This is a genomic window from Serratia sp. NA_112.1 (assembly GCF_052691715.1).
In genome coordinates this window covers 57,672-115,342 of the sequence record NZ_JBQZFO010000006.1, presented here as the reverse complement: position 1 = coordinate 115,342, position 57,671 = coordinate 57,672, and the positions used below count along the sequence as shown (strand labels likewise).

At 53.2% G+C, this 57,671-nt stretch carries 47 protein-coding genes, 1 tRNA gene and 2 pseudogenes (2 of these 50 cut by a window edge); 22 read left to right on the top strand and 28 right to left on the bottom strand.

What is annotated here, in order from left to right:
- From ACUTQ5_RS14090 to pdhR, 9 genes are all read right to left on the bottom strand, one after another.
- Positions 1-993, bottom strand: the 5' portion of a protein-coding gene (locus tag ACUTQ5_RS14090) for a D-threonate 4-phosphate dehydrogenase (protein ID WP_445651776.1). The gene continues 21 nt to the left of window position 1, outside the view; the window shows 993 of its 1,014 coding nt (coding positions 1-993); it begins with the start codon at positions 991-993; its stop codon lies off the left edge, out of view.
- Entirely contained in the window at positions 953-2,224 is a 1,272-nt protein-coding gene (dtnK, locus tag ACUTQ5_RS14085; protein WP_445651775.1) for a D-threonate kinase, read from the bottom strand. The genes ACUTQ5_RS14090 and dtnK overlap by 41 nt, the downstream gene beginning before the upstream one ends.
- The gene (locus tag ACUTQ5_RS14080; protein WP_445651774.1) at positions 2,221-3,177 is read right to left on the bottom strand and encodes a 2-keto-3-deoxygluconate permease 1; all 957 of its coding nucleotides are present in this window, start codon (positions 3,175-3,177) and stop codon (positions 2,221-2,223) included. The genes dtnK and ACUTQ5_RS14080 overlap by 4 nt, the downstream gene beginning before the upstream one ends.
- Positions 3,178-3,383: 206 nt before the next feature.
- Complete coding sequence (gene yacL, locus ACUTQ5_RS14075) at positions 3,384-3,746, bottom strand: protein YacL (protein WP_445651773.1); 363 nt, start codon at positions 3,744-3,746, stop codon at positions 3,384-3,386.
- 263 nt (positions 3,747-4,009) lie between these two features.
- On the bottom strand, positions 4,010-6,607 hold the full coding sequence (gene acnB, locus ACUTQ5_RS14070) for a bifunctional aconitate hydratase 2/2-methylisocitrate dehydratase (protein WP_445651772.1): 2,598 nt from the start codon (positions 6,605-6,607) through the stop codon (positions 4,010-4,012).
- Between the two features lie 776 nt (positions 6,608-7,383).
- Positions 7,384-8,808 (bottom strand): dihydrolipoyl dehydrogenase, encoded by a 1,425-nt coding sequence (gene lpdA / locus ACUTQ5_RS14065; protein WP_012146711.1) that lies wholly within the window; start codon positions 8,806-8,808, stop codon positions 7,384-7,386.
- Positions 8,809-9,165: 357 nt separating this feature from the next.
- A complete protein-coding gene (gene aceF, locus ACUTQ5_RS14060; protein WP_445651771.1) occupies positions 9,166-11,034 on the bottom strand; it encodes a pyruvate dehydrogenase complex dihydrolipoyllysine-residue acetyltransferase in 1,869 nt (622 codons plus the stop codon).
- Between the two features lie 13 nt (positions 11,035-11,047).
- Positions 11,048-13,711, bottom strand: a complete 2,664-nt coding sequence (aceE, locus tag ACUTQ5_RS14055) for a pyruvate dehydrogenase (acetyl-transferring), homodimeric type (protein WP_445651770.1) — start codon at positions 13,709-13,711, stop codon at positions 11,048-11,050.
- A 170-nt stretch (positions 13,712-13,881) separates the two neighbouring features.
- Positions 13,882-14,646, bottom strand: a complete 765-nt coding sequence (gene pdhR / locus ACUTQ5_RS14050; protein WP_445651769.1) for a pyruvate dehydrogenase complex transcriptional repressor PdhR — start codon at positions 14,644-14,646, stop codon at positions 13,882-13,884.
- A 632-nt stretch (positions 14,647-15,278) separates the two neighbouring features.
- Here pdhR and ACUTQ5_RS14045 point away from each other — a divergent pair.
- The 3 genes from ACUTQ5_RS14045 (at position 15,279) to ACUTQ5_RS14035 (ending at position 19,218) form a co-directional block, all read left to right on the top strand.
- Positions 15,279-16,661, top strand: coding sequence for an amino acid permease (locus tag ACUTQ5_RS14045; protein ID WP_445651768.1), 1,383 nt, complete (start codon positions 15,279-15,281; stop codon positions 16,659-16,661).
- 195 nt (positions 16,662-16,856) lie between these two features.
- A complete protein-coding gene (locus ACUTQ5_RS14040) occupies positions 16,857-18,257 on the top strand; it encodes a glycoside-pentoside-hexuronide (GPH):cation symporter (RefSeq protein WP_445651767.1) in 1,401 nt (466 codons plus the stop codon).
- A gap of 10 nt (positions 18,258-18,267) precedes the next feature.
- Positions 18,268-19,218 (top strand): glycoside hydrolase family 43 protein, encoded by a 951-nt coding sequence (locus ACUTQ5_RS14035; RefSeq protein WP_445651766.1) that lies wholly within the window; start codon positions 18,268-18,270, stop codon positions 19,216-19,218.
- A gap of 22 nt (positions 19,219-19,240) precedes the next feature.
- Here the strand turns inward: ACUTQ5_RS14035 and ACUTQ5_RS14030 are convergent.
- A pseudogene (locus tag ACUTQ5_RS14030) lies at positions 19,241-19,473 on the bottom strand (hypothetical protein); the annotation flags it as partial.
- A gap of 203 nt (positions 19,474-19,676) precedes the next feature.
- Between ACUTQ5_RS14030 and ACUTQ5_RS14025 the strand changes: the two are divergent.
- Entirely contained in the window at positions 19,677-20,261 is a 585-nt protein-coding gene (locus tag ACUTQ5_RS14025; protein WP_445651765.1) for a nucleotidyltransferase family protein, read from the top strand.
- Between the two features lie 7 nt (positions 20,262-20,268).
- Complete coding sequence (locus ACUTQ5_RS14020; protein ID WP_445651764.1) at positions 20,269-21,321, top strand: XdhC family protein; 1,053 nt, start codon at positions 20,269-20,271, stop codon at positions 21,319-21,321.
- On the opposite strand, the gene ACUTQ5_RS14015 is transcribed toward ACUTQ5_RS14020, so the two are convergent.
- On the bottom strand, positions 21,245-22,111 hold the full coding sequence (locus ACUTQ5_RS14015) for a helix-turn-helix domain-containing protein (protein ID WP_445651763.1): 867 nt from the start codon (positions 22,109-22,111) through the stop codon (positions 21,245-21,247). The two genes, ACUTQ5_RS14020 and ACUTQ5_RS14015, sit on opposite strands and share 77 nt — an antisense overlap.
- A 169-nt stretch (positions 22,112-22,280) precedes the next feature.
- Positions 22,281-23,927, bottom strand: a complete 1,647-nt coding sequence (gene fumA / locus ACUTQ5_RS14010) for a class I fumarate hydratase FumA (protein ID WP_445651762.1) — start codon at positions 23,925-23,927, stop codon at positions 22,281-22,283.
- Between the two features lie 480 nt (positions 23,928-24,407).
- Between fumA and ACUTQ5_RS14005 the strand changes: the two genes are divergently transcribed.
- The 6 genes from ACUTQ5_RS14005 (at position 24,408) to ruvX (ending at position 28,930) form a co-directional block, all read left to right on the top strand.
- Complete coding sequence (locus ACUTQ5_RS14005; RefSeq protein ID WP_445651761.1) at positions 24,408-24,920, top strand: SprT family zinc-dependent metalloprotease; 513 nt, start codon at positions 24,408-24,410, stop codon at positions 24,918-24,920.
- A gap of 280 nt (positions 24,921-25,200) precedes the next feature.
- Positions 25,201-25,896, top strand: coding sequence for a deoxyribonuclease I (gene endA / locus ACUTQ5_RS14000; protein WP_445651760.1), 696 nt, complete (start codon positions 25,201-25,203; stop codon positions 25,894-25,896).
- A gap of 187 nt (positions 25,897-26,083) precedes the next feature.
- Positions 26,084-26,815, top strand: a complete 732-nt coding sequence (rsmE, locus tag ACUTQ5_RS13995) for a 16S rRNA (uracil(1498)-N(3))-methyltransferase (RefSeq protein WP_445651759.1) — start codon at positions 26,084-26,086, stop codon at positions 26,813-26,815.
- Positions 26,816-26,825: 10 nt separating this feature from the next.
- Complete coding sequence (gene gshB / locus ACUTQ5_RS13990; protein ID WP_445651758.1) at positions 26,826-27,776, top strand: glutathione synthase; 951 nt, start codon at positions 26,826-26,828, stop codon at positions 27,774-27,776.
- A 168-nt stretch (positions 27,777-27,944) separates the two neighbouring features.
- Positions 27,945-28,508, top strand: a complete 564-nt coding sequence (locus ACUTQ5_RS13985) for a YqgE/AlgH family protein (RefSeq protein WP_445651757.1) — start codon at positions 27,945-27,947, stop codon at positions 28,506-28,508.
- Positions 28,508-28,930 carry a Holliday junction resolvase RuvX gene (ruvX, locus tag ACUTQ5_RS13980; RefSeq protein ID WP_020828599.1) on the top strand — a complete coding sequence of 141 codons (423 nt, stop codon included), beginning with the start codon at positions 28,508-28,510 and terminating at the stop codon, positions 28,928-28,930. The genes ACUTQ5_RS13985 and ruvX overlap by 1 nt, the downstream gene beginning before the upstream one ends.
- On the opposite strand, the gene ACUTQ5_RS13975 is transcribed toward ruvX, so the two are convergent.
- A complete protein-coding gene (locus ACUTQ5_RS13975; RefSeq protein ID WP_445651756.1) occupies positions 28,927-29,949 on the bottom strand; it encodes a type IV pilus twitching motility protein PilT in 1,023 nt (340 codons plus the stop codon). The two genes, ruvX and ACUTQ5_RS13975, sit on opposite strands and share 4 nt — an antisense overlap.
- A 20-nt stretch (positions 29,950-29,969) precedes the next feature.
- Between ACUTQ5_RS13975 and ACUTQ5_RS13970 the strand changes: the two genes are divergently transcribed.
- The 6 genes from ACUTQ5_RS13970 to hemW are packed head-to-tail and all read left to right on the top strand — an operon-like array spanning position 29,970 to position 34,135.
- Positions 29,970-30,677 (top strand): YggS family pyridoxal phosphate-dependent enzyme, encoded by a 708-nt coding sequence (locus ACUTQ5_RS13970; RefSeq protein WP_445651755.1) that lies wholly within the window; start codon positions 29,970-29,972, stop codon positions 30,675-30,677.
- A 20-nt stretch (positions 30,678-30,697) separates the two neighbouring features.
- On the top strand, positions 30,698-31,519 hold the full coding sequence (gene proC / locus ACUTQ5_RS13965; RefSeq protein WP_445651754.1) for a pyrroline-5-carboxylate reductase: 822 nt from the start codon (positions 30,698-30,700) through the stop codon (positions 31,517-31,519).
- A gap of 31 nt (positions 31,520-31,550) precedes the next feature.
- Positions 31,551-32,105 carry a YggT family protein gene (locus ACUTQ5_RS13960; RefSeq protein ID WP_445651753.1) on the top strand — a complete coding sequence of 185 codons (555 nt, stop codon included), beginning with the start codon at positions 31,551-31,553 and terminating at the stop codon, positions 32,103-32,105.
- On the top strand, positions 32,102-32,392 hold the full coding sequence (gene yggU, locus ACUTQ5_RS13955) for a DUF167 family protein YggU (protein ID WP_135318004.1): 291 nt from the start codon (positions 32,102-32,104) through the stop codon (positions 32,390-32,392). Before ACUTQ5_RS13960 ends, yggU begins: the two co-directional genes overlap by 4 nt.
- Positions 32,393-32,409: 17 nt before the next feature.
- Positions 32,410-33,003: an XTP/dITP diphosphatase gene (locus ACUTQ5_RS13950; protein WP_445651752.1), complete on the top strand. Its 594-nt coding sequence runs from the start codon at positions 32,410-32,412 to the stop codon at positions 33,001-33,003.
- A complete protein-coding gene (gene hemW / locus ACUTQ5_RS13945) occupies positions 32,996-34,135 on the top strand; it encodes a radical SAM family heme chaperone HemW (RefSeq protein ID WP_135318006.1) in 1,140 nt (379 codons plus the stop codon). Before ACUTQ5_RS13950 ends, hemW begins: the two co-directional genes overlap by 8 nt.
- 241 nt (positions 34,136-34,376) lie before the next feature.
- Here hemW and ACUTQ5_RS13940 read toward each other — a convergent pair whose 3' ends face one another.
- From ACUTQ5_RS13940 to trmB, 4 genes are all read right to left on the bottom strand, one after another.
- Complete coding sequence (locus tag ACUTQ5_RS13940) at positions 34,377-35,093, bottom strand: YggN family protein (protein ID WP_445651751.1); 717 nt, start codon at positions 35,091-35,093, stop codon at positions 34,377-34,379.
- A 30-nt stretch (positions 35,094-35,123) separates the two neighbouring features.
- The gene (gene glsB / locus ACUTQ5_RS13935; protein WP_445651750.1) at positions 35,124-36,047 is read right to left on the bottom strand and encodes a glutaminase B; all 924 of its coding nucleotides are present in this window, start codon (positions 36,045-36,047) and stop codon (positions 35,124-35,126) included.
- 109 nt (positions 36,048-36,156) lie between these two features.
- On the bottom strand, positions 36,157-36,483 hold the full coding sequence (locus ACUTQ5_RS13930) for a YggL family protein (RefSeq protein WP_261092587.1): 327 nt from the start codon (positions 36,481-36,483) through the stop codon (positions 36,157-36,159).
- On the bottom strand, positions 36,483-37,202 hold the full coding sequence (trmB, locus tag ACUTQ5_RS13925; protein WP_037416729.1) for a tRNA (guanosine(46)-N7)-methyltransferase TrmB: 720 nt from the start codon (positions 37,200-37,202) through the stop codon (positions 36,483-36,485). The genes ACUTQ5_RS13930 and trmB overlap by 1 nt, the downstream gene beginning before the upstream one ends.
- A 132-nt stretch (positions 37,203-37,334) precedes the next feature.
- Here trmB and mutY point away from each other — a divergent pair, with 132 nt between their 5' ends.
- Genes mutY through mltC form a run of 3 tightly spaced genes read left to right on the top strand, consistent with a single transcriptional unit; the run spans position 37,335 to position 39,881 of the window.
- A complete protein-coding gene (gene mutY / locus ACUTQ5_RS13920; RefSeq protein ID WP_445651749.1) occupies positions 37,335-38,480 on the top strand; it encodes an A/G-specific adenine glycosylase in 1,146 nt (381 codons plus the stop codon).
- Entirely contained in the window at positions 38,477-38,749 is a 273-nt protein-coding gene (locus ACUTQ5_RS13915; protein WP_061807913.1) for an oxidative damage protection protein, read from the top strand. The genes mutY and ACUTQ5_RS13915 overlap by 4 nt, the downstream gene beginning before the upstream one ends.
- A 55-nt stretch (positions 38,750-38,804) precedes the next feature.
- Positions 38,805-39,881: a membrane-bound lytic murein transglycosylase MltC gene (gene mltC / locus ACUTQ5_RS13910; protein WP_261433129.1), complete on the top strand. Its 1,077-nt coding sequence runs from the start codon at positions 38,805-38,807 to the stop codon at positions 39,879-39,881.
- A 99-nt stretch (positions 39,882-39,980) separates the two neighbouring features.
- Here mltC and speF read toward each other — a convergent pair whose 3' ends face one another.
- Complete coding sequence (gene speF, locus ACUTQ5_RS13905; protein ID WP_445651748.1) at positions 39,981-42,143, bottom strand: ornithine decarboxylase SpeF; 2,163 nt, start codon at positions 42,141-42,143, stop codon at positions 39,981-39,983.
- 703 nt (positions 42,144-42,846) lie between these two features.
- Between speF and ACUTQ5_RS13900 the strand changes: the two genes are divergently transcribed.
- Together ACUTQ5_RS13900 and ACUTQ5_RS13895 are read left to right on the top strand one after the other, a co-directional pair.
- Positions 42,847-42,922, top strand: a tRNA-Phe gene (locus ACUTQ5_RS13900).
- 209 nt (positions 42,923-43,131) lie between these two features.
- A pseudogene (locus ACUTQ5_RS13895) lies at positions 43,132-43,356 on the top strand (transposase); the annotation flags it as partial.
- A 636-nt stretch (positions 43,357-43,992) separates the two neighbouring features.
- Here the strand turns inward: ACUTQ5_RS13895 and ACUTQ5_RS13890 are convergent.
- The 10 genes from ACUTQ5_RS13890 to tssM form a co-directional block, all read right to left on the bottom strand.
- Complete coding sequence (locus tag ACUTQ5_RS13890) at positions 43,993-44,775, bottom strand: hypothetical protein (RefSeq protein ID WP_445651747.1); 783 nt, start codon at positions 44,773-44,775, stop codon at positions 43,993-43,995.
- A 635-nt stretch (positions 44,776-45,410) separates the two neighbouring features.
- Positions 45,411-48,278 carry an autotransporter outer membrane beta-barrel domain-containing protein gene (locus ACUTQ5_RS13885; protein ID WP_445651746.1) on the bottom strand — a complete coding sequence of 956 codons (2,868 nt, stop codon included), beginning with the start codon at positions 48,276-48,278 and terminating at the stop codon, positions 45,411-45,413.
- A gap of 27 nt (positions 48,279-48,305) precedes the next feature.
- Positions 48,306-48,914 carry a helix-turn-helix transcriptional regulator gene (locus ACUTQ5_RS13880; RefSeq protein WP_445651745.1) on the bottom strand — a complete coding sequence of 203 codons (609 nt, stop codon included), beginning with the start codon at positions 48,912-48,914 and terminating at the stop codon, positions 48,306-48,308.
- 840 nt (positions 48,915-49,754) lie between these two features.
- Positions 49,755-50,258 (bottom strand): type VI secretion system baseplate subunit TssE, encoded by a 504-nt coding sequence (locus tag ACUTQ5_RS13875; RefSeq protein ID WP_445651744.1) that lies wholly within the window; start codon positions 50,256-50,258, stop codon positions 49,755-49,757.
- Positions 50,245-51,042: a type VI secretion system accessory protein TagJ gene (locus ACUTQ5_RS13870; RefSeq protein WP_445651743.1), complete on the bottom strand. Its 798-nt coding sequence runs from the start codon at positions 51,040-51,042 to the stop codon at positions 50,245-50,247. The genes ACUTQ5_RS13875 and ACUTQ5_RS13870 overlap by 14 nt, the downstream gene beginning before the upstream one ends.
- 17 nt (positions 51,043-51,059) lie before the next feature.
- Positions 51,060-51,893 (bottom strand): TagK domain-containing protein, encoded by an 834-nt coding sequence (locus ACUTQ5_RS13865; protein WP_445651742.1) that lies wholly within the window; start codon positions 51,891-51,893, stop codon positions 51,060-51,062.
- 4 nt (positions 51,894-51,897) lie between these two features.
- Positions 51,898-52,161: a PAAR domain-containing protein gene (locus ACUTQ5_RS13860; protein WP_445651741.1), complete on the bottom strand. Its 264-nt coding sequence runs from the start codon at positions 52,159-52,161 to the stop codon at positions 51,898-51,900.
- Positions 52,162-52,229: 68 nt separating this feature from the next.
- The gene (locus ACUTQ5_RS13855; protein WP_445651740.1) at positions 52,230-54,875 is read right to left on the bottom strand and encodes a type VI secretion system Vgr family protein; all 2,646 of its coding nucleotides are present in this window, start codon (positions 54,873-54,875) and stop codon (positions 52,230-52,232) included.
- 27 nt (positions 54,876-54,902) lie between these two features.
- Entirely contained in the window at positions 54,903-55,595 is a 693-nt protein-coding gene (locus ACUTQ5_RS13850) for a T6SS protein Cts1T (RefSeq protein WP_445651739.1), read from the bottom strand.
- 30 nt (positions 55,596-55,625) lie between these two features.
- On the bottom strand, positions 55,626-57,671 hold the 3' portion of the coding sequence (tssM, locus tag ACUTQ5_RS13845) for a type VI secretion system membrane subunit TssM (RefSeq protein ID WP_445651738.1). Its footprint extends 1,782 nt past the window's final position; 2,046 of the gene's 3,828 nt are visible here — the last part of the coding sequence; the start codon falls outside the window, past its right edge; it ends in the stop codon at positions 55,626-55,628.

Below are 57,671 nucleotides of genomic sequence, written 5' to 3'. Positions count from 1 at the left end.
TTGAATCGAGATAGCCATGCTCTCAGACTTGGCTTTACCTGTCCAGGCAATATCAAACGCGGTGCCGTGGTCGGCAGAAGTCCGGATAAATGGCAGGCCTGCCGTGATGTTAACTCCATCATAGAAGCCCAACAGCTTGAGCGGAATATGCCCCTGATCGTGATACATGGCGACCACCATATCGTAGTGCCCCTCGTAAGCCTGCAAGAACACGGTATCCGGTGGGCATGGGCCTGTAACATCAATTCCACGTTGTTTCATTGCCGCAATCGCCGGGCTGACGATGTTGATCTCTTCATCGCCAAACAGGCCATTTTCACCCGCATGGGGGTTAACCCCGGCCACCGCGATCCTTGGCTGTTTAAAACCAACGCGTTTGAGGAAGGCGTCCGCCATCGCCACCACCGTTTCAATACGTTCGGCACTCAGCGTGTCGAGGAATTTACGCAGGGCGATATGGGTTGAAACATGGATCACCTTCAACTTGTCGGTATACAGCACCATGGCGTAATCGCGGCTGTTGGTCAGCGTTGCCAGCAGCTCCGTATGACCTGGGTACAGATGCCCGGCCAGATGCAGCGCCTCCTTGTTTAACGGCGCGGTAGCAATGGCCATGACCTCTCCGGCCATTGCCAGTTCGGTAGCACGCTTTACGCATCGGTAAGCCAGATCGCCCGCCTGTGCCTGCACTTTCCCTGGTGTCAGCGCTGCGGGGTCCTCTAGCGGTTCATCAATGACGTTGATAATACCGGGCGCAAAGCGAGCCTGCGAAACTTGCAGGATCGGCCTCAATTCCACTTTTGGCACGATCCCCAACGCCTGTATGCGTTGCAACGTTTGCAGACAGCCCACCACGACCGCTGGCGTTCCCGCCAGCTCGCCTTCAGACAGCGCCTTGATGATAATCTCTGGCCCGATGCCTGCCGGATCGCCCATGGTGACCGCAATCGTGTTATTTGCCACTGTACATCTCCTCAATATAATAAAGTGCATCCCGTAGCGTTGATGCGCTGCCAAATCCGCCGGCTTTGGTGATCACCGGCAGATCGTCGATCTCGCTGTTGACGAACGTTCCGCAAGGTACACAAGGCGCCACTTCGCTGGTGATCCGATATCCTTCCGCGCCTAACGCTCTGGCGACGGCAATAGCGATATCGCCACCGGTCAGGAACAGGCCGCCAATCTGGGCCTGATTGATGATCGACAAAGTGATTGCGCCCAGCGTCTGGCTGATTTTGTCGCCTAATTGCTGGCGCGAGAGGTCATACTTTTCACACAGCGTCTCGATCACCTGGCGGGCATCAGCATCCCGACAGGTGCGTAACACGCAGTGTTGCCGATCCCGCAGCACACAGGCCGCCTGGCGAATAATTTCATCTACCGCGGTCTGGCTGTCCGGCTGCAACAAGCCTTCGACATTAATATCCAGAATGCCGAGCGACTTTTCTTCAGCTGCAAACACAATCTGCTGCCGGGTGGCTTCGCTCATCGAACCCGCAACCACCAGCACAGGTAGGCGCTGGCGAGTGGCCAGATAGCTGTTGGCTGGCAGTGCATTTGCCAACCCCGCCGCGCCCACCAGTAGATAACGGCAGTTGAGCTGCTGGATTGCCTGTGCTAATTGCGCCAAATCGCCATCGGTTTCGGCATCCACGACCACGATTGCTGGCCCGTTCTGGCTCAAGCGGGGTAATTCACTGCCCAGCTTGCCGCTGCGTACCGTTTGCAAATCCAACTCGTGGATCGGATAGGCGGTCTGCAAACCAATCAACGTCTTGATATGAGAAGAGACGATTGGCGTTTTCGGATCGCTGGCGAACTCGGTTTCCACCAGCGGCACGCCGTGAACCCGGCATTCACCATTGAGCGTTACCCGGCCCGCAGCGGGGATGGCAGCGGCAACAATAGCCAACTGTGCACCGCTGGCAAGCATCGCCGCCTCGACCTCTGCCCCTACATTGCCGCGAAAGGTCGAGTCGATCTTTTTATATACCAGAGGCGGCGTATCACTTTGACAGTAAGGCTTCAGGGCTTCGCTAACCTTGGCCCTGGCCATGTCAGGAAGTAACGCCCGGCTTTCGGTGTTGATCACCAACACATCCTTGCGTCGGGTAGACTGCGGCAACTCGTTGAGCAGCACGTCGGTACGTGCTCCCTTTTTTGCCAGTTGCACACCGGTGTCATTGGCCCCGGTAAAGTCATCAGCAATCACGATCATTTTCATGCCGCCTCCTCCAGCGCTGCGTTTTTCGCGGCATTACGCTTCGCGACCCAAGAACTGAGTATCGGAGTCAGAATGGCGGTGGTGATCACCGAAGCGGCAATCAACGGGGCTGCCGCCGTCGCAACACTGGCCAACGAAGGGTCCGCTTGGGCAATCGCCAATGGCGTCGCTACCGCATTACCTGCGGTGCTTGATGCCGCAGCACCCGCGATACCTGAGCCCCCCACCAACCGATCGGCGCGAATGTTAAAGAAACCGCCAACAAAGGTGGTCAACACGCCGAGCAAGATCCCAGCCATACCACCTTGCAGCAGCATTTCCAGATTGATGCCAGCACCGAGCGCGAAGGCAAAGAATGGGATCAGGATCGGGCCACCTTTGGTAAGGAAGTCACGCATCTGATGGTCCAGATTACCCAGCATCATCCCGACCAGCAGAGGAACCAGAACGGCAACCAACGCCATCAGGGGAATATTCGCCATCCCTGCCGCTCCAAGCGCGATCATGGTGAAGAACGGCCCGTCATTCAGTGACAGGATGGAGATCGCCCCCACGTCCCGCTCATTACCAAACTCCCCCACCAGCGCCGCATACAGGCCACCGTTGGAGTTGCTCATCGCAGCAATGATTGCCACGCCGGTCAGGCCGAAAATGCCCTCCGCACCAAACAGATGTTCAACCCCCAATCCTAGCGCCATGGCAACCAGCAGTTTGGTCAGGGTGATGGTGCCACCTTGCAGCAGAGCCTGCGGAGCCGCTTTAAAGCTGATCCCAGCCCCCATGCACAGTAGGAAAGCACCAATCAACGGCGCAGCGCCGTTTTTGAACAATGCCGTGGTGAAACCGCCGATATCCAGCGCCTGTGGAGCAAAGGTGTTGATCATTGCGCCAAGTACCAGTGGGACGACCATCATCCCCCCAGGGATTTTCTCTATTGCCGCCTTAATTTTCATCCTACCCTCGTCATTTTGATTTATTTTAATCAAAATGATTGTATTGAATCAAAAAATAACAAATGCGCGCTGTGTCGCAGATTAAAAAATCAACATTGTGATTATTTGATTTTATTTAGTCATTTTAGGGGAAAGGAAAGGCGGCCGAGAATCGGCCACCTAAGGTTTACCATGCAGGGGCGCTACATACCGCGCCCGTTGGAAAATCAGTAGTTCAGCATAAAGGTGCGGTAGGCCTTCAATACCTGCAAAAAGTCTTCGACGCCGCAGAATGAGAGGCTTTCTTCGTCATAGTAATTCATCCCCTCCTCCATCTCATCGCCCTCGAACTCCAACAGGTTAGCGCGGATCATCACTTCCTCCCCGTCCATCAGCAACGTGTATTCATGACCTTCCAACTGCCATTGACGCTCACTGCCCTTCACTTGCGCCGCACCGGCTTCGATGCGATCGAGCAGGTTGAAGTTGCCTTTGAGTTCTTCGTTGATCCAGTGGCCAATCGCCTCATGCCCCATCGAAAATCTGACGATCACCTGTCCGGTCACGTCACGCAGAAATTCGTAATCCATAGCACGCCCTCCTGAGCCCTTTCTCTTAGTGTAAACATTAATTCATGACTAACTCAGTGAACGCTCGCAAAGTTGGCAACTGAGAAAAATAAAACGGGAGGCCAAGGCCTCCCGTTGAACAGTTGCGCAATATTACCCATCATTCTTCGAATTGCAACGGCGTTGACCGCCTTTATTCGCCCCGGTCATTTGGTCGACCAAACTCCCGGGGATTCATTCAGTTGCCGCCTTGCCGCAACCCGAATTATTTAGGGTAACGCGGCTTAAACGGCGGTTTGGAAGATCACGCCGTCGGCTTTTTCAGTGTACTGACCCAGTTGGTCAAAGTTCAGATAACGGTAGGTATCCGCCGCTGACTTATCGACCTGTGCCATGTACGTCTGGTACTCGTCCGGCGTTGGCAGACGGCCCAGCAATGAAGCCACCGCCGCCAGTTCTGCAGACGCCAGATAGACGTTAGCGCCAGTACCCAAACGGTTCGGGAAGTTACGGGTCGAGGTGGAAACTACCGTCGCACCGTCGGCCACACGTGCCTGGTTACCCATGCACAGTGAACAACCTGGGATCTCGATGCGCGCACCGCTCTTGCCGAATACGCTGTAGTAACCCTCTTCGGTCAACTGAGCTGCGTCCATCTTGGTTGGCGGTGCCACCCACAGACGGGTCGGCAACTGGCCTTTGTGCTGATCCAGCAGCTTGCCGGCAGCACGGAAGTGGCCGATGTTGGTCATACAGGAGCCGATGAACACTTCATCGATCTTGCTGTTGGCCACATCAGACAGCAAACGCGCATCGTCCGGATCGTTAGGTGCGCACAGGATTGGCTGAGTGATCTCTGCCAGATCGATGTCGATCACCGCAGCGTATTCTGCATCCGCATCGCCTTCCAGCAGTTGCGGATCCGCCAGCCATTTTTGCATGCCCTGAATGCGACGCTCCAGAGTACGACGGTCGCCGTAACCTTCGGAGATCATCCACTTCAGCAGCACGATGTTGGAGTTCAGATACTCTTCAATCGGTGCCTTATCCAGCTTGATGGTACAGCCGGCAGCGGAACGTTCGGCCGACGCATCAGTCAGTTCGAATGCCTGCTCAACTTTCAGCTCCGGCAAGCCTTCAATTTCCAGAATACGGCCGGAGAAGATGTTCTTCTTGCCCTTCTTCTCAACCGTCAGCAGGCCCTGCTGAATGGCGTAGTAAGGGATTGCATGCACCAGGTCACGCAGAGTAATGCCAGGCTGCATCTTGCCTTTGAAGCGCACCAGCACCGACTCAGGCATATCCAGCGGCATCACGCCGGTAGCAGCGGCAAAGGCAACCAGGCCGGAACCCGCCGGGAAAGAGATACCGATTGGGAAACGGGTGTGGGAGTCACCGCCGGTGCCTACGGTATCCGGCAGCAGCATGCGGTTCAGCCAGGAGTGGATAACACCATCGCCAGGACGCAGCGAGACGCCACCACGGTTCATGATAAAGTCCGGCAGCGTATGGTGAGTGGTCACATCAACCGGTTTCGGGTACGCGGCAGTGTGGCAGAACGACTGCATCACCAGATCGGCGGAGAAGCCCAGGCAAGCCAGGTCTTTCAGCTCATCACGGGTCATCGGGCCGGTGGTGTCCTGAGAACCGACGGAGGTCATCTTCGGCTCGCAGTATTCCCCCGGACGCACGCCGGCAACGCCACAGGCGCGGCCAACCATTTTCTGCGCCAGCGAGAAACCTTTGTTACTGGCGGCCACTTCTTTGGCAATGCGGAACACATCGCTATGCGGCAGGCCCAAAGATTCGCGAGCTTTTGTAGTCAGGCCACGGCCGATGATCAGTGGGATACGGCCACCGGCGCGCACTTCGTCGAGCAGCACGTCGGTTTTCAGTTCGAAGTTGGCAATCAGTTCACCGGTTTCATGGTTACGCACTTCACCTTTGTACGGGTAAATGTCAATAACGTCGCCCATGTTCAGGTCATTAACGTCCACTTCAATCGGTAGTGCACCGGCATCTTCCATGGTGTTGAAGAAGATAGGCGCAATTTTGCCCCCCAGCACCACCCCGCCGCCGCGCTTGTTAGGCACGTGCGGGATGTCGTCGCCCATAAACCACAGCACCGAGTTGGTGGCGGACTTACGGGAAGAACCGGTACCAACCACGTCACCAACGTAGGCCAGTGGGAAGCCTTTTTTGTTCAGTAGTTCAATCTGCTTGATCGGGCCAACGCTGCCCGGCTGATCCGGCACTATGCCTTCACGTTCGTTTTTCAGCATCGCCAGGGCGTGCAACGGGATATCCGGGCGCGACCAGGCATCCGGTGCCGGTGACAGATCATCGGTATTGGTTTCGCCGGTGACTTTGAACACGGTTACGGTGATTTTTTCCGCCAGTTTAGGGCGTGAAAGATACCACTCGGCATCAGCCCAGGACTGCATGATCTGTTTGGCGTGTGGATTACCCGCTTTGGCCTTTTCTTCTACGTCATAGAAGTTGTCAAACATCAGCAGCGTATGGGACAACGCCTTGGCGGCAATCGGTGCCAGCTTTTCGTTATCCAGCGCGTCGATCAGCGGATGAATGTTATAGCCGCCCTGCATGGTGCCCAGCAGTTCAATGGCTTTCTCAGGGGTAATCAGGGGAGAGGTTGCTTCGCTTTTGGCGATGGCTGCCAGAAAACCGGCTTTGACATAGGCGGCTTCGTCGACGCCTGGCGGTACACGGTTAATCAGCAGGTCTAACAGAAATTCTTCTTCGCCTTTTGGCGGATTTTTTAATGATTCAACCAGCGCTGCCATTTGCGTTGCATCTAATGGCTTAGGGACGATGCCCTCTGCAGCACGCTCGGCTACGTGCTTACGGTATTCTTCTAGCACGACTTTCTCCTCGCTCACATTGTCATTTATTGTGCCTGGCGTTTATACCCGTCGTCTTTCAAGCCGCAGTGTTGTTACCTGCGCTCGTTCATCCCCAGTTACTTACCTGAGTAAGCACCTGGGGATGAACGAGCTGGGCGCCTAACTGCAACTTGAAAGCCATAGGGTAACTCTTCAAACCGGGTTTAGCGCACGGTGTTGATGCCATTGATCCTGACGGGGCACTGCTGTCGATATCCTGGACTGTAAAGTACAGCGCCCGGTTCCGCCCAGCCAGCATATCAGGATTTGAATTGGTTGTTAATTCGTTCACATAAAAGCAACATTAAATCTTTGCTGAATCGTTGACCACAGCGTAATCGACTGTTAGGCCGCAGTGGCGGACCTGGGTGGGTTACGCAACCAGAAAAATCTCAACCGGATGAGCACAACACAAAATCCATACTTTTACAATGGTTATTAATGTATTCAGGGAAATTGGCAGGGGTCGGGCACAAAAAAACCGCCATAAAGACGGTTCTTTCGAACCCGTTCGGTGTTAGCAGGCACCAAAACGGATTTCTTACATCGTTATAGAACGATACAAGCGCTACCGAGCAAAGACATTGCGCGCAAATCTGGTTAAAAAATCAACCATAGGATGCAAGGCGGCGCTTTTTTATATACCCTGAACTTGGGTCTGTTCTGCCGGTTTAGCAGCCGGTCACCGGGCATTCCACCCATAAAAAAACGGCCCCTTTACAGGAGCCGCTTATTACCCTTTCAAACCAGCAGAATTACTTCTTCTTGGCTTTCGGGTTAGGCAAGTCGGTGATGCTGCCTTCGTAGATCTCAGCCGCCAAACCTACGGATTCGTGCAGGGTTGGGTGAGCATGGATAGTCAGCGCGATGTCTTCTGCGTCGCAACCCATCTCGATAGCCAGACCGATCTCACCCAGCAGCTCGCCGCCGTTGGTGCCGACAATTGCGCCACCGATGATACGGTGAGTTTCTTTGTCGAAGATCAGTTTGGTCATGCCGTCTGCACAATCGGAAGCGATAGCACGGCCAGAAGCTGCCCACGGGAAGGTGGATGTTTCGTAGCTGATGCCTTTCTCTTTCGCTTCTTTCTCGGTCAGCCCCACCCAGGCAACTTCCGGCTCGGTGTACGCGATGGATGGGATCACTTTCGGATCGAAATAGTGCTTCATGCCGGCGATAACTTCAGCGGCAACGTGGCCTTCATGCACGCCTTTGTGCGCCAACATCGGTTGACCGACGATATCGCCGATAGCGAAGATGTGCGGCACGTTGGTGCGCAGTTGTTTGTCGACGTTGATGAAGCCACGTTCATCAACTTCAACACCGGCTTTACCCGCTTCCAGCAGTTTGCCGTTCGGCACACGACCGATAGCCACCAGCACCGCGTCGTAACGCTGTGGTTCTGCAGGCGCTTTTTTGCCTTCCATAGTGACGTAGATGCCGTCTTCTTTGGCTTCTACCGCGGTCACTTTGGTTTCCAGCATCAGGTTGAACTGCTTGCTGATGCGTTTGGTGAAGACTTTCACCACGTCTTTGTCAGCCGCCGGGATCACCTGGTCAAACATTTCTACTACGTCGATCTGTGAACCCAGCGCATGGTATACGGTGCCCATTTCCAGGCCGATGATACCGCCGCCCATCACCAGCAGACGCTCTGGGACAGTTTTCAGTTCCAGTGCATCGGTAGAGTCCCACACGCGTGGATCTTCATGAGGAATGAATGGCAGTTGGATCGGACGGGAACCTGCGGCAATGATGGCATTGTCGAAGTTGATGGTGGTTGGGCCATTTTCGCCTTCCACAACCAGGGTGTTAGCGCCGGTGAACTTGCCCAGGCCGTTAACCACTTTCACTTTACGGCCTTTAGCCATACCAGCCAGACCGCCGGTCAGCTGATTGATGACTTTTTCTTTCCAGACGCGCACTTTGTCGATGTCGGTTTTCGGCTCGCCGAAAACAATGCCGTGTTCGGCCAGGGCTTTGGCTTCTTCGATCACTTTGGCAACGTGCAACAGGGCTTTGGAAGGGATGCATCCCACGTTCAGGCAAACCCCGCCCAGAGTGGAATAACGTTCAACCAGAACGGTTTCAAGACCTAAGTCAGCGCAACGAAAGGCAGCAGAGTAACCTGCCGGGCCCGCCCCAAGTACCACGACCTGAGTTTTAATTTCAGTACTCATCATGACCTCTTAATTGTTTGTCCGGCGGGTCAGACGTCATCTTATCCCCTTCGTCTTTCAAGCTGCAGCGTTGTTGGCTTCATTTGCTCACCCCAATCACTTACTCAAGTAAGCTCCTGGGGATTCACGAACTTGCCGCCTAGCTGCAACGTGAAATCCATTGGGCATATTTCTAATCGATCTCATAACGCCCTTCATCCACCGGGACGCTTACACCGCCAGCAGTTTACAGAATTGTTAATAATCTGCAAAGCGTGTTCGAGTGACCCGTGTCTCAACAATTTTGTCGAGTCGTGCAAAAACCGACAAAACTGCTACAGAAGTGATAAGGGCGCAGCATGCTGCGCCCTTTTTTCATTACATCACCATACGGCGGATGTCAGCCAGCATGTTGTTGATGATGGTAATAAAGCGCGCACCATCTGCACCGTCAATGACACGGTGGTCGAAGGAGAGCGACATTGGCATCATCAGACGCGGCACGAACTCTTTACCGTTCCAGACCGGCTCCATAGCAGACTTGGAGACGCCCAGAATGGCCACTTCCGGTGCATTCACAATCGGTGCGAAGTGGGTTGTCCCGATACCACCGAGGCTGGAGATGGTGAAACAACCACCCTGCATCTCGCCTGCAGTCAACTTACCGTCGCGTGCTTTCTTAGAGATAGCCATCAGTTCGCGGGACAGTTCAGTGATGCTCTTCTTGTTCACATCCTTGAACACCGGAACCACCAGACCGTTTGGCGTATCAACCGCCACACCCACGTTGATGTATTTTTTCAGCGTCAGCTTCTGTCCATCTTCGGACAATGAGCTGTTGAAGCGCGGCATCTGCTCCAGAGCAGCAGCAACGGCTTTCATGATGAACACCACCGGGGTGAACTTCACGTCCAGCTTACGCTTGGCTGCTTCTTCGTTCTGTTGCTTGCGGAAAGCTTCCAGATCGGTGATATCGGTTTTGTCGAAGTGAGTTACGTGCGGGATCATCACCCAGTTACGGCTCAGGTTGGCACCAGAGATTTTCTGGATACGACCCAGTTCGACTTCTTCGATCTCACCGAACTTGCTGAAGTCCACTTTCGGCCAAGGCAGCATGCCTGGCAGACCGCCACCGGCAGCAGAAGCCGGAGCCGCTTCCGCACGTTTGACCGCGTCTTTCACGTAAGCCTGAACGTCTTCGCGCAGGATGCGGCCTTTACGACCGGTGCCTTTCACTTTCGCCAGGTTTACGCCGAATTCACGCGCCAGACGGCGGATTACCGGGGTTGCGTGCACATAAGCGGCGTTCTCAGCGAACTCGCCTTTGGCAGCCGGTGCAGCCTGTTGGGCCGGAGCAGAACTTGCAGCCGGAGCCGGTGCAGCTTCTGATTTTTGGGCCGGAGCGGCAGCAGGCGCAGCGCCTTCAACTTCGAAGACCATGATCAGGGAACCGGTTTTCACTTTGTCGCCGGCGCTGATTTTGATTTCTTTCACGGTACCTGCGAACGGTGCCGGGACCTCCATAGAAGCCTTGTCACCTTCAACGGTGATCAGTGACTGCTCAGCGGCAACTTTATCGCCCACTTTCACCATCACTTCGGTCACTTCTACTTCGTCGCCGCCGATGTCCGGTACTGCAACGTCTTTGGCAGCAGAAGCCGCCGGTGCCGCAGGGGCAGCCGGAGCTTGTGCCGCAGCCGGAGCGGCAGCAGAAGCAGCGCCAGCCACTTCAAACACCATGATCAGAGAACCGGTAGTGACTTTGTCGCCGGTGGCGATTTTGATCTCTTTCACGGTGCCCGCGAACGGTGCCGGGACTTCCATAGAAGCCTTGTCGCCTTCCACGGTGATCAGGGACTGCTCGGCTTCCACCTTGTCGCCCACTTTCACCAGGATCTCGGTCACTTCAACTTCGTCAGCACCGATGTCCGGTACCGCAACGTCTTTGGCAGCAGCGGCAGCAGGTGCTGCGGCCGGTTGCTCTTCAGCCTTGGCAGTTGGGGCAGCAGCGGCCCCTTCTGCTTCAAAGATCATCAGCAGTTTGCCGGTTTCGGTTTTGTCACCGACGGAAACCTTGATTTCTTTAACCACACCCGCCTGCGGGGAGGGGACTTCCATGGAAGCTTTATCACCTTCAACGGTGATCAGCGATTGTTCAGCTTCAACTTTATCGCCCACTTTCACCAGAATTTCGGTGATTTCCACTTCGTCTGCACCGATGTCCGGTACTTTAATTTCGATAGACATTCTTCAGTACCTCTTATGCCAGACGCGGGTTAACTTTTTCTGGGTTGATGTCGAATTTCTTAATCGCATCAGCTACCACAGAAGCTTCAATTTCACCGCGTTTAGCCAGTTCACCCAGTGCAGCAACCACAACGTAAGAAGCATCGACTTCAAAGTGGTGGCGCAGGTTTTCGCGGCTGTCTGAACGACCGAAGCCGTCAGTACCCAGAACGCGATAGTCGCTGGCTGGAACGTAAGTACGAACCTGTTCTGCGAACAGTTTCATGTAGTCGGTAGACGCAACCGCCGGCGCTTCGTTCATCACCTGAGCGATGTAAGGTACGCGCGGAGTTTCGGTTGGGTGCAGCATGTTCCAGCGCTCACAATCCTGGCCATCACGCGCCAGTTCAGTGAAGGAAGTCACGCTGTAGATGTCAGAACCCACGCCGTAATCGTCAGCCAGGATCTTCGCCGCATCACGAACGTGGCGCAGGATAGAACCTGAACCCAGCAACTGAACCTTGCCTTTGCTGCCTGCCAGAGTGTCCAGCTTGTAGATACCTTTGCGGATACCTTCTTCTGCACCCTGTGGCATAGCCGGCATGTGGTAGTTTTCGTTCAGCGTAGTGATGTAGTAGTAGACGTTTTCTTGCGCGTCACCGTACATGCGAACCAGACCGTCATGCATGATCACTGCCACTTCGTACGCGTAAGCTGGATCGTAAGAGATACAGTTAGGAATAGTCAGAGACTGGATGTGACTGTGGCCGTCTTCGTGCTGCAGACCTTCACCGTTCAGGGTGGTACGGCCGGAAGTACCGCCTACCAGGAAGCCGCGCGCCTGCTGGTCGCCTGCGGCCCAGCACAGGTCACCGATACGCTGGAAACCGAACATCGAATAGTAGATGTAGAACGGGATCATTGGCAGATTGTTGGTGCTGTAGGAAGTTGCTGCGGCCAACCATGAAGAGGCTGCGCCCAGTTCGTTGATACCTTCCTGCAGAATCTGGCCTTTCTCGTCTTCTTTGTAGTAAGCCACCTGCTCACGGTCCTGCGGGGTGTACTGCTGGCCGTTCGGGCTGTAGATACCGATCTGACGGAACAAACCTTCCATCCCGAAGGTACGAGCTTCGTCGGCAATGATTGGAACCAGACGATCTTTGATCGACTTGTTCTTCAGCATCACGTTCAGGGCACGCACGAAGGCGATAGTGGTAGAAATTTCTTTGTTCTGCTCTTCCAGCAAGGAGCTGAAGTCTGCCAGATCCGGCATTTCCAGCTTCTCGGTGAACTTCGGCATACGGGTCGGCACATAGCCTGCCAGCGCCTGACGGCGTTCATGCAGATATTTGTACTCTTCGGAATCTTTCTCGAAGGTGACGTACGGCAGTTTTTCGATGTCAGCATCGGCAACCGGCACGTTGAAACGATCGCGGAAGTGGTAAACCCCTTCCATGTTCATTTTCTTCACCTGGTGAGCAATGTTTTTACCTTCCGCAGTTTCACCCATGCCGTAACCTTTGATGGTATGGGCCAGGATAACGGTTGGTTTGCCTTGGGTGTCCTGCGCTTTTTTCAGTGCAGCAAAGACTTTCTTCGGATCATGACCGCCACGGTTCAGCGCCCAGATCTCTTCGTCGGTCATGTCTTTGACCAGCGCAGCCGTTTCCGGGAAGCGACCGAAGAAGTGCTCACGTACGTAAGCGCCGTCTTTGGATTTGAAGGTCTGGTAGTCGCCGTCCAGGGTTTCGTTCATCAGTTGGATCAGCTTGCCGCTGGTATCTTTACGCAGCAGTTCATCCCAACGACCACCCCAGATCACTTTCAGCACCTGCCAACCTGCGCCAGCGAAGATGCCTTCCAGCTCATTGATGATCTTGCCGTTACCGGTGACCGGGCCGTCCAGACGCTGCAGGTTGCAGTTGATAACGAATACCAGGTTGTCCAGCTTCTCACGGGTAGCGATGGTGATCGCGCCCTTGGATTCCGGCTCATCCATCTCACCATCGCCCAGGAAGGCGTATACGGTTTGAGCAGAGGTGTTCTTCAGGCCACGGTGTTCCAGATATTTCAGGAACTTCGCTTGATAGATGGCGCTGATTGGGCCCAGGCCCATGGAAACGGTCGGGAACTGCCAGAATTCCGGCATCAGTTTAGGATGCGGGTAAGAGGACAGGCCTTTGCCGTGAACTTCCTGACGGAAGTTATTCATTTGGTCTTCGGTCAAGCGGCCTTCAAGGAAGGCACGTGCGTAAACGCCCGGAGAGATGTGGCCCTGGAAGTAAACCAGATCGCCGCCATCTTGTTCGGTGCGTGCACGGAAGAAGTGGTTGAAGCAGACTTCATAGAAGGTCGCAGAAGATTGGAAGGAAGCCATGTGGCCGCCCAGATCCAGATCTTTTTTGGAAGCACGAAGAACGGTCATTACCGCATTCCAGCGAATAGCGCTGCGGATACGACGCTCAAGATCCAGGTTACCAGGGTAAGCAGGTTCGTCTTCCACCGCGATGGTGTTGACGTAGTTGTGAGCCGCAGCACCGGCTGCAACGCTAACACCGCCTTTACGGGCTTCACCCAGAACCTGATCAATCAGAAACTGAGCTCGCTCAACACCCTCTTCACGGATGACCGATTCGATCGCCTGCAGCCAGTCGCGGGTTTCGATCGGATCCACGTCATTGTTTAAACGTTCTGACATGGTGGTATTCCTTATCTGTCTAATGGTTTGTTTTGGAGCCTGTCTTCCTGTGTTCTGAGACAAAACACACGAAGACAGGCCCATCAGTTTAGTTGCCGCTTACTTAAATGCTTAATTAAGCACTTCGAACGCAAACCCCGCAGGCTGGTGTGCCCTGAAGAGAACCGCTCTTAATCCTTGCGTTGCTGGAGACGCCGCAGCGATCTCTCGCGTCGGGTATGCTCCCGACTGAGATCCAGCAAGATTTCCTCGATAAACGCCAAATGGCGGTGCGAAGCTTCACGAGCTTTTTCTGGCTCGCGTGCCACAATCGCCTCAAAAATTCCGGCGCGGTGGCTGCTCACTTTTGCCAACATCTCACGGCGCGAGTAGAGCAATTCAAAGTTCTGGCGTACGTTCTGTTCCAGCATCGGCCCCATACAGCGCAGCAGGTGCAGTAACACAACGTTGTGGGCAGCTTCGGTCACGGCGATTTGGTATTGCATGACCGCGTCGGCTTCGGCGTCGAGATCACCGCTGTCCTGGGCCTGCTGAATCAGCCTATGGCAATCGCGGATGCGAGCCAGATCTTCGTCGGTACCGCGCAACGCCGCGTAATAGGCAGCAATGCCTTCGAGGGCATGGCGGGTTTCCAACAGATCGAATTGTGATTCAGGATGGTCGGCCAGCAGTTCAGCCAGCGGATCGCTAAAGCTCTGCCACAGATTAGTTTGTACAAAGGTGCCACCGCCCTGACGGCGCAGGAGCAGCCCTTTCGCTTCCAGGCGCTGGATAGCCTCTCTCAGAGAAGGACGGGAAACATCAAATTGTTTCGCCAGTTCACGCTCCGGTGGCAGTTTTTCACCTGGACGCAGTGTTCCCTCGAGGATCAGATGTTCGAGCTGCTGCTCGATGACGTCTGACAACTTGGGTTGGCGGATTTTGCTGTAGGCCATGGGTGATTTCTTCTCTGCGAATGGCGCGGAGTCAATTGGTAATACCAATTTCAAAAACGTGACGGTAAAGTAACAAAGTATTCACCTCCTGTCCATATGGGCCTTGTTCGAAATCAGGTTACCCGCACATTTTAACACCTCAATACCAGACCTGCTGCAAACCGCCAACGCGCGCTTGGTAATACCATTTACGAGGTAGGTTTTTGATTTAACTTTTGCGAAACCTGCCATCAGGCAGACTGAACTCCCTAAAGTAGAATTCTATTGCATGTTTATTAAGCTTTAACGAATACCTATTTGCATCGCAAAAGGTGCGTTCGCCGGTTAATATTTCGCCACCGACCAACCGCCAGCGCTAAATTATTTTTGCGCATTATGTGAGTTAATGCTTATTTCATGCATTGAATCCCCCCTGTCGTCACACAACCCGCATTTTGTTTCCTAAACTGCTGAAATCTTAATCACTCACCACATAAAGCAGGTGCAAACTGGCGCACATAACATTATTCTTTGCCAAACGGTAGCGGCTCCGTGGAATTAATAGATATAACGCCGTAAATAAAACAAAACACACATCGTAACCACTGCTTTACAGCATGTGAGTAATTCTGCAACGACAGAGGGTTTCATTGATGGATGGTCAACAGCATGATGGCGACCAGCTGAAACGCGGCCTTAAAAACCGCCATATTCAGCTTATTGCACTGGGGGGCGCTATTGGTACCGGGCTATTTCTCGGGATCGCGCAAACAATAAAAATGGCCGGCCCTTCGGTCATTCTCGGTTATGCCATTGGCGGCTTTATCGCATTTTTGATTATGCGCCAATTGGGTGAAATGGTGGTCGAAGAACCGGTGGCCGGTTCCTTTAGCCACTTCGCCTATAAATACTGGGGCAACTTCGCTGGCTTCGCTTCCGGCTGGAACTACTGGGTGCTGTACGTCCTGGTTGCCATGGCGGAACTGACTGCGGTGGGGATCTATGTGCAGTACTGGTGGCCGGAGATCCCGACCTGGGTATCGGCAGCCGTATTCTTCCTGGCGATTAATGCCATCAACCTGGCGAACGTGAAGGTGTATGGCGAGATGGAGTTCTGGTTCGCCATCATCAAGGTCGTGGCGATTATCGGCATGATCGTGTTCGGTGCCTACCTGCTGTTCAGCGGCATGGGCGGCCCGGAAGCCACAGTGACCAATCTGTGGGCGCAGGGCGGGTTCTTCCCTAACGGCGTCATGGGGCTGGTGATGGCGATGGCGGTGATCATGTTCTCGTTCGGTGGGCTGGAGTTGGTGGGCATCACCGCGGCAGAAGCCGACAACCCGCAAAAGAGCATTCCCAAAGCGACCAACCAGGTTATCTACCGCATCCTGCTGTTTTATATCGGTTCACTGACCATTCTGTTGTCGCTGTACCCGTGGGGCAAAGTGGTTGAAGGCGGTAGCCCGTTCGTACTGATCTTCCACGCACTGAACAGCAATCTGGTCGCAACGGTGCTGAACGTGGTGGTGTTGACCGCCGCGCTGTCGGTATACAACAGCTGCGTCTACTGCAACAGCCGCATGCTGTACGGCCTGGCAAAACAGGGCAACGGGCCGAAAAGCCTGCTGAAAGTCGATGGTCGCGGCGTACCTGTCATTGCGATTGCCGTCTCCGCCACTGCCACGGCGTTCTGCGTACTGATTAACTACCTGATCCCAGGTCGTGCCTTCGAACTGCTGATGGCGTTGGTGGTGTCGGCACTGGTGATCAACTGGGCGATGATCAGCCTGGCGCACCTGAAGTTCCGCGCAGCCAAGAACCTCGAAGGCGTTGAACCGAAGTTCAAAGCCTTCTGGTATCCGTTCAGCAACTATCTGTGCCTGGTGTTTATGGCCGCTATCCTGGTGATTATGTACCTGACGCCGGGCATTCAAATCTCGGTATTGCTGATCCCGGTTTGGGTCGCCATTTTAGGCATTGGCTATGCCATTAAACAGCGTAGCCAGCGTACAGTAAGCGCATCGGGCCGCAGCTAACCGCCCCAAAAACAAGGCCCACAGTGCAAACTTTGGGCCTTTTTATTGCCTCTCCATTCTGCAAGCTGGCTCACAGTTTCCCCGCCATGGTTGATTTGTCCATCTCTACAACCATTCACTTCTGATAACTCGCCGCCAACCGGGACAATAATCGTTGCCACTCAGTCAGACTTTGCCGGTGCGGAGAAAATGTCCATGAAGAGCAACGCCCTATCAATAAAAGAAAAGATTGGCTACGGCATGGGAGATGCCGGCTGCAACATGATCGGCGGAGCCATTATGCTATTTCTCAACTATTTCTATACCGATATCTACGGTCTGACTCCCGCATTGGTCGGCGTGCTGCTACTGTCAGTTCGCGTGCTGGATGCCATTACCGATCCGATCATGGGTGCCATAGCCGATCGTACCCAAAGTCGTTGGGGTCGCTTTCGCCCTTGGTTGCTGTGGATCTCCCTGCCGTATGTATTATTCAGCGTTTTGATGTTTACAACGCCGGAATGGAGCTACAACAGTAAGGTGGTCTACGCCTTCGCCACTTACTTCTTGATGTCGCTGACCTACACGGCGATCAATATCCCCTACTGTTCGCTGGGCGGCGTGATAACCGCCGATCCGCACGAACGGGTCTCCTGTCAGTCCTATCGCTTTATCCTGGTCGGCATTGCGACCCTGATCCTGTCCCTGACGCTGTTGCCAATGGCCGAATGGTTTGGCGGCGCAAACAAGTCGCGTGGCTATCAGATGGCAATGGGAGTACTGGCACTGATTGCCCTGTTCATGTTTCTGTTCTGCTTTGCCACAGTTAAAGAACGCATACGTCCGGCAGTGCCAACCCATGACGCCCTTAAATCCGATCTGAGAGACGTGTGGAAAAACGACCAGTGGGTACGCATTCTGCTGCTGACATTTTGCAACGTCTGCCCCGGTTTTATCCGCATGGCCGCCACCATGTATTACATCACTTACGTCATGCAACAATCCGCCTCCTTCGCCAGTCTGTTTATCGCGCTGGGCGTCGTCGGCATGATGATTGGCAGCGCGTTGGCCAAGCCCTTGACCGATCGCTTCTGCAAACTGAAAGTGTTTTTCTGGACCAATATTGTGCTGGCGGCGTATTCGTGCGGCTTTTATTTCCTCAACCCTCAGTTCACTGCGCTGATCGTCGCCGCCTATTTCCTGCTGAATATCCTGCATCAAATCCCTTCGCCGCTGCACTGGTCGTTAATGGCCGACGTGGACGATTACGGCGAATGGAAAACAGGCAAGCGCATCACCGGCATCAGTTTTTCCGGCAATCTGTTCTTCCTTAAAGTCGGGCTGGCGGTGGCCGGTGCCATGGTGGGCTTCCTGATGTCGCTGTCCGGCTATCAGGCGGATGCGGCCAGCCAAAGCGCCGGCGCACTTAACAGCATCGTGCTGTTGTTCACCGTGATCCCCGGAATCGGATATCTGATCACGGCCGGCGTGGTACTCCTGCTGAAGGTTGATCGCCAACTGATGCGTCAGATCCAGATCGATCTGGAAAAGCGACGCATTAATTACCGCGAGCTAACCGACTACTCTGAGCCGCAACTAAAAACCCGAACCCCGTAAGGAGCCTGCGATGCGCGACTACCCTAATCCCTTGATTGAACAGCGGGCCGATCCATTTGTTCTGCGCCACAGCGATGGCTACTACTACTTCACCGCCTCGGTGCCGGAATATGACCGGTTGGAACTTCGGCGCGCGCGTAGCCTCAGCGAACTGGCACAAGCCAGCCCGACGGTGGTGTGGCGAAAACCACAACTGGGACCAATGAGCCATTTAATCTGGGCGCCGGAACTGCACTTTATTAACGGCAAATGGTATTTATATTTCGCCGCAGCCCATAGCCCGGAGATTGCCGGTGGCCTGTTCCAGCACCGAATGTTTGCCCTGGAATGCAGTGCAGCCAACCCACTGACCGGGGATTGGGTGGAAAAAGGCCGAATTTACACCCATATCGACAGCTTCGCCCTCGACGCCACCCACTTCGAGCATCGTGGCAAACACTATTATCTCTGGGCGCAGAAGGATCCGGCGATCCCTGGCAACTCCAACCTGTATCTGGCCGAGATGGAGGATCCCTGGACGCTGAAGGGCCGACCGGTGATGCTCAGCCAACCGGAACTCCCTTGGGAAACCGTCGGGTTCTCGGTCAATGAAGGGCCGGCGGTGATCACCCATGGCCAAAGAATATTTATCAGCTACTCCGCCAGCGCGACCGACGAGAATTATTGCCTCGGTCTGCTGTGGGCCGATATCGACAGCGACATTACCGATGCCGCCCAATGGCATAAGCTCGACCAGCCCGTGTTTCGCACCAGTGTAAAAAACCGCCAGTTCGGCCCTGGGCACAATAGCTTTACCCTGGATGAACAGGGGCGAGATATCTTGGTTTACCATGCGCGCAATTACACGGAGATCGAGGGGGATCCGCTCTATGACCCGAATCGTCATACACGAATTAAACCGCTGGAATGGGATGAGGAAGGAATGCCGGTATTGGGTGAGCCCCCGGCAGATAATCGTTAATAAAAGCGTGCGTCTGCTGTTACGGCCAGTGCGGCATATCACGGGCGAACACCTTCTGCCCCATCACCTTGGCGCGGCCATCGATGCGAAAGCGAATACGCTTTTCATGGGCATCCCAGTTAGGAGACTGAAGGATTCTTTGCTCAAACAGCGCGGCGTAGGCACGACTGTACAGTGGCGCGAGGTATACGGAGCCCCCCGCAATCACGGCGCTTTTGATAAAGCGGCGCCGCGACGGGGGTTAAAGTTGCTCATAAAAAGTCCTTTGCTTCTTATTGTATTTTTGTATTCAGCGGTGGTGTTGCGCAAACGCTGACGACCTTGCCGTAGACGTCATAAACATATGCTTATAACCAAAATTATGTGATTATTAACATGCTGTTTTCAAGAAAAACACATTTCAAGAACACATATTTTTAGTAAGGTAATAATAAGTTGCACAAATTCGGGCGGGTAACATGACAGCGGGCATAGTGATCGCCGCTGCCGGACGTGGGGAGCGTTTCTCTCAGGCCGGTGGCGAAGGCAATAAATTAAATGCCGGGTTTGCAGACGACTCCGGCCAGCAACGTTCCGTATTTGAACAAACGCTGCGTCAGGTACTGGCCTCTGGTTTGCCGGTATGGGTAGTCACCCGGCCGGATAATCTCCAGGTGCAGCAGGTCTGCACGGCCTATCAGGTTCCGGTCACACTGCTGGCAAGCTCTGGCCTCGGGGAATCCATCGCCGTCGGCGTTAACGCCACCCCGCACTGGCAAGGCTGGCTGATCCACTTAGCGGATATGCCCTTCGTTACACCGACGGTTTTCCAGCAGGTAGCGGCCGCTCTACAGCAACATGCCATCGTTCGCCCCGTTTTCCAGCAGCAGCCGGGCCATCCGGTCGGGTTTTCCGCCATTTTGCGCAAACAACTGGGCCAATTGCGCGGTGATAATGGCGCACGTGAACTGCTTAAAGGGCAGTCGGTGTTCCTGCTTCCTCTTGAAACGTCCGAGGTGGTGCAGGATATTGATCTTCCGTCACAGCTACCGGTCAGCGAGTAAATCCTCTATGCAACATCTCGATATCACCGTGGTCAACCAGGCGATAAGCTGGCTGAAGCAACAACCGGTATGGCTGTGCACCGTACTGAGCACCTACGGCTCCTCACCGCGATCGCCGGGGGCCATGTTGGTGGCCACCCAAGACGGGCATTACTGCGGGTCGCTGTCAGGGGGCTGCGTGGAAGAGGATTTTCTGCGACGCGTGGCGGTCGGAGAATATCAGGCGGCCAGCCAGGTGATCCGTTATGGTGAAGGGGGTCTGGAGCCGAACGTGGCGCTGCCGTGCGGCGGCGTACTGGAAGTACTAATAGAATCCCTGCCTGCCGGTGACGACAGTATTGCCTATCTGACAAAAATTGCCGGTGCACTGAACGGGCACCACGCGCTGGTCAAACGCCTGACCCTGCCCGATGCCTGTACCAGCCTGACATTGACCGATTTCGCCAGCGCCACCCAGGTGGAACGTCGTGGCCCACAGGTCACTTTGCATATCGCCGCGGCACCGCGTTTGCTGATCGCCGGGTTATCCAGCGTGGCGCTGTACTGCGCCGATTTCGCCAGCTCACTGGGGTTTGAAGTGTTGGTCTGTGAGAATCGGCCGGAGGCGCTGGATAATTTCGCCCCGCAGCTCAGAGCCAACGTCACCTTGTTGCGCCAGTTCCCGGCCAAGTTTATTGAAGACGGTGGCTGCCACGCCAATACGGCGATTGTGGCGCTGACCCACGATCCGCGCATGGACGATTTGACGCTGATGGAGGCGATCCACACCCCGGCATTTTACATCGGAGCCATGGGGTCATTGCGCAACAGCGCACGTCGCCGCCAGCGTCTGCAACAAATTGCCGAATTCAGCCCACAGGAGCTGGAACGTATTCATGCCCCAATCGGGTTGCCACTCGGCAGCAAAACCCCGGCGGAAATCGCGCTGGCGGTAATGGCGGATGTCGTGCAGCAGAAAAACCGCACTACCGCCGCCCTGTCTGTCAACCAAGCGGAGTCACTGGCACCAGATGCTGGAGCTCAAGCTGCAACTCCTCCCGCTCGTTCAGCGAAGAGTTGAACATGGTCAGATCAGGCCCCTCTCTACGGGCCAGGCCAAGTTCAGGTAATGCCTGGGTGTAAATCTGCACCACATGCTCGTGCAAGGCCACCTGCTTGCCGGAATAACAAAAACGGCAAAAATCGCCGTGAATTTCCGGCCATGGCTCAAGCCCGGCCTCATCACTGACAGGACTATCCGCCGCAACACCGAGTGCGTATTCTACCCTGACCTGCTCTCCATCGGGTATAAACTCAGTAAGCGAAAAGGTTAACGTCGGTCGGCTGTCCACCGATTGATAAAACTGCTCTCTGATTTTGCTGCGAATGTGCAGGTGCGACTTATCCAAATCGGCAATATCGAGGTGATAAGCGTAACTTTTCCCTTTGATGGCATACTGCCCTTTGACTACCTTGATGCGGTCAACCTGAATATCGCCGGGATGGTTGACTGACAGCGAACGAACCAGATGACTGAAGTCCTGCTTGCGGGCATGGCGATAAACGCTGGGGGATTCGGCAAAGTGCTTTTTGAAGCAGCGGGAAAAGGTTTGTTGGTTATCAAATTGATATTCAATGGAAATATCAAGAATGGTTTTTTGCGTGAAGCGCAAGGCAAAAGCGGCGAGATACAGGCGGCGGGCGCGAATATAGGAGGCCAGCGACAGACCGGTCTGCGTCTTGAACATTCGCTGCAGATACCATTTCGAGTAGCCTGATTTGGCAGAAACGATATCCAATGATAGCGGGTTGGTCAGGTTGTCTTCAATCCAGACCAATAATTCCCTGATATGATTTTCTTGCGTTTCCATGTAGTTGCCGAGCCTTCTGTGCCAAATATGCCTTTATGCGTGTATTACTACTGCGCACGTAGGGTATACAGGTTAAAACGCGGCGTCCAGCGGGCTACAGGACTTTACACAGGCCTGAGCAAACCTGAAAAATTGCCGCCCGACCGCGGACGGCAAGTATTGACGAAAGTTATTTCACACAGCGCGAACACTGACCTGCCTGGATCTTCTGGAAGAAGTCATTGCCTTTATCATCCACCAGAATGAACGCCGGGAAATCTTCCACTTCGATTTTCCAGATGGCCTCCATCCCCAGTTCAGGGTATTCGACACAGGTCAGGCTCTTGATGCTTTGTTGCGCCAGTACCGCCGCCGGGCCACCGATGCTGCCGAGATAGAAACCGCCGTGTTTGTGGCAGGCATCGGTCACTTGCTGGCTGCGGTTGCCTTTGGCCAGCATGATCATGCTGCCGCCGTGGGACTGCAGCAGATCAACGTAAGAGTCCATGCGCCCAGCAGTGGTTGGCCCCAGAGAGCCGGAGGCGTAACCGTCTGGCGTTTTGGCCGGGCCGGCGTAGTAAATCGGGTGATCTTTAACGTACTGCGGCAGGCCTTCGCCGTTGTCCAGCCGCTCTTTCAGCTTGGCGTGTGCGATGTCACGCCCCACGATAATGGTGCCGCTCAGCGACAGGCGGGTGGACACCGGGAATTGCGACAGCTGCTTGAGGATATCGGCCATTGGGCGGTTGAGGTCAATCTTGACGGCCTCGCCTTCCCCAGCCTGACGCAGTTCTTGCGGAATGAACTTGCCCGGGTTGTGCTCCAGCTTCTCCAGCCAGATGCCGTCACGGTTAATCTTGCCCTTGATATTACGATCAGCGGAGCAGGAAACCCCCATGCCTACCGGGCAGGAAGCGCCATGGCGCGGCAGACGCACCACGCGGATATCGTGCGCAAAGTATTTGCCGCCAAACTGCGCGCCCAACCCCAGATTCTGCGCTTCTTTCAGTAACTCTTCTTCCAGCGCTACGTCGCGGAATGCCTGGCCGTGTTCATTGCCTTCGGTCGGCAGGCCGTCATAGTACTTGGTCGAGGCCAGCTTGACGGTTTTCAACGTCGCTTCGGCCGAGGTCCCGCCGATAACAAACGCCACGTGGTAAGGCGGACAGGCTGCGGTACCCAGCGTGCGCATTTTCTCGACCAGATAATCCTTCAGCTTACCCGGAGACAGCAGCGCCTTGGTTTCCTGGTAAAGATAGGTTTTATTGGCTGAACCGCCGCCCTTGGCGATACACAGGAACTTGTATTCTTCGCCGTCAACGCTGTAGAGATCGATCTGCGCCGGCAGGTTGCTACCGGTGTTGACCTCGTTGTACATATCCAACGCGGCGTTTTGCGAGTAGCGCAGGTTGTCTTCGATAAAGGTGTTGTACACCCCACGAGACAATGCCGCTTCGTCACCGCCGCCGGTCCAGACGCGCTGGCCTTTTTTGCCGACGATGATGGCGGTACCGGTATCCTGACAGGTCGGTAAAATACCCTTGGCGGCGATTTCTGAGTTACGTAAAAATTGCAGCGCAACGTACTTGTCGTTTTCGCTGGCGTCCGGATCCTTGAGAATATCGGCCACCTGTTGCTGATGCGCCGGGCGCAGCATGAATGAGGCGTCATGGAATGCATGTTGAGCAAGGAGGGTTAACGCTTCGGGGGCTACTTTCAGCACTTCCTGGCCTTCAAACTCACTCACACAAACGTGGTCACGGCTCAACAGATAGTATTCGGTATCGTCTTTTTTCAGCGGGAACGGATCTTGATAATGGAACGGTTTATTCGACATTAATCTCTCACTTGCAACATCAGCTGCGTTAAATTCACACTTACTCAGCCAGCTCGGGGCAGGCCGCGTCAAAAAACTCCCCACACCTTACGTACTTTTAATCAGTCAGTTATTGCGCTAAATCGCATAATTCCCTCTGATTTTTAAGGGTGTTGTTGGCTACACCCGCATTACTCGGGGCCAATATATTCACCCCCTACAGGCAGGGACTCGGCATATACGGTTTATTATCCCGCAGTTAACACAATGATTACAATCCATCAGCGTCGATCGGGTTATCAATGCGGTGAAAAACTGCCATTCTTCCCTATCCATACCCAAAATAATTGGAGCAGCATCAAGGCGGCAAGGGTGCTCATCCCGATGAGCTTACTCAAGTAAGTGATTCGGGTGAGTAAGCGCAGCCAACACAGAGGCAGCTTCAAGTATGATGGGTAACGCTTATTGCCAGCCGGCGCGCCTTTGCTTAAGCTAGCCGCAATGAACAAAGTAAGAATCCCCATTGCACTGCAACAGGCGGTGATGCGCTGTCTGCGAGAAAAATTGCAGCTGGCCCGTCAGCACTTTTCCGTCGAGTTCCCCGAGCCCAAAGTCGTTTACCAGCAACGCGGAACCAGCGCGGGCACCGCCTGGCTGCAAGCCTGGGAAATCCGACTGAATCCGGTGCTGCTGATGGAAAACCAACAGCCGTTTATCAATGAAGTTGTGCCGCATGAACTGGCGCACCTGCTGGTATTCCGCCAGTTTGGCCGCGTGCCCCCCCACGGCAACGAATGGCGCTGGATGATGGAAGGCGTGTTGCAGGTACCGGCCAGCCGTACCCATCAGTTTGAGATTGCCTCGGTGCAGAGCAAAACCTACCCCTACCGCTGCAGTTGCCAGTTACACCAGTTGACCGTGCGCCGCCACAATCGCGTGATGCGCGGAGAAAGTGAATATCGCTGCCGTCAGTGTGGCGACAAACTGAAATTTTTCGCCGGCGAGCCTGTTTAATCGAGATAATCACGCGTACCCCCCTATGAATTTCGAGTTACAGCTAGGCGCCCAGCTCGTTCATCCCCAGGAGCTTACTTTTGTAAGTGACTGGGGTGGGTGACAAATCTGTCGGGAACAGATTTGAACGCGCGATCAGCGGCCCCGAAGGGGCAAGGCCCAGATATGGGTCTTGTAAGCAGGTAACAACGCTGTAGCTTGAAAGGCGACGGGGACGTTTGCCACTGCTGTAAACTTCCATTACCCTGCCTGCTTTTCCAATTTTGAGCTGTTTTGGAATATGCTTCGCAAAATTTTATTTATGGTGGTTCTCACTGCCGGTGCCGCACAGGCGCACGGTATCAATAACTTTTCTCAGGCCAAGGCGGCCGCAGCCAAAATCAATCAGGACGCCCCCGGCTCCTTCTACTGCGGTTGCCGGATAGACTGGCAGGGCAAAAAGGGCATTCCCGATCTGAACAGTTGTGGCTATCAGGCGCGTAAAAACGCCCAACGTGCGCAACGTATCGAATGGGAACACGTGGTACCGGCCTGGCAGTTCGGTCATCAATTGCAGTGTTGGCAACAGGGCGGGCGCAAAAATTGCAATAAAGACGCCGCTTACCGCCAAATCGAAACCGATTTGCACAACCTGCAGCCGGCGATAGGTGAAGTGAACGGCGATCGCAATAACTTTATGTACAACCAATGGAAAGGCGGTGAGGGCCAGTACGGCCAGTGTCCGATGAAAGTGGACTTCAAAAATAAGCAGGCCGAACCGCCCGCCCGCGCCCGCGGTACGATCGCCCGCACCTACTTCTATATGCGCGACCGTTATCAACTGCGGCTTTCCCGCCAGCAAACCCAGCTTTTTGAGGTATGGAATCGCCAATACCCGGTCAACGAATGGGAATGCCTGCGCGAAGCACGCATCGCTAAGGTACAGGGCAACCATAATCCTTATATTCAACAGGCTTGCCAGCAACGAAAGGGCTAAATCCCCTTCGTACTTAAAACTGCAGCGGTGTTGACTGCGTGAGCGCCCCCGAATCACTTACTTAAGTAAGCTCATCGGGATGCACTCACTTGCCGCCTTGCTGCAGCTTCAATTACTTTGGGTATATACTCTTTTTTTTCAAGCTGCAGCACTGATGACTGCATATTAGTCAGGATCGAATATTCATATGCGTATACCCCGTATTTATCACCCGCAGCCGTTGATCGACAACGCGGAAATCTTCTTAAGCGAAGACGCCGCCAACCATATCGGGCGTGTACTGCGCATGAACGCCGGAAAGGCGCTGCAGTTATTCGACGGCAGCAATCAGGTGTTTGACGCCGTGATCACCCAGGTCGACAAGAAAAGCGTTCAGGTGCAGCTCAGCGCCGGCCAGTTGGAAGACCGTGAATCACCGCTCGATCTGCATCTGGGCCAGGTGATTTCTCGCGGTGAGAAAATGGAGTTCACCATTCAGAAATCCATCGAACTGGGGGTTAACGTTATTACCCCGCTGTTTTCCGAGCGCTGCGGCGTCGCGCTTTCCGGCGAACGCCTGGCGAAAAAAATTCAGCAGTGGCAGAAAATTGCCATCGCCGCCTGTGAACAGTGCGGCCGCAACCGCATCCCGGAAATCCGCGAGGCCATGCAGTTGGAAGCCTGGTGTGCCGAGCAGGATGGCAGCCTGAAGCTGAACCTGCACCCACGTGCCAGCCACAGCATCAATACCCTGCCGCTGCCAGTGGAGCATGTCCGGTTGCTGATTGGGCCAGAAGGCGGTTTATCTACAGACGAAATTGCGATGACCACAGGCCACGGATTTACTGATATCCTGCTGGGGCCACGCGTTCTGCGTACAGAAACCACAGCGCTCACCGCAATTACCGCTTTACAGGTACGTTTCGGCGATCTGGGTTAAAGGAGAAAAGATGATTAAGCTCGGCATCGTGATGGATCCTATCGCCTCCATCAATATCAAGAAAGACACCAGCTTCGCCATGCTGCTCGAAGCGCAGCGCCGTGGCTGGGAACTGCATTATATGGAGATGGACGATCTCTATCTGCACGCCGGTGACGGCCGCGCCCGCACCCGCCTGCTCAGCGTGAAAGAAGATAAAGAGAGCTGGTTCAGCTTTGGCCGCGAGCAGGATCTGGCGCTGCAGGATCTGGACGTGATCCTGATGCGTAAAGATCCGCCGTTCGATACCGAATACATCTACGCGACCTATATTCTCGAGCGCGCAGAGGTCAAGGGCACGCTGGTGGTCAACAAGCCGCAGAGCCTGCGTGACTGCAACGAAAAGCTGTTCACCGCCTGGTTCCCGGAACTGACGCCGGACACTCTGGTCAGCCGCAGTGCGGCGCACATCCGTAAATTCCACCAGCAGCATGGCGACATCATCCTCAAGCCGCTGGACGGCATGGGCGGCGCGTCGATTTTCCGTGTGAAGCAGGATGACCCTAACCTGTCGGTGATTATCGAAACCCTGACCGAACACGGCAGTCGTTTCTGCATGGCGCAGAACTTCATTCCGGCGATCAAGGAAGGCGATAAACGCATTCTGGTGGTGGACGGTGAGCCGGTGCCTTATTGCCTGGCGCGTATTCCGGCGCAGGGCGAAACCCGTGGTAACCTGGCGGCCGGTGGCCGGGGTGAAGCGCGTCCGCTGAGCGAAAGCGACTGGAAAATTGCGCGTGCGGTAGCGCCGACGCTGAAAGAAAAAGGGCTGATTTTCGTTGGCCTTGACGTGATTGGCGATCGACTGACCGAAATCAACGTCACCAGCCCAACCTGTGCACGCGAAATCGAAGCGGCCTTCCCGGTGTCCATCACCGGTATGCTGATGGACGCGATCGAAAAGCGTCTGGCAGCGAAGTAATCCGCAGTGCGGGCGGCGTTGTCGCCCGCTATCCTGACCTCCCTACTGACGCTACCGGCCTCGGCTGAGCGAGTGCGGCTAACAACGCTGCAACTTGAAAGGCGACAGGGATGGCCGCATACTGGCGGCTGTTTAACTTCTCACCAATCAAATACCTTAAATAACACCATGAATTTACAGCACCATTTTCTTATCGCTATGCCATCACTTCAGGATCCTCGCTTCAAACGCTCGGTGATTTATGTCTGCGAGCACAATGAAGAGGGCGCCATGGGCCTGGTGATCAATAAACCGGTGGAACAGTTCACGGTGGAAACAGTGCTGAGCAAACTGAAGATCATGCCACAGGCGCGTGATCCGGCGATCAGCCTCGATAAACCGGTGTTTGCCGGCGGCCCGTTAGCAGACGATCGCGGCTTTATCCTGCATACGCCGCGCAAGGGCTTTGGCTCCAGCATTCAGATCTCGCCGGATACCATGATCACCACCTCGAAAGACGTGCTGGAAACGCTGGGCACCCCGGAGCAGCCGGATGACGTGCTGGTCGCGCTCGGTTATGCCGGCTGGGAAAAAGGCCAGTTGGAGCAGGAAGTGCTGGAAAACGCCTGGCTGACCATTGAAGCCGACACCGACATTTTGTTCCATACGCCGATCGCCAGCCGCTGGCGCGAGGCCGCCAACCGCCTGGGCATCGATATCCGCAGTATTGCCAACCATGCAGGACACGCCTGATGACCAACCGCACCATTATCGCCTTCGACTTCGGCACCAAAAGCATCGGTGCGGCCATTGGCCAGGAGCTTACCGGCAGCGCCCGTGCACTAGCGGCCTTCAAAGCGCAGGACGGTTCGCCGGACTGGCAGAAGATCGAGAAGTTGCTGAAAGAGTGGCAACCGGATCTGGTGGTAGTCGGTCTGCCGCTGAACATGGACGGCACCGAGCAGCCGGTCACCGAGCAAGCACGCAAGTTCGCCAACCGCCTGCACGGCCGCTTTGGCGTGCAGATCGCGCTGCATGATGAGCGCTTGAGTACCGTCGAAGCCCGCGCCAACCTGTTCGATCGCGGCGGCTTCCGTGCGCTGGACAAGGGCAGCGTGGATTCCGCCTCAGCGGTAGTAATTCTGGAAAGCTGGTTCGAACGGCAATTGGGTTAATCCCTTGGCAAAGTCCCCTCCACACCGCCCAGTAATCCCGCACCGATCCGCTGTTGCAGACCTTGCTCAAAGGTCTGCATGCCGGACTGCCCACCGGTTTGCAGCACGCTGGCAAGCTGATGGGTTTTGCCCTCGCGGATCATGCTGCTGACCGCTGCCGTCGCCGTCAGCACCTCAAAAATCGCCACCCTGCCGCCCCCGGGCCGACTCAACAGCTTCTGTGCAATCACCGCCTGCAGGCTACCGGCTAACTGGGCACGCACGTAGGGCTTTTCTTCCGCTGGGAAAACATCCACCAGCCGATCGACCGCCTGCGTCGCGCTACGGGTATGCAGCGTCGCCAGTACCAGATGGCCGGTTTCCGCAGCGGTAAGCGCAAGCCTGATGGTGGTGGTGTCACGCAGCTCCCCCAGCAGGATCACATCAGGATCCTCACGCAGTGCGGCCCGCAGCGCATCGTCAAAGCTATGGCTGTCGCGCCCCAACTCCCGCTGCTGAATCAAACACTGCCGGCTGCGGTGGATAAACTCAATCGGATCTTCCAGCGTGAGGATATGCCGCCGCTGGTGCTGATTGATGTCGTCAATCATTGCCGCTAGGGTGGTGGATTTACCGCTACCGGTCGCGCCGGTCACCAAAATCAGGCCATCTTCCCTGCGCACCAGGGCTGGAATGATGTCTGGTGCTGCCAACCCCGCCAGCGTCGGGCACTCGCCGGCAATCAGCCGCAAGGCAAGCGAAACCCCGAGGCTTTGCAGAAAGAAATTGGCGCGTAGCCGAATATCGTCCGCAAGCGTCAGCGCCAGATCAAGCTGCCGCTGCTGTTGCAATTGCTGCCGCTGCTGGGGTTGCAGCAACGCGTTGCACAAGCGATGCATCTTGGTCTCGGTCAGTTTTTCCGCACCTGCCAGCGGCTGTAATTCACCATCGATGCGCAACATCGGCCGATGCCCCGTACAAAGGTGCAGATCGGAAGCATTATGCTTTACACTAAGGGCCACGAATTCATCGATATCCATATCAATCTCCTGGGTCAATAATGAGCACTATCCAACAGAATCTGCAGGATGTCAGAAACCGCATTGCCGCGGCCGCTCAAGGCTGCGCTCGCGCTCCAGAAGAAGTGACGCTGCTTGCAGTGAGTAAAACCAAACCTGTGGCGGCGATCGCAGCAGCCATCGCAGCGGGCCAGCGTGCCTTCGGCGAGAACTATGTTCAGGAAGGGGTGGATAAGGTTCAGCATTTCGCCACACTGCCGGAAGGCGCAACGCTGGCTTGGCACTTTATCGGCCCGTTGCAATCCAATAAGAGCCGGCTGGTGGCAGAGCACTTTGCCTGGTGCCACACCGTCGATCGGCTGCGTATCGCCTCGCGCCTGAATGAACAGCGCCCGGCGGAGATGCCGCCGCTTAACGTTCTGATCCAAATAAATATCAGCGATGAGCAGAGTAAATCTGGCATTGTACTGGCTGAATTGCCGGCGCTGGCGGAGGCGGTTGCCGCCCTGCCCAACCTCAGACTGCGCGGGCTGATGGCTATTCCAGCCCCGCAGGAGGATTATCAGAGCCAGTTGGCGGTGTTCGGCCAAATGCGCGACGCCTTCCTGGCGCTGCAGCAGCAATATCCACAGGTAGACACGCTGTCGATGGGCATGACCGATGACATGACGGCGGCGATTGCCGCAGGCAGCACCCTGGTGCGTATTGGCACCGCCATTTTTGGCGCGCGAGATTATTCGCAGTCCTGACACACTGACGAGGAATTTTAATGCAACACCGTAAGATTACCTTTATTGGCGCCGGCAACATGGCGCGCGCTATCATCGCCGGCCTGGTGGCGGGCGGTTATCCGGCGGAATCCATCAGCGTCTGTGCACCTTCGGCCAAAAACCGTGATGCGCTGGCAGCGGACTACGGCGTCACCAGCAGCAGCGACAACCAGGCCTGCGCCCAGGCCGCCGATGTGGTGGTGCTGGCAGTCAAACCGCAAATGATGGCCGACGTCTGCCAGCCGTTGCGCGAAGGGGTCGATTTCAACGCCAAGCTGGTACTGTCGATCGCCGCCGGTATCCAGGTCAACCGTTTTTATCAACTGCTGGGTGACAAGCTGAACATCGTGCGCATCATGCCCAATACCCCATCGCTGGTGGGCAAAGGCATGAGCGGTCTGTATGCACCGCAGCAGGTCAGCCAGCAGGACCGCGACTACACCAGCGATTTGATGGCGTCAGTCGGCAAAGTCTGTTGGGTGGATAACGAAAATGGCATTAATAGCGTGATCGCCGCAGCAGGCAGCGCACCGGCCTATTTCTTCCTGTTTATGGAAGCCATGCAACAGGAAGCCGAACGTATGGGCTTCGACAGCCAGACCGCCCGTGATCTGGTGCAGCAGGCGGCCTCCGGCGCGGCTGCACTGGTGGAAGCCAACCCGGATACGCCATTATCGACCTTGCGTGAGCAGGTCACCTCCAAAGGCGGCACCACCGCCGAAGCACTACGCGTTTTCAACGAGCAACAGCTGCCGGCAACCGTGGCCAAAGCCATGCAGGCGGCAGTATCACGCGCGCAGGAAATGGAAAAATCATTTTAAATAATCGAGAGTTAAGGAGAAGGGCTACTACATGCTAACGCTGACTTTTTTGGTCAAAACCGTTATTGATCTGTACGTCATGATACTGCTGCTGCGTATCTGGATGCAGTGGACGCGCGCTGACTTTTACAACCCATTCGCACAGTTTGTCGTGAAGATCACCCAACCGGTGATCGGCCCGCTGCGCCGCATTATTCCATCCATGGGGCCTATCGACAGCGCATCACTGCTGCTGGCGTTCCTGCTGATGACCATTAAGTACCCGCTGCTGCTGCTGATCCAGGGCGGCGCAATGTCACTCAGCCCATATAACCTGCTGTTTGGCCTGATCTCGCTGGTGAAGTCGGCCGGCTACCTGATCTTCTGGGTAATGATTATCCGCGCGCTGATGAGTTGGATAAGCCAGGGCCGCAGCCCAATCGATCAGTTGATGTACCAACTGACCGAGCCCTTGATGTCCCCCATCCGCCGCATTCTGCCGGCCATGGGCGGCATTGATTTTTCGGCGATGGTGGTGATCCTGATCCTGTATCTGATCAACTACCTGGGCATGGATCTGTTCGGTGAGATCTGGTTCCTGCTGTGAGTGCAGTAACCCCAGTGCTGGACGGGCTGGCGATCAGGCTATATATTCAGCCGAAAGCCAGCCGCGACCAGATTGTCGGTTTGCATGGCGACGAACTTAAAGTCGCCATTACCGCCCCGCCGGTAGACGGCCAGGCCAACGCTCATCTGATCAAGTTTCTCGCCAAACAGTTCAAAGTGGCGAAAGGCAACGTCACCATAGAGAAAGGCGAACTGGGGCGGCATAAACAGTTACGCATCGTTAATCCGCAACAGATCCCCGCCGTGGTCGCGGCGCTAATCGAATAAATTTCAAGGTAGTCATCATGCAAAAAGTCGTTCTTGCCACCGGTAACCCGGGCAAAGTGCGCGAACTCGCCGACCTGTTGGCCGATTTCGGGCTGAATGTGGTCGCGCAAACCGAACTGGGCGTAGAGTCTGCCGAGGAAACCGGCCTGACGTTTATCGAAAACGCCATCCTCAAAGCCCGTCACGCGGCGCAAATCACCGGCCTGCCGGCGATCGCCGACGACTCGGGTCTGGCGGTAGACGCTCTGGGTGGTGCGCCGGGCATCTATTCTGCACGCTACGCGGGCGTTGACGCTTCTGACCGGCAAAACCTCGACAAACTGCTGGTGGCACTGAAAGACGTACCGCAAGGCCGTCGTGGCGCTCAGTTCCACTGCGTGCTGGTGTATCTGCGTCACGCCGAAGACCCAACACCGCTGGTGTTCCACGGCAGCTGGGCCGGTGAAATCACCGACAGCGCGGCAGGTGAAGGCGGTTTCGGCTACGATCCGATCTTCTACGTCCCGGAACTCGGCCGTACCGCCGCCGAACTGAGCCGCGACGAGAAGCGCGCGATATCGCACCGTGGCAAGGCGCTGAAACTGATGCTGGAAGCCATGCGCAATGCTTAAGCTGCCTCCGCTGAGTTTGTACATCCATATCCCGTGGTGCGTGCAGAAATGCCCTTACTGTGATTTCAACTCGCATGCGTTAAAGGGCGAAGTTCCGCATCAGGAGTATGTCGATCACCTGCTGGCGGATCTGGATGCCGATCTGCCGCTGGTCGCCGGCCGTGAAATCAGTACCATTTTTATCGGCGGCGGCACCCCCAGCCTGCTGAGTGCCGAAGCCATGCAATCGCTGCTGGACGGCGTGCGGGCGCGTATTCATGTGGTTGATGGCGCCGAGATCACCATGGAGGCTAACCCCGGCACCGTGGAGGCCGATCGCTTCAGCGGCTACCAGCGTGCCGGTGTGAACCGCATTTCTATCGGGGTCCAGAGCTTCAGCGCCGAGAAGTTAACCCGTCTGGGGCGTATACACGGCCCGGAAGAGGCCAAACGCGCAGCGCATCTGGCCACAGGTCTCGGCCTGCGCAGTTTTAACCTCGATCTGATGCACGGTCTGCCGGACCAGTCGCTGGAAGAAGCGCTGGACGATTTACGCCAGGCGATTGCCCTAAACCCGCCGCACCTGTCGTGGTATCAGTTGACCATCGAGCCCAATACCCTGTTCAGCTCACGCCCACCGGTGCTGCCGGACGACGACGCACTGTGGGATATTTTCGAGCGAGGTCATGAGTTGCTGAGCGCCGCCGGTTATCAGCAGTATGAAACCTCGGCCTATGCCAAGCCGGGCTATCAGTGCCAGCACAACCTCAACTACTGGCGCTTTGGCGACTATCTGGGGATTGGCTGTGGCGCACATGGCAAACTGACCTTTAGCGACGGCCGCATTCTACGCACCGCGAAAACCAAGCATCCGCGCGGTTTTATGCAGGGCAAGTATATGGACAAACAGCATGAGGTGACGACGGCAGATCGGCCATTCGAGTTCTTTATGAACCGTTTCCGCCTGCTGGAGGCTGCGCCGCGCGCCGAGTTCGTCAGCTACACCGGACTGGATGAAAGCACTATCCGTGCACAGCTGGACGAAGCACTGGCGAAAGGCTATCTGGAAGAAACGCCGGAATATTGGCAGATCACCGAGAAAGGCAAGCTGTTCCTTAACTCGCTGCTGGAACTGTTTCTGGCGGATGAATAACAAAAAGCGCTGACAATTCAGCGCTTAGGTTGCTGACAAAGCAGGAAAAAGCGTGGTTTTTCCTGCTTTGTGGTGAGCAGCTGAAAATCAATAAATTGATTTTCCTGATTTTTATTTATCGGCCTCTACTCGCTCTGGGCAGGAATGAGGTTTGTCATCAGTCTGAGCGCTGACAATTCAGCGCTTTTTTTTGGTTTTAATCTGAGATAATCGAAAACAAACTACCCGCGCTGATTTGATGTTACTTCAAAGCATTAAGCAGGTCTTTACGCTGGGCTTCCAGACCGGTAACACGGTTACACACGTCGTGGCCGAAGTTCTGGAAGTCCTGCTCCTGATTGTTCCATTCGTTCTGAATCGCTTTTTGCAAGCCACCCAGATTGCCCATGATCGCCTGCAACGGATTGCCGCCGCTGTTGGCCGCCTGCTTGACGCCCATCTCGTTCAGGCTGTCCTGCAACACGCCGCCCATGCTCTGCTGCACCAGGTTACGGCCATCCTGCTCAACCTGATCAATCGCCTTGTGGTGGAAGGTCAGGCCGTCGCTGCGGTGTTCGATAATGCGGTTCATCTGCTGTTTAAGCTGGTCATTGAGCGTAGTCAGGCGGTTGCGCACGTTGCTGTCGCTGCCCAACTCCTTGACGATCACCTTGTCCAACGCCACGCGCGCTTTTTCCAGGTGCTGCTGCGCGCCCTTGTCGATCCACGGCAGTTCCTTACGCAATGCGCTCTGGTAGCTAAAGGCCTTCTGCCGCTGGCTGTCATTCAGGCTCAGGGCCTGACCGTTGCGGGTCACATCGCCATCCGCTGAAATTTGCAGGTTGCCGCTGGCTCCCGTCACCTGCACGTTCTGCGGGCTGATAATCACGTCGTCCTGGGGTTTAACGCTGCACTGATATTCGGCATGTGCCTGTGAAGCAGTCAACAGCAGTAAGGCTAACCCGGTTTTCTTTAACATATTTTCTCCTGACTCCCTTCCGTGGTGGGATTAAAAAATCGAACGGCTGATCCGTTGAGACAACAGTTCCAGCGCCGCAGTTCCCGCCAGTGAGTTACCTGAGGCATCCAGTTCCGGCGACCAGACGGCGATCGACAGCTCATCGGGAACGATGGCGACAATGCCGCCGCCGACACCGGACTTGCCCGGCATGCCCACGCGATAGGCAAATTCCCCCGCGCCATCGTACATGCCGCTGGTCATCATCAACGCATTAATCTGGCGCGCCTGCAGCGGGCTGATCACTTCACTCCCGTTAAGGTCACGTCCCTGATTGGCCAGGTAAACAAAGCTGCGTGCCAGCTCCAGACTGCTCATCCGCAGCGCACAGTAGTGGAAATAGGTTTGCAGCACGGTGAGCACGTCGTTTTCAAAGTTACCGAACGACTTCATCAGATAGGCGATGGCCGCATTGCGATCGGAGTGTTCAAACTCGGAACGGGCGACCCGCGAATCATAGGCCAGGTCTTCTTCACCCGCCAGTTGGCGCACCACTTCCAGCATGCGCTGTTTGGGGGCGCTGAGCCGCGTTTGCAGCATGTCGCACACCACCAGCGCACCGGGGTTGATAAACGGATTGCGCGGCTTGCCCTGCTCCATCTCCAACTGCAGCAATGAGTTGAACGGCAGACCGGAAGGCTCTTTGCCGACCCGTTGCCAGATCTCGTGCTCCTGATAGCGCGTCAGCGCCAGCGTCAGGCTCAGCACCTTGGAGATTGACTGAATAGAGAAGCGCTCGGTGGCGTTACCGGCCTGGAACATTTCGCCATCGACGGTGCAAACGGCGATCGCCAGACGATCGGACGCCACTTCCGCCAACGCCGGAATATAGTCCGCCACCTTGCCCTGGCCAATCAGCGGGCGCACCTGTTGCAGGATATCTTCCAGCAACGCGTTATCCAATGTAGTTACCACCGCGGTCACACTCCGGACAAAATAAAGGTGCCGTTAAGGCACCTGAGACTATTGACAAAGAGGGGGGAAAAACGTGGTTTCCCCCCTCTTTGTGGTAATCAACCGAAAATCAGTCCCACCAGATATCGAACAGATCGCTAACCTTAACGTCGCTCAGCTTGCGCGCTTCCAGCCATTTTTTGACCAGTTCGCGCTGTTCGTCGGTGCAATGACCGATAGTCTGCAGGCAGATCAAACCTTCCCACTGCAGGTAGCCACTGCCGTCAAACGCCATACCGTTTGGCTCAATCACTTCGTCGATGAAAGCGTCCAGCGTGCCGTCGATATCTTCAACTGCGGTGCCTTCGGCAAAACGCCATGCTACGGAGAAACCCAGCTCCTGAAACTCTTCAATGTGTAACTTTTTACGTAAACGACGACTGCGGTTCTTAGCCATTATTCTTTCCTCTCAAACATCAAATCCCAAACGCCATGTCCCAGACGCTGGCCGCGTAATTCAAATTTTGTCAGTGGGCGTGAATCCGGGCGCGGCACGTAATCATTATCGCTGGAAAGATTACGATAGCCTGAGATCCCGTTCATAACCTCTAACATATGTTCTGCGTAAGGCTGCCAGTCGGTGGCCATATGGAATACGCCGCCGACTTTCAATTTGCGCCGCACCAGTTCCACAAACGGCGTCTGTACAATGCGACGTTTGTTGTGGCGCGCTTTATGCCACGGATCGGGGAAGAACAGCTGCACCATGTCCAGCGAACCGTCCGGGATCATATTCTCCAGTACCTCAACCGCGTCGTGACACATCACGCGCAGGTTGCTCAGTTCCGCTTCGGTAGCGTCGGCCAGGCAGGCGCCCACGCCCGGCGAGTGTACTTCAATCCCCAAGAAATTCTGCTGCGGGTTATTGCCCGCCATGGTCACCAGCGAGGCGCCCATGCCAAAACCGATCTCCAGCACGGTCGGCGCATCGCGCCCAAAAAGTGCGGTGATATCGACAGGTTCAGCCTGATACTCCACGCCCATCACCGGCCAATAATTGTCCAGCGCGTGCTGCTGACCTTTGGTCAACCGCCCCTGGCGGCGGACAAAACTGCGGATACGGCGCATCGCGCGGCCGTTCTCATCAAATTCTGGGGAGATGACGTCATTAATCATAGTGCTTTCTGTCTGTTTGGCTGCCAATTAGGGAAACGCGCATTATGCAAAGATACATTGGTTTAGCAAGTGTTCATCTTGTGTACCTGCCGTGCTGCGTCGGAAAGTTCCGGTTTACAGCATCATGACTCTATGCTGCAATCGCGCTTCATTTACTGCTGGATATTGAATCTGCTTATGATGCAAGCACAACAGTTCGCACAGGTGGTGCTTGACTGGTACCAACGTTACGGCCGCAAAACCCTGCCGTGGCAGCTTGATAAAAACGCCTATAAAGTATGGCTCTCTGAGGTCATGTTGCAACAAACTCAGGTTGCCACCGTGATCCCTTACTTCGAGCGCTTTATGGAACGTTTTCCCAACGTGCGTACACTGGCAGAAGCGCCGTTGGACGAAGTGCTGCACCTGTGGACCGGCTTGGGTTACTACGCCCGAGCTCGCAACCTGCACAAGGCCGCGCAGGCTATTGTCGCACAGCACGGCGGCGAGTTCCCGACAACCTTTGAAGAAATCCACGCTCTGCCCGGCATTGGCCGCTCAACGGCCGGTGCAGTACTGTCATTGGCACTCGGCCAGCATTACCCGATCCTCGACGGTAACGTGAAACGCGTGTTGGCTCGCTGCTATGCAGTCGAAGGCTGGCCGGGCAAAAAAGATGTCGAAAACCGGCTGTGGCAGATCAGTGAAGACGTCACCCCGGCACAGGGCGTCGGCCAGTTCAATCAGGCGATGATGGACCTGGGGGCGATGGTCTGTACCCGCTCCAAACCCAAGTGCGAGCTGTGTCCACTCAACCTGGGCTGCATCGCCTATGCCCATCACAGCTGGGCGAAATACCCCGGTAAAAAACCCAAGCAGACTCTGCCGGAAAAAACCGCCTACTTTTTATTGCTGCAACACGGCGAACGAGCCTGGCTGGAACAACGCCCGGCCGTCGGCCTATGGGGCGGCCTGTTTTGTTTCCCGCAGTTCGGCGAACGCGAAGAGATGGAACTCTGGCTGCAACAACGCGGTCTGAAAAACAATCGTCAGCAGCAGTTGACCGCATTTCGTCATACTTTCAGTCATTTCCATCTCGATATCGTGCCGATATGGTTGGAGATGAACGACGCGGCTGCCAGCATGGATGAGGGTGCCGGTCTCTGGTATAACTTGGCGCAGCCGCCATCGGTCGGGCTGGCAGCGCCGGTTGACCGCCTGTTACAACAGTTGGCAAAACAGTCACCACGCCCGCAGGGTTTATTTGGCGATAGCGCCATTGATGAGGAATTAGCATGAGCAGAACCATTTTTTGTACCTTCCTGCAGCGCGATGCCGAAGGGCAGGATTTTCAGCTTTACCCAGGGGACGTTGGCAAACGCATCTATAACGAGATCTCGAAGGAAGCCTGGGCAGAATGGATGAAAAAACAGACCATGCTGATCAACGAGAAAAAACTGAACATGATGAACGTGGATGACCGCAAACTGCTGGAAGCGGAAATGATCAAGTTCCTGTTCGAAGGGCACGACGTGCACATCGAAGGCTATACGCCACCGAGCGAATAACGCTGTTGGGGCCAGGCGCTGGCCCTCTTCAATACTTCCCGTATACGGCTTTAAGATGAAGAAAATTTTAGCTTTGCTAGTGATAGCGCCTTTGCTGATTTCCTGTTCCGGCAAAAAAAGTGAAGAAGTTAACGAAGCCCTGGTCAAAGACACCAACGGCTTTGAGATCCTGATGGGCCAATTCGCCCACAACATCGAGAATATCTGGGGTCTGAACGAAGTTCTGATCGCCGGGCCAAAAGATTACGTTAAATACACCGACCAGTATCAAACCCGTAGCCACATCAACTTTGATTCTGGCGCCATCACCATTGAAACCATCGCCACTACCGATCCTGCCGCCCACCTGCGCCAGGCGATTATCAGCACCTTGCTGATGGGGGACGATCCGGGTTCTATCGATCTGTATTCCGACGTCAACGATATCCAGATCAGTAAAGAGCCGTTCCTGTACGGCCAGGTGCTGGATAACAAAGGCGCGCCGATCCGTTGGGAATGGCGTGCGGCGCACTTCGCCGACTATCTGGTACAAACCAAGCTGCAAAAACGCACCTCCGGCCTGCACGTGATTTACTCGGTCACCATTCAACTGGTACCAAACCACCTGGACAAGCGTGCGCATAAATACCTGCCGATGGTCCGCAAGGCATCGGAGAAGTACGGGGTTGAAGAGTCGCTGATCCTGGCGATTATGCAGACCGAATCGAGCTTTAACCCGTATGCGGTGAGCGGTTCGGATGCGTTGGGCCTGATGCAGGTGGTACAACACACCGCCGGTAAGGACGTATTCCAGATGCGTGGCAAATGGGGTAAACCAAGCCGCAGTTATCTGTTCGATCCGGAGAACAATATCGACACCGGTACCGCCTATCTGGCCATTTTGCAGAACAACTATTTGGGCGGCATCCAGAACCCAACCTCGCGTCGCTATGCGGTGATCACCGCCTATAACGGCGGGGCGGGCAGCGTGCTGAGAGTGTTCTCCAGTGACAGAACCCGCGCGGTGGGCATCATCAACGGCATGCAGCCGGGCGATGTCTATCAGACGCTGACCACCAAGCATCCGGCCAGTGAATCGCGCCGCTATCTGGTGAAAGTGAACAACGCGCAGAAGAGCTATCGACGCCGTTAATCACCCCGGTCAGGGCGGTCTCTCGCGTCGCCCTGACCACCAATATCCCTAAGCGATACTGTAACCATTACGACCAAGCTCCTTGGCGCGGTACAAAGCCTATTGCTTGATCATATAACCGAAGATACGTTTCCAGCCGTGATCCTTTTTCTCGATATACACGCCCTGTAGCTCCGGTGAAAAACCGGGCAGCCGGTTGATACCATCTTCCAGCGCCAGGAAGTAACGCTGCACCGCCCCGCCCCACACTTCCCCCGGCACCACGCACAGCACGCCCGGTGGGTATGGCAGCGCGCCTTCCGCCGCAATGCGACCTTCCGCCTGGCCAATCGGCACCAGTTCGACGTTGTCGCGGATAAACTCCACGTTGGCATCCTGCGGGTTCATCATCACCTGCGGGAAATGACGCTGGCGGAACATTTCTTTCTGCAACTGTTTAACGTCAAAGCTGACGTACAGGTCATGCATTTCCTGACACAGCTGGCGAAGGGTATAGCCGCGATAGCGCTGTTCATTCTTGCGATACACCGTTGGCAGCACCACGCTCAGCGGCGCGTCTTCTTCCACATAGCGTTCGAACTGCACCAGCATCTCCACCAGTTGCTCCATCTTGGCCGGGTTTTCCGCCGGAGTCAGCAGGAACAGGATCGAGTTAAGATCGCACTTCTCCGGCACTATGCCGTTCTCACGCAGGAAGTTGGCCAAAATGGTCGCCGGTACGCCAAACTCGGTGTACTGGCCGGTAGCCGCATCAATACCCGGCGTAGTCAGCAGCAGCTTGCACGGATCGACCAAATACTGATCCTGCGCGTAACCTTCAAAACCGTGCCATTTTTCATCCGGCACAAAGTTGAAGAAACGCGCATCGTTGGCGATGAGATCGGTGTCGTAATCCTGCCAGTTTTTACCCGCCACCTGCGGCGGAATAAACGGCCTGAGCTGCGAGCAGCGTTCCAGCAGTTGTTTACGCGTTTCGATACCCAGCTTCACGCAATCCAGCCACATGCGGCGACCGGCGGCCCCGGCATGCATCTTGGCGTTAACGTCCAGCGCGGCGAACAGTGGGTAAAACGGGCTGGTAGAGGCGTGCAGCATGAAAGCATTGTTGAGGTGCTTGTGGTTGCAATGGCGCTTCTGGCCCTTAATGTGGTCGTCTTTCTTGTGGATTTGCGAGGTCTGCGAGAAACCGGCCTGCTGCTTGTGTACCGACTGGGTGACAAAGATACCCGGATCCAGTTCATCGAGCTCCAGCAACAGCGGCGAGCACTCTTTCAGCATCGGGATAAAGCCTTCGTAACCCACCCAGGCCGAGTCAAACAGAATGTAGTCACACAGGTGGCCGATGGTGTCGATCACCTGGCGGGCGTTATAGATGGTGCCGTCATAGGTACCGAGTTGAATAATCGCCAGACGGAATGGACGTGCCATATTGGCCTTTTCTGGTGCCACTTCGCGGATTTGCTCGCGCAGGTAACGCTCATCAAAGCAACGTGAATCAATACCGCCAATAAAACCAAACGGATTACGCGCGGTTTCCAGGTATACCGGCGTTGCCCCAGCCTGGATCAACGCACCGTGGTGGTTGGATTTATGGTTGTTGCGATCGAACAACACCAAATCACCACGGGTCAGCAAAGCATTGGTCACGACCTTATTGGCGGCAGAGGTACCATTAAGCACGAAATAGGTTTTATCGGCGTTGAATACCCGTGCAGCATGCTTTTGCGCATCCTTGGCCGAACCTTCGTGGATCAACAAATCGCCGAGCTTAACGTCGGCGTTGCACATGTCGGAACGAAAAAGCGTTTCACCGTAGAACTCGAAAAACTTCCGGCCGGCCGGATGCTTACGGAAAAACTCGCCGCCCTGATGGCCCGGGCAGGCAAAGGTTGAGTTTTCCATTTCCACATAGGTTTTCAGCGTTTTGAAAAACGGCGGCAACAGCGCCTGTTCATAGGCATCGGCGGCAGCTTCAAGCTGAGCCATATAGAACGCCTTGCTGGCGCCTTCCAATGCAAAAACACCGCTGATCAACGGCAGGTAGTCCGGAGAGAGATGCTCGTCCCCTGCCACCGCCACAAAGGTCGGGATCTCGAACCCGGTCGCTTTGAGCTGCGCCAGATGACCTGCGTTAACGTCATCCACCGACACCACTAACGCGGCCACGTCGGTGTAGTCCGTTTGCTCGATGCGGACGACCTGGCGCAGTGTTTCAATGGTGGCAACCAAACTGGCGCTGGTGGCTATTTTCAATTCTTTCATTGTGCTAACTCTCAAACGGTTAAGGATGAGGGTGTGCCACGAGGCACGATGATGAGATAACAAAGGTTATCTCGGCAAATTGATGTCCGGCGTGAGCGCATAAAGCGCAAGCGTGACCGGCTGACTCTCTTAAGATTATCAGGTAACTATCGGGGACTGGTATCGGCAGCGTCCGATAGACATCAGTAAAAGCAGAGCCGCAGCTCTATTTTTAACAATGCCTAACAGCGAGCATCCGTTAGCCTTACCGCATGGCAAGCTGGACGTTTTTGACCGATTGCGTTCGGGAAAGGTAACGACGGAATGGCGGCATCCTCAGATGTCTGGTACGCAGTGACGCTTGAGTAACAAAACCAGTCATGACTGCAACCTCTGACTTAAATGAGCGGGAGCGCCGTTAGGGGACGTAGAGTGCTAAAATTTGCGCAATGATTGCATGTTTTTTTATGAGGTTCAAGTGACAATGATGCTGATTTAATTACGAGGAGATAAAGCGTAACGCATTGTTAATTAAAAAATAAAAATAAAAAACAGAAAAATCAAAATGGTATAAATAGACGATTTTTTTGCATATCTATTACCAAACAACGCCACTGACTCTCACCTGCCCCAGTTTCCATTGCATGAAAATAGAGCAACCGATCGGCTTTGTGACAGAAAGCGATTGACGATTTCCGGCCAATAGGGTTAAATGCGCCCCGTTGCCCGGATAGCTCAGTCGGTAGAGCAGGGGATTGAAAATCCCCGTGTCCTTGGTTCGATTCCGAGTCCGGGCACCAAATTCATATCAACGGACCTCCACGGAGGTCCGTTTTTGCATTCTAAGCCCGCCAAAATCAACACTTCTACAATCCCTTAGCGCCACCCAACGCAATCAACTTCAACCCGCATCAGGTCCCTTGCGAGGGTACAACTAAGTGTAGTTGATCAGTCATTCAGGACACCTCGGAATCCTGTTAATGTTAAAACAGTGAAAATGAGGTGATGCATGATCAAAACTCGTCGGACTAAACGCACCTTTTCCCCTGAGTTCAAGCTCGAAGCTATCGAACAGGTTATTAAATATCAGCGAGATGTACGGGAAGTCGCGCAGGCACTCGAACTCAATCCTGAGCATCTGCGTAAATGGATACGGCTGTATAAGCAGGAACTTCAGGGGATTGAGCCAGCTGGTAATGCTATCACACCTGAACAACGCGAAATTCAGCATGTAGTGATGTGATGGATGCCCCTCCCTAAGGTTGTCAGTGCCATACTTTTACTGACTGCATTAATCCGGGAGTTGGACTGCCCCCCCCCCCGGTAGACGACACTGCCCTCTAGTTCGCCGAGAATAGTTTTGACAAACGAACTCCGTCCTATGATGACAGTATCCACATAGTCAGCCTCAGAGCCGCCCCCCAGAACATCGCACAAAGCAACAGGGTGCCGATCCAGATACTCCTACAACTGAGCCACCAATCCTGGCTCAACCATCGAGCATTCAATGTACTCCAGCATCGACAGACACGAACCCATATCATTCTTCTCCTCCTGAGATATGTCATCTTGCATAATTGGCGTAAACCAAATGCTCAGTAAATCCGGCAATAGCCTCATTTTCACGCCGACAAATTTAACAAACCCTGCCCCGAAACCGACAACCATTTGCCCACTTCTCTTGTAGGCCAAAACACAAGGACGCCATATACGCCTGCACTTAAGCAGACCCACGCTCTCCGTGCCTTCATCTGTTTGCTCTTGAAGAGAATTGGTCGGAAAAAATACGGCACGGTACCGATTTCATCAGAGTATGTTTGATTCAGGGAGTCGCACTTTACGTCTCTCGCTCCGGGTTCTGAAAAAGGCTCTATGGTTTTTCATCGTCCCTTCTCGCCGAATCAGTAATAAAAGAGCGGGACATCGGCGCAAACCACCGCAACAACGCCAACACGTTCTTGGCTCCGAGCTTAAATAGAGCGCCGGACCTATGGTTATAAATTGTTTTCGTACTGACACAGTGAACGTGCGCTTGTGCGCGAACGGATATTTCACGCAACGTTTGCGCCAACACTCGTAGTTCGCCTCGGGTAAATACCCGTGTGGGTTTACCAGGCGATATTTCGTTAAACCCTTCTTCCGTCGAGGACATAATGAGCTGACATAATTTCGCTGGTGCCTGCCGGGCATCCACGACGCGTACTGCGCTGCTTGGCCCCACACTTCGAAGAATGCGACGAACAACCTCGGGTTCAATATGCGATAACACCACGATGCGTGGGTAACTCGCCACGGTAACCTCCCCCAATTCCAGCAACAAAGCCAACGCGGCCTGAGGCGCCATCGGCAAGCGTACAACCAGAAGAGCCTGTGCCAGTTCTCCCCTTTTGCGATAGCTTGTCATTATGTATGGGGAAATGCTCGACAGCAGTCTCGTCAACGAGTCGACGGCCATGACACTCCGGTTGCCTGAGTTTGAAAAATACTGCTGCAGTGCCGCCAGCAACCCAATTCGCCCGTAACAACAGTCATCGACAAGGGTCACCTGCCAGCACATTTTGGCGAGATGCGTACCAGCCGGCGTATCAAAGTGCTCCGCCGCATCCGTCGGCAAACCAACCCCCCTGCTCGTCTGCGGATAAAATGTATTCATGCAACCTCCTGTCCATTACAATGAGCGGCCCCTCCTGAGATAACAATGTTCGCCACCCAGACACGCAACAAGCAGGAAAAACCGAGAGTGGCCTGTCAACACTCCATGCCCCGAATAACACACCTCTATCCCATCTCCCGCGCCTGTCACCCATACCGCACGCTTGTTCGTTGGCCGTCATGGGTAGCACTTTTTTACCGCTTTTTGGGAAATAATATGAACAACGTCATTAACAATGACCTGCCATTGCCTCCCATTATTTTCAATGGGGATTTTAAAATAAAAAAATTTTCACGGCTGACATTATTAAATCAAACTTAAATTTTAAGAATACATTCCGAGCTTGATTCTTAAAAACGTTAATTTCCAAACATATTATTAACTTCATTAATCCCATTGAAACAGTAATAAACCGACACCCCGCCACGCACATTTTCTATTACAGCACTACGTTGTTATTAAAAAATCCAATCGAAAATTTACGACCATAATTTTACAATGGTATTATTTCAGCTTTACATTATTTTCTTGCCATATCGAATGGATAATTGAGCACGCAAGAAATTTGCCATTTTGTAATGCCATAAGATGCTATAAATATCAGGCAGGGCGCAGCCTGCCTGACAAAAACTCGTTTAAAAGTTGTACTTCACCCCAACCATCGCGGCACTGTCGTTATAACCTGCATCCCCCATCTGCACACCAACGTTACCCCAAAGATTCAGGCGCGGGTTAATTTGCCCTTCAAGCCCAACTTTAGCTTCGGCGAGATTGCCTGCCCCGTTTTGGCTAACGGTATTGTCATCCATTTTGGTCGCAAAATCGCGCGTATTGTGCAACCAGTTCAGTTCTAAATAAGGTTGGAATTGACGCTCCTTGCCGTTATCACGTGCATGGTGACCTTTAAGGTAAGTTTTAATGCCAAGCCGAGTCATGATGTTCCCATCCCCCTCGCCGCTGACCTGAGTTCCGTTGGCTTCCTGATGGCTATCCGCCCTTACGCCCATCCATACTAACTGGGCCTGTGGCTGAACAAACCACTGATTAAGCGTGCCCTGACTACCCAGGAATTGCCCAAGTTTCCATGTATAACCTCCTTCCAGCGAAGCGGTAATCCCATGAGATTTATATCTTTCAGTCGTCAACTTATCGCCGCTCACTTCGTTATTGAACCAGCTGTACTGTAGCCAGCCATCCAAATAGGCACCGGTACGATTTTCATTGTTGGCATACCAGGTGGCATAACTCCCTATGCTGTAACCATCCACTGAGCCTTTCGATCTGTAACTGCTGACCTGATTCCGGGAAGTGCTGTGGTTGTTGCCATAACCCGCCATAAGGCCAACGTGCCCGCGATTCAGCCCATCAGTGCTCCAACGACTTACATCGCCGCCAATCTGAACCATATACCGGTTACTTTGGGTTTTCATCTGCCCACTACCATCACGCCAGGCATTATGCCCGCCGACCTGACGCAGCCACAGGCTGGTCACCTCCTGTTGGCCAGTCAGCGCATCGATATACTGGGTTTCCCCCAGACGATCGTGCAGAGTCATCATAAACAGGTTATTAGCCGCGGCCAGGTTAGCCGTGTAGCTTCCTCCTTCCGGGCGAATGACTGAAGCTGTTTCCGGTTGCGGATCTGGTGTTGGCTCGGGATTGATCACGTTACTGCTCAGATACCAACTTTCTCCTTTTTTGACGAGATCGTAATCATAAGCGCCGGCAACGATACGATCCATTTTGACAAAACGTCCCCAAGAAGTACCGCCGACATCAACGATTTTTATTCCCTCAACAGTCTGTGCACCTTGGCCGCCAAGATTATTGATGAAAACGTTAGTGGTTCCCTGCTGCACATCTCCGCCGACAATCAGTTTATTCGTCGACGAATCGTCGCTTCCCAGCACACTGTTCATTATCAGCGTCCCGCCGTCGCCGGTATAATTTCCCGTCACTGTCAAAGTGTCGAATTTGTTAGGCGCGGAAAAGACAACGGTACCGTTATTACTGAGTTGCCCAACGACAGAATTGCTTGTCATATTCCAGTTACTGCTACTATCCAGCGCCAATGAGGTGGCGTTATTTACCACGCCATTCAGTACGGAACCTGAGGTAAGATTAATTACGGCGGTATTTCCCGGATCCGACACCACAATATCGCCATTTAACTTACTGTTTGTCGCATTGAAAACTACGTTACTGTATATGTTATTTGTCGGATTAAGAGCATCTTCATAGTTGCTGACGGTCATAAGCTGACCATTTCCGCCGCTAAGAACGGTATCTTTCACCTCCAGTGCAAAATCGGTCGTCTCGACAGCTATCGCCTGCGCCAGCTCGCTTTTAAGCGTCACATTATCGAGTGATACTTTATTGCTGAGCGGAGAGGTTGAGGAGTAGCCATTGACATATAGTCCATATGCCTCCTCACCTGAAGTGGTAATATGGCTGTCGCTAATGTTCAGCGACCCCGCGCGACTCCACAGCCCAAACCCCTCCTTACCGGAGGTATCGATCAGCACCTTGCTTGCGGTTATTTGCGATCCAGGGTAGGCCGATAAACCCGGCGCAAGCTCGCCATGTGTAACAATGTTGCTGTCAGTCAGGCTTCCCACACCGCCAAGCGCCGTGAAAAAGCCCGCGCTTCTTGCTCCTGAGGTAGTAATAGACAGGCCATCACCCCGCGCCTGATTTTCGGTATATATGCCGTAGGCATTGTCTCCCTGCGTTTCGAGAGTACTGTTTGTGAGCTCGGCAGTCCCTTTTTGCGCATTTACTGCGATAGCTCTCTCACCGACAGTAGTGATATTTGCTTTATTCATCAATAACGAAGAGCCCTTTGAGGCGATCCACACTGCATCACTGTAAGCCCCCTGAGTGGTAAACTGCCCTCCCTCAACATTAATGCCTGCAGCCATATTGGCATTCAATGCATAGCTCTGGTTACCCGTAGTACTGACGGCAACATTATCCAGCGCCAATCTCCCCGCCATCACCCTGATGGCATCCCCTCCAGCGGTTGCAATAATACTGTCGGTAATGTGAGCGTTTGCGATGCCCTGAGGCGTGGACCAACTACCATCCAAGGCCAGCCCCAGCGCATTATTTTGAGCCTGAATATCTATCTTGCTCAACACAGCTTCACCGTTGTTCGCCAGGTAAATCCCGGTGCCGGAACTCCCACTAACGTTAATTTGTAAATCTCGTCCGATAAATTTACTGTCGTTGTTCCAGACCCCAACGCCGCGAATCCCTGAGCTATTCAACTGTAGCCGGGTACCTGTAAAATTAGCGCCATTTTTCGCCTGAATAATGAAGGCTCCATTAGTACCGTTTTCAAGCGTCAGATCATTCAGAGAACGTACTGTACCATCAGCAATAATAGTGTCGTTGTTGGCCGCCCGCACATAAGAACAGGGTGAAACCAATACGGGTGAAATATACAGCGAGCTGAATAATAACAAGCCAAAATTCCATTTGTTATTGGTATTATAATGCATCGTCAACTCCTTTTTCCAATTTAGTAATTATAAGCACAAGGTATTTCGTTCACCACATCCACACTTCGCAATAAACGAAGCATATCTATAGAATTCAGCTTGATTTTCCGCGCCCATTTTTCGAAAGGCGCTTCTATAATGGGTACGTATCGTTTTGCGCGAACGATTAAGTATTCTTGATATTTCAGCACTGTTATATCCCTGTCCTATAAATATCATTACGTCATTTTCGGTATCAGAAAGTTGAGCGTACTTTTTCAACCCAAACTTCCAATAAACCTCTTCCTTATTGATAAAATCATTATAATCAGCATGGGCTATCTCAAGTATCTTGCATATTTTCATTGAGATATCATTTAGAGTTTTACTTTTTGGCAAGAAAGGGACATGAATGGTTATTTTCTCTGACCTTTTACATACAGCCTCATTGTGATTAGTATGATTTTTATTAAAAACATTGATCGTTACCAGTTCATCATGGAAGATAACGTTAGCGATATCCTTATTATTCTCCTGCGATGGCAATAAGAAAAGGACCTCATCTAATAAACGATAGCCTGGGAGATATTTTAATATTAAAAGACTCAGTCCCGAAGTTTGGTAAAAATTATAATCCATTAATAATATCTTTAACATGCTCCACCCCCATGTGTTATGTTCTCCATTCGATATGTAACGATCAGCTACATCCGCCTCCCTGTAGCATCCGGTTACACGCGGGCATGGCAGACCGCAACATAAGACCAGATACGTTCCGATAACACTTTTCGGTCATAAAACACACTTAGGGCAAGCTCGATACAGCGGCAGTTTTTTTTCACTAATGCGCCCTGTTTTCTCCGCATTATTATTACTTTCTAACGGTATTAATTTTCAGAAAAAATTAATACCGCCGATTTCTTAACAATTCATTGTGACTTTTTAGTTGCCTGGTATTCTGCTCCGGCACCAGAATACGGCCTTGCTCAGACGTGATGACGCTGCCTGATTAGTTCGCCTGGTGTGAAGTAGGATAAGCCAACTTCCCATACTGTCTACCGCGCCTTAAAAGCATGTTCTCATTGAGATGGAAGCTCAACACAGTCCTACTTAGACATCCTTATTATTACTATTTTTAATTACGCCCCCTTATTTGAGATGGCAAATTTATTTTAATTTACTATGATAATAGAATCACAATATTTATTAACCTATCTCCTCCTATGAGATTTTCCTCATTCTATATCCAACCCCCATAACGATCAAATATATTTAAATTCCATTAAAACCAGAATAACATATCGTTAATAATTAAAATTTAGAACAAAAAACCAACATCATTAAGCCACATAGTTAATAAGACAATAATCACTGGGATTTTTCTATACTTTATAACTAATGAATTTTAGAACATTCTGAATTTAGGAAAAACGGCTAGGAAAATAGCCCAGCCAAATATCCCAACCTGGTGAAGATATTAAAAGGGCTTTAAGAGGGCTATAGCAACTTTAAATCTACTTTTTCCGACTCAAAGTCATAACGGCCACTCATGCATAAATCAACCGGATGGGGTTTCCAGTAAATCAATCCCCTAATTTCGAATAGAATGACAGCATGTCTAGGTAAAGTATCCTTTTCCTGCAATGAGCGCACGAGTAGCGTTTCAGGGATAATACGTGGCTCAAAACGTAGTATTGTGTTACGAATTATTTTTTCTGTAAAATTCCAGTTTGAGTGATTTTCCTGAATACCAATCAGCGCAGGAACACCATAATTAAGCACAGACTCTATTATGTTTTTATGTCGTTCTTTATCCAGGGTATCTTCGATATTGGTATGATTAATAAGATCGACAATATCCTTCTGAACCAAACTGCGAATCCTTTTTATATCAATAGGTTTTTCACGGTCATCAGGAATTTTAGGGGTATAGTCCAGTAAACGTTCCAACAAGGTCGGAAGATATTGTCGATTCTTTTCAAAAAAATTATCCGAATGCAATGTCGCCAACTTCCATAATTGATTGTTCACTGAGGTTAGTAGTCAGAACCTTGCGCCCACTGCCGGTGAAGAGAATATCGGACAACGTCGCCCATTCAGTTTTTAACCCCAGCTTACAATCTTGTGAATCACTTTGATTAACAGGGTAACGCGCCGGAATAAACCCATAATAAATTTCCCCATCGACTTTAATGGTCGAAGGTACCCACAGGAGATCGAGTAAATCTACAGGCTTTGAGACGCTCAACTGCTGTAGAGAAGCAAAAGGCAACCAGCGATATCCCCCGGCACAAATAAACTCGCAAACCGGTCCAAGGCGGCTGTCGCTATCCGCGATCCAAGAAAATTCTCCCAATGTATCGCTTTTTCCGACACTTTCCGGCGCAAGTTCAAATGCTTCCTGGCGAGATACCCTCGCCTGTTCTGCTTTCCCCGTATAGTGTTCCACATTTGCTTGCTGTAATTTCTCCATCCATTGCAGAGTATCCCCTTGCAAAGTGGCCGCCTGACGCTCTCCGGTTAATACCTGCATACGCTGCATTTCACTGAACACCAAATTCTTATACAGCTCGATCCGCTTTTGTGCGCCTTCATCCAGTAGCATCAACGTCTGAAGCTGCAACAATGCCTTATCCCACAGTCCTTGAATGCAATATAATTTAAACAGTACTTCCCTCGCTTTTAGGTCCTGCGGGTGCTCTTTTACCTGAGCCAGTACCTGTGCAAAAATTTCATCCAGCGAGGAGATTTTTAATGCCTGGGTGAGAAAAGTTAAATCCTGCATAATGATATCTCCTTTGATTAGTAATAAGAATCCAAACCAACTTTGTAAAAGTCCTGAAATACCAGTTCAGGAACTTTATATTTTCCTTTGGCGACGATATGTTCGGGAGAAAGGGCTTTGAGAAGCTCCACTTTATCTTCTTCATTGAAGATATCATCCGAATACTCCCCCACCTCAAGTTCAGGCCATACTTTTTCCATCAAAAAATCCTTTGCGACAATGCATTCGGTTAAGGTTTTTTCTTTAATTTTCTCCCTGATACTGTCAAAACGGTGATCCGTTTTGATTATATGCTCAGAATGATCGCTGCTCCCATCGTAACGCCCACCATCCAACTCCCTCCAGATAAGGAAACGTTTATATTCCACCTCCAATGTCTTTAGAACATCATTTCCTTTGTCCTGGGCCAGTACCACGTCGTCGAAATAACGCAGATCATTAATATAATTCCCCCCATTGGGGAGAATGTCCTCAACTTCAGGGATCTTGTTTGCCGCCAGCCATGCGCCATTCGGATAAATAAGCTCATAGAACCCCGCCTCATCCACTTCGTCAGAGCCAGTCGTCGTTACCAACTTAAAATGGCCAACCTGTATTTTACTTTTATCTCTTAGCGGGTGAACGCTTCCATACTGAAGTTCAAGGCCATCGAGTCGACAAACGTGGTTGGCGCATAAATTCAGCATCACAGGCCGGACCATATCCCAGTAAAAAGCAACAGTATCCTGTTCCCGATCTTGACTATGAAACCTCCCACTGGAGACATCTAAAAAAATAGCATTATCCACTGTGAAATCACCTGACAATGCAACAGAGTGGCACGATGACGGCCACTCAAATTGAATGTTCATGTCGTCAGCCGCCTATGTATACATCACAAGACCCCGTGACCACGATAGCTCCGCACCCCGTCACATCACCAAGCCGCGCTGCCGAAAAACCATTAATGAAAACCGAGCAAGACCCCGTCACAACAGGAGCAGCGCAGTGGAATGCACAAAGCGCAACACTTGCGCAGACCATTGCCGCAGGCTGACAATTAATATAGACATCCCCGGAACCAGAACATATTACACCGCCGTGGGCGGTAACATCTCCGACTCGTCCTGCATTTTGCATAAACTCCCTCCTTGATAAAACACTAAGAACGACAGCGGATGCACTCCGCCGTCTGTATAAATGAACCGTTAACGCACAGTGGCTGTGGCACTGCCAGTCTGCGTTTGTGTTTGCGTCTGCGTTTGCGTCTGCGTTTGTGTCTGCGTTTGTGTCTGCGTTTGTGTCGGTGTCGGTGTCGGTTTCGGTTCTTCTGTTTCCGTCTGCGTTTGTGTCTGCGTTTGTGTCTGCGTTTGTGTCTGCGTTTGTGTCTGCGTTTGTGTCTGCGTTTGTGTCTGCGTTTGTGTCGGTGTCGGTTTCGGTTCTTCTGTTTCCGTCTGCGTCTGCGTCTGCGTCTGCGTTTGCGTTTGCGTTTGCGTCTGCGTTTGCGTTTGCGTTTGTGTCGGTGTCGGTTCTTCTGTTTCCGTCTGCGTTTGTGTCTGTGTCGGTTTCGGTTCTTCTGTTTCCGTTTCCGTCTGCGTTTGTGTCTGCGTCTGTGTCTGTGTTTGCGTCGGCGATGGTGTCTGCGTTTGTGGCGGTGTCGACGTTTGTGGCGGTGTCGACGTTTGTGGCGGCTTCGGATTCGGCTTCGGCTTCAGAACAAGTAATGGTGGCAAAGGAAGCACCACGCCGAAGAGCGAGCAAATCGGCGGTAATCCCGGCAACCCAATCAACCCGAAGCATGCAAAAAGGCCACCGCCACAACCGCAATGGTGGCCACAACAATCACCGGGATTGATATCGACCTCCCCTCCCTGAATAACGACTTTGCTGGAACCAATAATTTTGATTTTATGGGCCGCGATGATCAACTCACCCCCTGCAGTGAGAGTCATTATCCCACCCGCTATCATGGTGCTCAGCCCTCCAACCGCAAGTGAGTGACAGCCTCCAACATTGACTTGATGAACGCCACCAACAGAAAGAGAGTGATATCCCCCGACTGCAGTTGTAAACGCTCCTCCTACATTGATCCCTTTAGCTCCAGCAACGTTGTCGCTCTGGCACCCACCGACTTGAATGGCCAGAGCCCCTCCGACTAACGAACTGCTGCTCCCAATCACATCAGACATATAGTTCGCGCCGACAAACAGATTTCTTGATACCCCCACATTGACATTAGAACTCAGACCAATAGTCTGAACCTCATTTTTTTTAGTCAAGCGGTTCATATTACGTTCGGCTTGTTCCCAGTACTGCTCACGACCTGGTTTATCCTCAAAACGAATGCCATTAAAATTGCTGCGGCCACCACCGACGGTGCGGCTAATAAACCCACTCTGGGTCGCATTAGCGGGTAAATCCCAAGGCGGCCTCGTGACGTTGTTGTAAAGGCTGCCAGTAATCAGAGGCCTATCCGGATCGCCATTGATAAAATCGACGATAACTTCATGCCCAATACGCGGAATGTAAATCCCGCCAAAATTATTGCCTGCCCAGGCCTGACTAACACGTAGCCAACAGGAATCAGACTCACGGTTTTGGCCATAACGATCCCAGAGAAAACGCACTTTTACCCGACCATATTCATCCGTCCATATCTCCTCGCCCGGGGGCCCTACGACAATGGCCGTTTGTGGCCCACTGGTTTTAGGTCTGTCCACGGTCATCGGATGACGGTAAATTTTAGTGGTTGGCTGAACGGTAAAATCGCAGCTGTAGCGGAATTCGTCCTTCGAGGCTAACTGGTCTATTTCCTCAATCAACAGGTGGCTGCGCAGTACCATGTATTCACGATTCGCTTTTTCGACGGGATAATTCGTCAATTCGAAATCGCAACCGCAGGCAATGCCGCGCAATTCGCCGGAACCTTCGCAACGCGAACCTAAAGCTCCCCGTTCTTCCATACGAACGCGCGCCAGCTGCTCGCCGATATCCGGCTGTTCATAATCGCCGGGCCAGTGGAAGATCTCCATCTGGTTAAAGCTGGTCTTACGCGGCTTGCTATCCAGTGCCATAATATCCGCGCGCGACTTGGTAAAATCATAGTCATTGGTAACCCATTTCCCGGAGGTAATCGTTTCCTGGAAATGAAACTGGTTGATATATTCCTGATCCATCTTAGGAAGATCGGGAGCATACTGAATAACGTGGTAGGCCCCGCTAGGGAAGCGCTTATGCGCGCCGACGTTATCAACTAAAATCAGTTTATGATTCCTTCCGCTATGCTCGAAAAACCAGTAAATACCCCACTCTTCCATCAGGCGTTCAATAAATTCGAAATCTGTTTCCCCATATTGAACCTGAAAATCGAGCTGAGGGTAGTTCCCCGCCAAACGCTTTTCAACGGGGAAATTATAATCACTCAGCACTTCTTCAATAATATTCACTACCGTTTTCTGTTGGAATATTTTGAAATCTGCGGTTAATTCCGCGAGATGAAGCCAGGGCCGAATTATCAGCTCATAAAGTGCCTGATTGCCATCACGCCCCACATAGCGAGCTTTCTGTACTATGCCAGAAATTTCGCGTACGTCTTTGCCAATACCGATAATCTCGCCCAACCCGTTGCCATCGAGTTCAATTTCAACGGTCATTTCTTTGCCGATCAACGATTTCAGATCGACATTCGACGCCGCCTGCCATGGAATAAGCGGATTAGCGGGCGTTTTAGCGGTAATCGCATAGGAATAGAGTGAAGAAAGCGACTCTTCACCCTCCAGCTTTGAGATTACCAACGCCGGTTCTCCAAGCAAAAACGGCATCGCCGAGCTGCTTAATTTTATAGTACGTGGCATATGATCACCTACTGCGTTGTGAATATCTTAAAATGATGCGTTAGGCGGTTTAGCCTCAGCGCTTCGTAACGAAATTCTCTGCGAATCTAATATGTTCCCGTGCCGGCTTTGCCGCCAAATCCAGATGCTCTCCTCCTGCTGAATACAGTCGGGCCAGTTTTTCCACGGCATCACCTCAACACCATCAATACTCCGAATGTGATAGTCTTCCTGAGTCCCCTCCCTGAGTAACACCTGCGAATGATTTTTAAAGCGCCAGGCAGGTGTCAAAACAAAGGATTCCCAGAAAGGGGAATACGATCGTTTTAACGATTTGACCCATTGCCACAGCGGCCGCCAGTTATTTTCGGCAAAATCACTTTTCTGCACGTTATTTAAAATCCTTGCTGCCCAGAACGTCAGCGGAAAATCAGTGTGCATATTTTTCTGCAACCACCGATAAGACACCACGCTATGCACGACAACAAGTGACGTTTTTCCCTGCTCACCACGAAGCACCATAAATGCACCGACGTAGTGATATTTCCCCCGCCGTGCGGTGGAGGAAATAACAAAACACCACGGATAACTCTCCGATAAATACCCCTCCAGCATTGAGGAACCTATGTTTGGCAGAATCTGCTGGGTAATAATGGAGCGTATTTCCCGCTGCCGTTTACCCAACCGGTGAAATGGACCCACGCGCGATTCATCAACAAGTAAATACAGACGTAGCGACATAGTTCCCTCTAACGTATGGTTGCCACTTTTTTAATAACCGCCGGGACAACGAAAATCCTTCAGTAAATCCACGACAAGCCTGCCTTTATAAGTCAACCCGGAAACTTCAATATTCACTCGACGTGAATCCAGCTCGTAAACCAAGACAGTTTCACCCGAATCGTTTTTGACAACATCACTGGCCCCCTCCAACCAGCGGAATAATGACCATGGGCCACTAAACGCCAGTGATGAGGCACCTAACGCGGCGCGTGGGGTAACATTAAGCATAATTCTCGATGCCCTGCGCGATGCAGGCCAGATTATCGGTACGGGCGACACCGGCCAATGGGCATAATTCACCTGCTTCCCGTCGAAATTCATATTCAGTTGAGTGATCGCCGGATCGAGATAAGGCACCGAAATCTCGAAAGCGAGCGACATTTTCCGCCCCCCGTCTTCCTGAAAAAAAGCATCGCGAATTTCTACCACGCGCTCGAAAACAGCCAGTATGTCCGCAGAATCTCCATCAGCATCGCCCTTGTAACGCCACGGATGAGTGGAGGTATCCACTTTGTCCGCCAGATTTTTCTTGAAGTATTCATCTGCCACTCCGCCCGCAGCAAAGAAACGTTCAAAGTCCGCCAGCTTCACCTCTCGCCGACTCTCAGCGAAAGGATAGCGCCCCGCAAGCGCAGAGCGGCACACCCTGCCAAGATTGTCTTCGATGCCTTCATTACTTATGGCGATGGCTTCACGGCTGGCCCGACGGTAGGCATCATTCAGCAGCGGGCTAATCAGGTTGCGCAACGGATCGGGCCAGGTTTGCGATTCCGCACTCATATTCAATGCCGTGTTGGAGAGCGCCATTGAGTTGCCGTTTTTCAGCGCATCGTCATAGATAACGAACAACGTATACTGCTCGCTGAGCGCCCCCATCAGCTTACTCAGCCCCGAGCCCCCCACAGCGGGGCGTTCGTCCGCTGTCGCCTCATTGCTGCCGGTGACAAACTCACGTAACGGCGCAAAATGATTATCTACCCGCTCTCTCAACAACTTATTTTCCACCGCAGCCCAGGCGAGATTCACTTTAGTTACCGCATTTAAAAGCTGCCCCTTATTACTGACGTTATCGAGCAGCGATTTCCCCTCCTTTCTCACTAACGTAGTTTCCACCACGGCACGACGTACCAGATTAGCAAGCGGAGAATCCGCCGAGCTTAGCGTTCGCAATATGTAAATATCCGCCGCCACGCCGGCAGTGCCGTAGTTCAGTTGCAGAACATCCGATTTAATGCGGATGTTGCTCAGAAAGTCCTGCCAATGCCGAGTGTATTCATCCAGATAGAGCGCCAGAATCTGCTGCTGTATCGGATTAACCAATACGCCATTGTCCGCAACTTTCATTTGGGGCCGTGGGGCGCTATCGCTCCCCTTTCCCATGACCCAAGCGTCCTCATGCTCCAGCCACATCAGGCCCGGATCCATTTTTTTTTTAAACAGGTCGTAATAGCCCGCACGGGTAAATAAGCCGGGAATGACCGTCTCGCCGCTTGCGTCCGCCAATGAAAAAAACTCGCCGCCTCGCGATTTTGCCATTTCGCCAAGCGTTAAATCGGCGGGTACATCCTGTGATAGCGAGTCTTTAATGCGTCCGTAAAGGCGGCTGGTCAGATCTTCGCGACCCAGCATCGCACGCGCATATTTCACCAAGCCATCATCCATCTTCTGGCCATAGCGTCGCCATTCGGGCGAAGCGAAGAGCTTGGTCAGATGAGAGACAAAAATGTGGCGCTCTTCGTAAGGCTCGAGCTTGCCACTTGTCTCCCACAGGCGGGTGATATTGTCAGTCATCGACTGACGTTCGAATTTTCCCTGACCAAACACTTGCAGATAAAGCTTCAACCGTGCATAAATCTGCTCTGAATGACCTTTATCAATCGCCTCTTGCAGTGCCAGGGTAACCTGCTGCTCAATCTGCGGCAGCAGCAGTCGATGAAGGAAGAATTGGTACAGCGAGTCCGAAGCATTCATCACATCCGTACCGGTATATAAACCGTAGCGCCATTCCAACCCCGGGTTGAAAATATCCAACAC

What these genes read in the sequence shown, in the direction of transcription:
- hemW (WP_135318006.1), top strand. Translation starts at nt 32,996, where the DNA reads ATGCTTAAGCTGCCTCCGCTGAGTTTGTACATCCATATCCCGTGGTGC.
- dtnK (WP_445651775.1), bottom strand. Translation starts at nt 2,224, where the DNA reads ATGAAAATGATCGTGATTGCTGATGACTTTACCGGGGCCAATGACACC.
- endA (WP_445651760.1), top strand. Translation starts at nt 25,201, where the DNA reads ATGCTTCGCAAAATTTTATTTATGGTGGTTCTCACTGCCGGTGCCGCA.
- yacL (WP_445651773.1), bottom strand. Translation starts at nt 3,746, where the DNA reads ATGGATTACGAATTTCTGCGTGACGTGACCGGACAGGTGATCGTCAGA.
- ACUTQ5_RS13860 (WP_445651741.1), bottom strand. Translation starts at nt 52,161, where the DNA reads ATGCAAAATGCAGGACGAGTCGGAGATGTTACCGCCCACGGCGGTGTA.
- trmB (WP_037416729.1), bottom strand. Translation starts at nt 37,202, where the DNA reads ATGATTAATGACGTCATCTCCCCAGAATTTGATGAGAACGGCCGCGCG.
- fumA (WP_445651762.1), bottom strand. Translation starts at nt 23,927, where the DNA reads ATGTCGAATAAACCGTTCCATTATCAAGATCCGTTCCCGCTGAAAAAA.
- ACUTQ5_RS14040 (WP_445651767.1), top strand. Translation starts at nt 16,857, where the DNA reads ATGAAGAGCAACGCCCTATCAATAAAAGAAAAGATTGGCTACGGCATG.
- ACUTQ5_RS13985 (WP_445651757.1), top strand. Translation starts at nt 27,945, where the DNA reads ATGAATTTACAGCACCATTTTCTTATCGCTATGCCATCACTTCAGGAT.
- lpdA (WP_012146711.1), bottom strand. Translation starts at nt 8,808, where the DNA reads ATGAGTACTGAAATTAAAACTCAGGTCGTGGTACTTGGGGCGGGCCCG.
- ACUTQ5_RS13960 (WP_445651753.1), top strand. Translation starts at nt 31,551, where the DNA reads ATGCTAACGCTGACTTTTTTGGTCAAAACCGTTATTGATCTGTACGTC.
- gshB (WP_445651758.1), top strand. Translation starts at nt 26,826, where the DNA reads ATGATTAAGCTCGGCATCGTGATGGATCCTATCGCCTCCATCAATATC.
- ACUTQ5_RS13870 (WP_445651743.1), bottom strand. Translation starts at nt 51,042, where the DNA reads ATGCAGGATTTAACTTTTCTCACCCAGGCATTAAAAATCTCCTCGCTG.
- ACUTQ5_RS14020 (WP_445651764.1), top strand. Translation starts at nt 20,269, where the DNA reads ATGCAACATCTCGATATCACCGTGGTCAACCAGGCGATAAGCTGGCTG.
- ACUTQ5_RS13940 (WP_445651751.1), bottom strand. Translation starts at nt 35,093, where the DNA reads ATGTTAAAGAAAACCGGGTTAGCCTTACTGCTGTTGACTGCTTCACAG.
- ACUTQ5_RS13975 (WP_445651756.1), bottom strand. Translation starts at nt 29,949, where the DNA reads ATGGATATCGATGAATTCGTGGCCCTTAGTGTAAAGCATAATGCTTCC.
- ACUTQ5_RS14045 (WP_445651768.1), top strand. Translation starts at nt 15,279, where the DNA reads ATGGATGGTCAACAGCATGATGGCGACCAGCTGAAACGCGGCCTTAAA.
- rsmE (WP_445651759.1), top strand. Translation starts at nt 26,084, where the DNA reads ATGCGTATACCCCGTATTTATCACCCGCAGCCGTTGATCGACAACGCG.
- ruvX (WP_020828599.1), top strand. Translation starts at nt 28,508, where the DNA reads ATGACCAACCGCACCATTATCGCCTTCGACTTCGGCACCAAAAGCATC.
- proC (WP_445651754.1), top strand. Translation starts at nt 30,698, where the DNA reads ATGCAACACCGTAAGATTACCTTTATTGGCGCCGGCAACATGGCGCGC.
- ACUTQ5_RS13930 (WP_261092587.1), bottom strand. Translation starts at nt 36,483, where the DNA reads ATGGCTAAGAACCGCAGTCGTCGTTTACGTAAAAAGTTACACATTGAA.
- ACUTQ5_RS14080 (WP_445651774.1), bottom strand. Translation starts at nt 3,177, where the DNA reads ATGAAAATTAAGGCGGCAATAGAGAAAATCCCTGGGGGGATGATGGTC.
- speF (WP_445651748.1), bottom strand. Translation starts at nt 42,143, where the DNA reads ATGAAAGAATTGAAAATAGCCACCAGCGCCAGTTTGGTTGCCACCATT.
- ACUTQ5_RS13865 (WP_445651742.1), bottom strand. Translation starts at nt 51,893, where the DNA reads ATGAACATTCAATTTGAGTGGCCGTCATCGTGCCACTCTGTTGCATTG.
- ACUTQ5_RS13855 (WP_445651740.1), bottom strand. Translation starts at nt 54,875, where the DNA reads ATGCCACGTACTATAAAATTAAGCAGCTCGGCGATGCCGTTTTTGCTT.
- ACUTQ5_RS14005 (WP_445651761.1), top strand. Translation starts at nt 24,408, where the DNA reads ATGAACAAAGTAAGAATCCCCATTGCACTGCAACAGGCGGTGATGCGC.
- pdhR (WP_445651769.1), bottom strand. Translation starts at nt 14,646, where the DNA reads ATGGCCTACAGCAAAATCCGCCAACCCAAGTTGTCAGACGTCATCGAG.
- ACUTQ5_RS13880 (WP_445651745.1), bottom strand. Translation starts at nt 48,914, where the DNA reads ATGTTAAAGATATTATTAATGGATTATAATTTTTACCAAACTTCGGGA.
- aceE (WP_445651770.1), bottom strand. Translation starts at nt 13,711, where the DNA reads ATGTCAGAACGTTTAAACAATGACGTGGATCCGATCGAAACCCGCGAC.
- ACUTQ5_RS13890 (WP_445651747.1), bottom strand. Translation starts at nt 44,775, where the DNA reads ATGAATACATTTTATCCGCAGACGAGCAGGGGGGTTGGTTTGCCGACG.
- mltC (WP_261433129.1), top strand. Translation starts at nt 38,805, where the DNA reads ATGAAGAAAATTTTAGCTTTGCTAGTGATAGCGCCTTTGCTGATTTCC.
- mutY (WP_445651749.1), top strand. Translation starts at nt 37,335, where the DNA reads ATGCTGCAATCGCGCTTCATTTACTGCTGGATATTGAATCTGCTTATG.
- ACUTQ5_RS13970 (WP_445651755.1), top strand. Translation starts at nt 29,970, where the DNA reads ATGAGCACTATCCAACAGAATCTGCAGGATGTCAGAAACCGCATTGCC.
- ACUTQ5_RS13915 (WP_061807913.1), top strand. Translation starts at nt 38,477, where the DNA reads ATGAGCAGAACCATTTTTTGTACCTTCCTGCAGCGCGATGCCGAAGGG.
- ACUTQ5_RS13850 (WP_445651739.1), bottom strand. Translation starts at nt 55,595, where the DNA reads ATGTCGCTACGTCTGTATTTACTTGTTGATGAATCGCGCGTGGGTCCA.
- aceF (WP_445651771.1), bottom strand. Translation starts at nt 11,034, where the DNA reads ATGTCTATCGAAATTAAAGTACCGGACATCGGTGCAGACGAAGTGGAA.
- ACUTQ5_RS14025 (WP_445651765.1), top strand. Translation starts at nt 19,677, where the DNA reads ATGACAGCGGGCATAGTGATCGCCGCTGCCGGACGTGGGGAGCGTTTC.
- ACUTQ5_RS13950 (WP_445651752.1), top strand. Translation starts at nt 32,410, where the DNA reads ATGCAAAAAGTCGTTCTTGCCACCGGTAACCCGGGCAAAGTGCGCGAA.
- ACUTQ5_RS14015 (WP_445651763.1), bottom strand. Translation starts at nt 22,111, where the DNA reads ATGGAAACGCAAGAAAATCATATCAGGGAATTATTGGTCTGGATTGAA.
- ACUTQ5_RS13885 (WP_445651746.1), bottom strand. Translation starts at nt 48,278, where the DNA reads ATGCATTATAATACCAATAACAAATGGAATTTTGGCTTGTTATTATTC.
- ACUTQ5_RS14035 (WP_445651766.1), top strand. Translation starts at nt 18,268, where the DNA reads ATGCGCGACTACCCTAATCCCTTGATTGAACAGCGGGCCGATCCATTT.